The 57,426-nt window shown below is 56.8% G+C and carries 52 protein-coding genes and 4 pseudogenes (1 of these 56 only partly in view); 28 read left to right on the forward strand and 28 right to left on the reverse strand.

The window, feature by feature from the left end; translation table 11 throughout:
• Positions 1-137: 137 nt before the first annotated feature.
• Both C5L10_RS29810 and C5L10_RS29815 read right to left on the reverse strand, forming a co-directional pair.
• On the reverse strand, positions 138-416 hold the full coding sequence (locus C5L10_RS29810; RefSeq protein ID WP_041365273.1) for a type II toxin-antitoxin system ParD family antitoxin: 279 nt from the start codon (positions 414-416) through the stop codon (positions 138-140).
• 140 nt (positions 417-556) lie between these two features.
• Positions 557-826, reverse strand: coding sequence for a DUF982 domain-containing protein (locus C5L10_RS29815; protein ID WP_105432636.1), 270 nt, complete (start codon positions 824-826; stop codon positions 557-559).
• Positions 827-2,316: 1,490 nt separating this feature from the next.
• Here C5L10_RS29815 and C5L10_RS33980 point away from each other — a divergent pair.
• Positions 2,317-2,502, forward strand: a complete 186-nt coding sequence (locus C5L10_RS33980) for a hypothetical protein (RefSeq protein ID WP_172717261.1) — start codon at positions 2,317-2,319, stop codon at positions 2,500-2,502.
• 401 nt (positions 2,503-2,903) lie between these two features.
• Here C5L10_RS33980 and C5L10_RS29830 read toward each other — a convergent pair whose 3' ends face one another.
• The 4 genes from C5L10_RS29830 to C5L10_RS29845 form a co-directional block, all read right to left on the reverse strand.
• Positions 2,904-4,118, reverse strand: coding sequence for a glycosyltransferase family 4 protein (locus C5L10_RS29830; protein WP_105432639.1), 1,215 nt, complete (start codon positions 4,116-4,118; stop codon positions 2,904-2,906).
• 139 nt (positions 4,119-4,257) lie between these two features.
• Positions 4,258-5,340: a glycosyltransferase gene (locus C5L10_RS29835; RefSeq protein ID WP_105432686.1), complete on the reverse strand. Its 1,083-nt coding sequence runs from the start codon at positions 5,338-5,340 to the stop codon at positions 4,258-4,260.
• 215 nt (positions 5,341-5,555) lie between these two features.
• Positions 5,556-6,746 carry a glycosyltransferase family 4 protein gene (locus C5L10_RS29840; protein ID WP_371412006.1) on the reverse strand — a complete coding sequence of 397 codons (1,191 nt, stop codon included), beginning with the start codon at positions 6,744-6,746 and terminating at the stop codon, positions 5,556-5,558.
• Positions 6,747-6,799: 53 nt separating this feature from the next.
• Positions 6,800-9,010: a nucleoside-diphosphate sugar epimerase/dehydratase gene (locus C5L10_RS29845; RefSeq protein ID WP_105432640.1), complete on the reverse strand. Its 2,211-nt coding sequence runs from the start codon at positions 9,008-9,010 to the stop codon at positions 6,800-6,802.
• Positions 9,011-9,622: 612 nt separating this feature from the next.
• On the opposite strand from C5L10_RS29845, the gene C5L10_RS29850 reads away from it, so the two are divergent.
• The 4 genes from C5L10_RS29850 to C5L10_RS29865 all read left to right on the forward strand — a co-directional run bounded on the left by C5L10_RS29850 (position 9,623) and on the right by C5L10_RS29865 (position 13,636).
• On the forward strand, positions 9,623-10,891 hold the full coding sequence (locus C5L10_RS29850) for a polysaccharide biosynthesis/export family protein (protein WP_105432641.1): 1,269 nt from the start codon (positions 9,623-9,625) through the stop codon (positions 10,889-10,891).
• Positions 10,892-10,899: 8 nt separating this feature from the next.
• Entirely contained in the window at positions 10,900-11,613 is a 714-nt protein-coding gene (locus C5L10_RS29855) for a sugar transferase (protein WP_105432688.1), read from the forward strand.
• Positions 11,614-11,702: 89 nt separating this feature from the next.
• The gene (locus tag C5L10_RS29860; RefSeq protein WP_105432689.1) at positions 11,703-12,389 is read left to right on the forward strand and encodes a PIG-L deacetylase family protein; all 687 of its coding nucleotides are present in this window, start codon (positions 11,703-11,705) and stop codon (positions 12,387-12,389) included.
• Between the two features lie 74 nt (positions 12,390-12,463).
• Positions 12,464-13,636 carry a DegT/DnrJ/EryC1/StrS family aminotransferase gene (locus C5L10_RS29865; RefSeq protein ID WP_105432642.1) on the forward strand — a complete coding sequence of 391 codons (1,173 nt, stop codon included), beginning with the start codon at positions 12,464-12,466 and terminating at the stop codon, positions 13,634-13,636.
• 96 nt (positions 13,637-13,732) lie between these two features.
• Here C5L10_RS29865 and C5L10_RS29870 read toward each other — a convergent pair whose 3' ends face one another.
• Complete coding sequence (locus C5L10_RS29870) at positions 13,733-14,653, reverse strand: formyltransferase family protein (protein ID WP_105432643.1); 921 nt, start codon at positions 14,651-14,653, stop codon at positions 13,733-13,735.
• A 452-nt stretch (positions 14,654-15,105) separates the two neighbouring features.
• On the opposite strand from C5L10_RS29870, the gene cysD reads away from it, so the two are divergent.
• The 9 genes from cysD to C5L10_RS29915 all read left to right on the forward strand — a co-directional run bounded on the left by cysD (position 15,106) and on the right by C5L10_RS29915 (position 26,066).
• Positions 15,106-16,047, forward strand: coding sequence for a sulfate adenylyltransferase subunit CysD (gene cysD / locus C5L10_RS29875; protein WP_256384747.1), 942 nt, complete (start codon positions 15,106-15,108; stop codon positions 16,045-16,047).
• The gene (cysN, locus tag C5L10_RS29880; RefSeq protein WP_105432645.1) at positions 16,047-17,939 is read left to right on the forward strand and encodes a sulfate adenylyltransferase subunit CysN; all 1,893 of its coding nucleotides are present in this window, start codon (positions 16,047-16,049) and stop codon (positions 17,937-17,939) included. The genes cysD and cysN overlap by 1 nt, the downstream gene beginning before the upstream one ends.
• Positions 17,936-18,757 carry a 3'(2'),5'-bisphosphate nucleotidase CysQ gene (cysQ, locus tag C5L10_RS29885; protein WP_105432646.1) on the forward strand — a complete coding sequence of 274 codons (822 nt, stop codon included), beginning with the start codon at positions 17,936-17,938 and terminating at the stop codon, positions 18,755-18,757. The genes cysN and cysQ overlap by 4 nt, the downstream gene beginning before the upstream one ends.
• A gap of 316 nt (positions 18,758-19,073) precedes the next feature.
• A complete protein-coding gene (locus C5L10_RS29890) occupies positions 19,074-20,258 on the forward strand; it encodes a glycosyltransferase family 4 protein (RefSeq protein ID WP_245448296.1) in 1,185 nt (394 codons plus the stop codon).
• Between the two features lie 147 nt (positions 20,259-20,405).
• On the forward strand, positions 20,406-21,293 hold the full coding sequence (locus C5L10_RS29895) for an ATP-binding protein (RefSeq protein WP_105432648.1): 888 nt from the start codon (positions 20,406-20,408) through the stop codon (positions 21,291-21,293).
• A gap of 97 nt (positions 21,294-21,390) precedes the next feature.
• Entirely contained in the window at positions 21,391-22,314 is a 924-nt protein-coding gene (locus tag C5L10_RS29900) for a sulfotransferase (RefSeq protein ID WP_105432649.1), read from the forward strand.
• 49 nt (positions 22,315-22,363) lie between these two features.
• Entirely contained in the window at positions 22,364-23,911 is a 1,548-nt protein-coding gene (locus C5L10_RS29905) for a pectate lyase (protein WP_371412005.1), read from the forward strand.
• A 486-nt stretch (positions 23,912-24,397) separates the two neighbouring features.
• Positions 24,398-25,393 carry an ATP-grasp domain-containing protein gene (locus tag C5L10_RS29910; RefSeq protein WP_105432650.1) on the forward strand — a complete coding sequence of 332 codons (996 nt, stop codon included), beginning with the start codon at positions 24,398-24,400 and terminating at the stop codon, positions 25,391-25,393.
• Positions 25,365-26,066, forward strand: coding sequence for an HAD family hydrolase (locus C5L10_RS29915; RefSeq protein ID WP_105432651.1), 702 nt, complete (start codon positions 25,365-25,367; stop codon positions 26,064-26,066). Before C5L10_RS29910 ends, C5L10_RS29915 begins: the two co-directional genes overlap by 29 nt.
• Positions 26,067-26,130: 64 nt before the next feature.
• Here the strand turns inward: C5L10_RS29915 and C5L10_RS29920 are convergent, their stop codons facing one another.
• The 7 genes from C5L10_RS29920 to C5L10_RS33985 form a co-directional block, all read right to left on the reverse strand.
• The gene (locus C5L10_RS29920; RefSeq protein WP_172717262.1) at positions 26,131-26,793 is read right to left on the reverse strand and encodes an FkbM family methyltransferase; all 663 of its coding nucleotides are present in this window, start codon (positions 26,791-26,793) and stop codon (positions 26,131-26,133) included.
• Positions 26,794-27,576: 783 nt separating this feature from the next.
• The gene (locus tag C5L10_RS29925) at positions 27,577-29,502 is read right to left on the reverse strand and encodes a tyrosine-protein kinase domain-containing protein (RefSeq protein ID WP_105432653.1); all 1,926 of its coding nucleotides are present in this window, start codon (positions 29,500-29,502) and stop codon (positions 27,577-27,579) included.
• 86 nt (positions 29,503-29,588) lie between these two features.
• Positions 29,589-30,929, reverse strand: a complete 1,341-nt coding sequence (locus C5L10_RS29930; protein WP_105432654.1) for an O-antigen ligase — start codon at positions 30,927-30,929, stop codon at positions 29,589-29,591.
• Between the two features lie 57 nt (positions 30,930-30,986).
• Positions 30,987-31,832: a sulfotransferase gene (locus C5L10_RS29935; RefSeq protein ID WP_105432655.1), complete on the reverse strand. Its 846-nt coding sequence runs from the start codon at positions 31,830-31,832 to the stop codon at positions 30,987-30,989.
• Between the two features lie 471 nt (positions 31,833-32,303).
• Positions 32,304-33,608, reverse strand: a complete 1,305-nt coding sequence (locus C5L10_RS29945; RefSeq protein WP_105432657.1) for a lipopolysaccharide biosynthesis protein — start codon at positions 33,606-33,608, stop codon at positions 32,304-32,306.
• Positions 33,609-34,133: 525 nt separating this feature from the next.
• Complete coding sequence (locus tag C5L10_RS29950) at positions 34,134-34,376, reverse strand: HAD hydrolase-like protein (RefSeq protein ID WP_105432658.1); 243 nt, start codon at positions 34,374-34,376, stop codon at positions 34,134-34,136.
• Positions 34,330-34,599, reverse strand: a complete 270-nt coding sequence (locus C5L10_RS33985) for a hypothetical protein (protein WP_172717260.1) — start codon at positions 34,597-34,599, stop codon at positions 34,330-34,332. Before C5L10_RS33985 ends, C5L10_RS29950 begins: the two co-directional genes overlap by 47 nt.
• A gap of 385 nt (positions 34,600-34,984) precedes the next feature.
• Between C5L10_RS33985 and C5L10_RS29955 the strand changes: the two genes are divergently transcribed.
• From C5L10_RS29955 to C5L10_RS29965, 3 genes are all read left to right on the forward strand, one after another.
• On the forward strand, positions 34,985-35,515 hold the full coding sequence (locus tag C5L10_RS29955) for a GNAT family N-acetyltransferase (protein ID WP_105432659.1): 531 nt from the start codon (positions 34,985-34,987) through the stop codon (positions 35,513-35,515).
• 228 nt (positions 35,516-35,743) lie between these two features.
• Positions 35,744-36,040, forward strand: coding sequence for a nucleotidyltransferase family protein (locus C5L10_RS29960; RefSeq protein WP_105432660.1), 297 nt, complete (start codon positions 35,744-35,746; stop codon positions 36,038-36,040).
• Complete coding sequence (locus tag C5L10_RS29965) at positions 36,040-36,399, forward strand: DUF86 domain-containing protein (protein ID WP_105432661.1); 360 nt, start codon at positions 36,040-36,042, stop codon at positions 36,397-36,399. Before C5L10_RS29960 ends, C5L10_RS29965 begins: the two co-directional genes overlap by 1 nt.
• A 1,166-nt stretch (positions 36,400-37,565) precedes the next feature.
• On the opposite strand, the gene C5L10_RS33990 is transcribed toward C5L10_RS29965, so the two are convergent.
• Positions 37,566-38,036, reverse strand: coding sequence for a hypothetical protein (locus C5L10_RS33990; RefSeq protein WP_172717263.1), 471 nt, complete (start codon positions 38,034-38,036; stop codon positions 37,566-37,568).
• A gap of 325 nt (positions 38,037-38,361) precedes the next feature.
• Between C5L10_RS33990 and C5L10_RS34600 the strand changes: the two genes are divergently transcribed.
• Positions 38,362-38,793, forward strand: a complete 432-nt coding sequence (locus C5L10_RS34600) for a hypothetical protein (protein WP_245448300.1) — start codon at positions 38,362-38,364, stop codon at positions 38,791-38,793.
• A 126-nt stretch (positions 38,794-38,919) separates the two neighbouring features.
• On the opposite strand, the gene C5L10_RS29985 is transcribed toward C5L10_RS34600, so the two are convergent.
• Complete coding sequence (locus tag C5L10_RS29985; protein ID WP_105432691.1) at positions 38,920-39,780, reverse strand: transglutaminase family protein; 861 nt, start codon at positions 39,778-39,780, stop codon at positions 38,920-38,922.
• Positions 39,781-40,181: 401 nt separating this feature from the next.
• Between C5L10_RS29985 and C5L10_RS29990 the strand changes: the two genes are divergently transcribed.
• Entirely contained in the window at positions 40,182-40,301 is a 120-nt protein-coding gene (locus C5L10_RS29990; protein WP_105432663.1) for a twin-arginine translocation signal domain-containing protein, read from the forward strand.
• A 150-nt stretch (positions 40,302-40,451) separates the two neighbouring features.
• Here the strand turns inward: C5L10_RS29990 and C5L10_RS29995 are convergent, their stop codons facing one another.
• Both C5L10_RS29995 and C5L10_RS34780 read right to left on the reverse strand, forming a co-directional pair.
• Positions 40,452-40,703 (reverse strand): hypothetical protein, encoded by a 252-nt coding sequence (locus tag C5L10_RS29995; protein WP_105432664.1) that lies wholly within the window; start codon positions 40,701-40,703, stop codon positions 40,452-40,454.
• Positions 40,704-40,775: 72 nt separating this feature from the next.
• A complete protein-coding gene (locus C5L10_RS34780; RefSeq protein WP_256384750.1) occupies positions 40,776-40,901 on the reverse strand; it encodes a hypothetical protein in 126 nt (41 codons plus the stop codon).
• Between the two features lie 123 nt (positions 40,902-41,024).
• Between C5L10_RS34780 and C5L10_RS30000 the strand changes: the two are divergent.
• The 4 genes and pseudogenes from C5L10_RS30000 to C5L10_RS30015 all read left to right on the forward strand — a co-directional run.
• Positions 41,025-41,311, forward strand: a pseudogene (locus C5L10_RS30000) (tripartite tricarboxylate transporter permease); the annotation flags it as partial.
• Positions 41,302-41,482, forward strand: a pseudogene (locus tag C5L10_RS35115) (ISL3 family transposase); the annotation flags it as partial. The pseudogenes C5L10_RS30000 and C5L10_RS35115, both read left to right, overlap by 10 nt.
• Before the next feature lie 304 nt (positions 41,483-41,786).
• Positions 41,787-42,974: a Fic family protein gene (locus tag C5L10_RS30010; protein WP_205837111.1), complete on the forward strand. Its 1,188-nt coding sequence runs from the start codon at positions 41,787-41,789 to the stop codon at positions 42,972-42,974.
• A 356-nt stretch (positions 42,975-43,330) separates the two neighbouring features.
• A pseudogene (locus C5L10_RS30015) lies at positions 43,331-43,829 on the forward strand (LysR substrate-binding domain-containing protein); the annotation flags it as partial.
• 29 nt (positions 43,830-43,858) lie between these two features.
• On the opposite strand, the gene C5L10_RS33995 reads toward C5L10_RS30015, so the two are convergent.
• From C5L10_RS33995 to C5L10_RS30035, 4 genes and pseudogenes are all read right to left on the reverse strand, one after another.
• Positions 43,859-44,251, reverse strand: coding sequence for an amidase family protein (locus C5L10_RS33995; protein ID WP_105432665.1), 393 nt, complete (start codon positions 44,249-44,251; stop codon positions 43,859-43,861).
• Positions 44,252-44,415: 164 nt separating this feature from the next.
• Positions 44,416-45,444 carry a phosphogluconate dehydrogenase (NAD(+)-dependent, decarboxylating) gene (gene gnd / locus C5L10_RS30025; RefSeq protein WP_105432666.1) on the reverse strand — a complete coding sequence of 343 codons (1,029 nt, stop codon included), beginning with the start codon at positions 45,442-45,444 and terminating at the stop codon, positions 44,416-44,418.
• Between the two features lie 150 nt (positions 45,445-45,594).
• Positions 45,595-46,314, reverse strand: coding sequence for a DUF4336 domain-containing protein (locus C5L10_RS30030; RefSeq protein ID WP_105432667.1), 720 nt, complete (start codon positions 46,312-46,314; stop codon positions 45,595-45,597).
• Positions 46,315-46,445: 131 nt separating this feature from the next.
• A pseudogene (locus C5L10_RS30035) lies at positions 46,446-46,604 on the reverse strand (DUF4142 domain-containing protein); the annotation flags it as partial.
• Positions 46,605-47,191: 587 nt separating this feature from the next.
• Here C5L10_RS30035 and C5L10_RS34000 point away from each other — a divergent pair.
• The 3 genes from C5L10_RS34000 to C5L10_RS30045 all read left to right on the forward strand — a co-directional run bounded on the left by C5L10_RS34000 (position 47,192) and on the right by C5L10_RS30045 (position 48,971).
• Positions 47,192-47,332 (forward strand): hypothetical protein, encoded by a 141-nt coding sequence (locus C5L10_RS34000; RefSeq protein ID WP_172717264.1) that lies wholly within the window; start codon positions 47,192-47,194, stop codon positions 47,330-47,332.
• 25 nt (positions 47,333-47,357) lie between these two features.
• Positions 47,358-47,618, forward strand: a complete 261-nt coding sequence (locus C5L10_RS30040) for a hypothetical protein (protein WP_105432669.1) — start codon at positions 47,358-47,360, stop codon at positions 47,616-47,618.
• 351 nt (positions 47,619-47,969) lie between these two features.
• Positions 47,970-48,971 (forward strand): SDR family oxidoreductase, encoded by a 1,002-nt coding sequence (locus C5L10_RS30045; protein ID WP_105432670.1) that lies wholly within the window; start codon positions 47,970-47,972, stop codon positions 48,969-48,971.
• 924 nt (positions 48,972-49,895) lie between these two features.
• Here C5L10_RS30045 and C5L10_RS30050 read toward each other — a convergent pair.
• From C5L10_RS30050 to C5L10_RS30075, 6 genes are all read right to left on the reverse strand, one after another.
• Positions 49,896-50,084, reverse strand: a complete 189-nt coding sequence (locus C5L10_RS30050; RefSeq protein WP_105432671.1) for a hypothetical protein — start codon at positions 50,082-50,084, stop codon at positions 49,896-49,898.
• A 734-nt stretch (positions 50,085-50,818) separates the two neighbouring features.
• Positions 50,819-52,492 carry an FAD-dependent oxidoreductase gene (locus C5L10_RS30055; protein WP_105432672.1) on the reverse strand — a complete coding sequence of 558 codons (1,674 nt, stop codon included), beginning with the start codon at positions 52,490-52,492 and terminating at the stop codon, positions 50,819-50,821.
• A gap of 54 nt (positions 52,493-52,546) precedes the next feature.
• Positions 52,547-52,852, reverse strand: coding sequence for a UBP-type zinc finger domain-containing protein (locus C5L10_RS30060; protein WP_105432673.1), 306 nt, complete (start codon positions 52,850-52,852; stop codon positions 52,547-52,549).
• A gap of 26 nt (positions 52,853-52,878) precedes the next feature.
• Positions 52,879-53,250 (reverse strand): response regulator transcription factor, encoded by a 372-nt coding sequence (locus C5L10_RS30065; protein ID WP_105432674.1) that lies wholly within the window; start codon positions 53,248-53,250, stop codon positions 52,879-52,881.
• 91 nt (positions 53,251-53,341) lie between these two features.
• Positions 53,342-53,983 carry a response regulator transcription factor gene (locus C5L10_RS30070; protein ID WP_105432675.1) on the reverse strand — a complete coding sequence of 214 codons (642 nt, stop codon included), beginning with the start codon at positions 53,981-53,983 and terminating at the stop codon, positions 53,342-53,344.
• Entirely contained in the window at positions 53,976-55,583 is a 1,608-nt protein-coding gene (locus tag C5L10_RS30075; RefSeq protein WP_105432676.1) for an ATP-binding protein, read from the reverse strand. The genes C5L10_RS30070 and C5L10_RS30075 overlap by 8 nt, the downstream gene beginning before the upstream one ends.
• A gap of 337 nt (positions 55,584-55,920) precedes the next feature.
• Between C5L10_RS30075 and C5L10_RS30080 the strand changes: the two genes are divergently transcribed.
• Positions 55,921-56,439 carry a Dps family protein gene (locus tag C5L10_RS30080; protein ID WP_105432677.1) on the forward strand — a complete coding sequence of 173 codons (519 nt, stop codon included), beginning with the start codon at positions 55,921-55,923 and terminating at the stop codon, positions 56,437-56,439.
• Positions 56,440-56,469: 30 nt separating this feature from the next.
• Positions 56,470-57,426 carry the 5' portion of an alpha/beta fold hydrolase gene (locus C5L10_RS30085; protein ID WP_105432678.1) on the forward strand. 15 nt of this gene lie beyond the right edge of the window, so 957 of the gene's 972 nt are visible here — the first part of the coding sequence; it begins with the start codon at positions 56,470-56,472; the stop codon falls past the right edge of the window.

Raw genomic sequence — 57,426 nt, forward strand, 5'->3', positions numbered from 1 at the left:
GTGAGCGCAGGTTCATCATGTCGTCGGTCATCGGTGGTGTCCTTCAGGTTGGCTCTAAGCAACCCGACCCTAACGGAAATCACCGATGGCTATGAAATCCAGCTACACCACTCCATGGGACACGATCGAAAGCACAGTTAGCTTTCGCGTCGTGAAGGTTCAAAGCGATGGCGCGCGGCAGCTTTCACCTCTGCCATCGTCGAACGCGAGCTCGGTCCGCTGTCGATACCCTCCTGAACAAGCGCTCGCAGATCCTCGACTGTAAAACCCAGCAAATCCCGTCTTTCCTTCCACTCACGCACGGCGTCGCGGATGGCTTCGCTCGTCGACGCATATTCGCCAGCATCGACCGCGCTTCGCACAAATCCCGCCATCTCAGGTGTCAGTGCAATTGTAATCTTCTCGACCGTCGTCATCGTAGCAGCCTTCTTCTCGTCACAGGTATGCTATTGGCATACCGGGAGCAAGAGGCCAATAGGCCGGGCTCGCGTGCGTCGTCTTCACCGGCTTCACTATCACGAAGAGCGGCGGTTAGCTCTATTAGCAGTGATTGACTTCAGGTTTTGTTGAACCGGCGAGATTTTTGTTCGTGGTAGGCGGTCACGAAGAGTAACTTAGCGACATCCAGGTCCGATTCAGAACGAAGAGCCGCAAGGCAAACGTTCAAGGCACGGTTGTAAGCGGGCCCCGACTGCTCAACGAAGTCGGTTCGTAAACAGTGAAGTGCTTCTGCCGGTCCCCGTATCCACTTCATTTTGTTCTGCTGAACCAAGCAGACAGGCACTCCCCACCGAGCTGAAAATGCGATCGGAATGACTTCAGTCATCTTCCTGCTCCTCCTCAAGCATGTTCTCTCAACACGCGGGTTAAGCCAAGTGGGTGCGTCTAGCCATTTCGAGCTAAGACGATGAAGCGTCCGCTTTGTTAATCTTTCAGCCACAGGCAGCGGCTGAGCGTGGACGTATCTGCCGGAGCGGATCGCATGCACGTGGCTGTAAAACTAGCGACGGATCCGGCTCGAACACACGCTTGCGGCCTTCGTACCAATACCCGCGGGTGCCGGTAGCAATTTAGTTTGAAGCGAAACTCAGCCACCAGTGATGACAGATCGTACTTTCGAAAGGCCCAAACATCTTGAGCACGGGCAATACCAGGCGACGAAGCGTCGGCATCCTTGCTAGTTTTTGAAGCATGAGGTGGTTCCTTCCCAGACAGTGAACATCTCGTTCTTCGCAGCCGCACCTAAAGGCAATTGGTCGAAAGAAGAAGTCGATTGCCCGTCGCCTAACCAAGGCGCCTTGAGAGCGGCACTTTCCCAAGGTGCGCATGAGGCGAACCCTGTACCGCTCCCACATCCCGTGAGCAGACTTTCTATACGTCGGCCTTCATGCCGTCGTTGGCATGGGGACCCGACCGGTTCGACGCCTCTGAGGCCGCGTCGAGCCCTTCGCTGGCGACGCCTATGGCGCTCCCGGAGCCGGATGCCAGCGCGTGATCTCCCCTGGCTGGTCCCTTTACGGATCCGAACCTGATAAACTTGAATGTCGCGGATGCCTTGGTGCCCCTCGCGCCTTGGCCGCGGAGATTAGCATGATCCGAACCATCAGAATCTGCAAGAAAGTCGTGGAGGTAGTTCAGGTGAGGGTAGTACCGTTGTATGAGCCGCTCCTTCCCCAGGCACCTCAACAACGGTGGATACATTTGTTCCTCTTCAGACAAAGACAGAAGAACCAGATCAAAAAGGAAGGGCCGCTGGAGCCGGGTTACCTCGTCAACGGGAGGCCAACTCGTTAAGGCGAGCTGATCCACAAGCCTTGAGACCAGAACAACGAATCCAATGTGTTCCAGCGCCCGCGCACCCGGCTGCCTCCTCCGCCCGAAAGACCGTTGAAGCTCGGTAGCGAGGCCATGATTCGCACCCCTGGGGCTTCCGTTGCACCGAGGCTGGGACCTTAGTCCACAGCGCCATGGACTATGGTCTGATGCGGGAGGATGATGTCGCAAAGCTGGAACTGGTCTCAATCGCGGTTGTTCACATCATGGCGACAAGTAAGTTTCAAATGGAGTAGGCATGTTAGGCACCTGAGCATCATCTAGCTTCCCTATTACCATGACGCTCCTTGCGCCGCGGTTGGGCGAACTGGATCCAAATTTTGCTGCTCGGAGGGGCTCGTGCCGAGGTTGTGGTAAGCGACCGATAACTGGAAGTGGAGGTTCTCTTGATCTCGCGTCGACAATTTCTCCTCGCTCAGGTGGCCGGAGCGCTTGTTGGCGGACTGTTGCTCGCTGCCACTGGTGTGGATGCAAGGGCGCAAAATGGCGGTGGCAATGGCGGTGGGAACGGAGGAGGGAATGGAGGAGGGAATGGGGGTGGCAACGGAGGAGGGAATCGAGGTGGGACCGGAGGAGGTAACGGTGGGGGAAGCGGCGGAAGCAATAGTGGCAACGGACGTGGGGGCAGCCCTCAACTGGGCGGCCGACCCGGCCCAGACGATCGGATAAGTGCTGGCGGTTCTTCAATCGAGGTGCGCCATACAAATGGGATTAAGGAGATACTCTCGAACGGTCGGTACGTTATGCTTGACAGGCGCGGCCGGACTATCATCGATCGCGCTGCAACCCCTGCGGACGGTGCTAGACTTTGGTCGATGATCCAGCCATGAATGCGGCCATAAGCAAGCTGGTCACCATGCCTTATCCGGTCAGAACGCAACCGTTGCGCGGCTCGCCGGAAGCGAATTGGCCGCTCTCAGGTGACAAGATATTAGCGCGTGGGCACGCGACTCTCCCTCCGTTTTTCCATTGTAGCTATAGTATTCGCCCTGTCCTGACACATTTTGGGATCGCAATGCCGCACCACGAAGTGCTGCAACCAGCCATCCGGGAGGCGCTATGGGGAGATTTTATCTGGAAGGAACGAGGTTCCTGTATAGCCGGCTGATCCCTTCGATATGGGCTTTGTTGCCATATTTGATCAGAGCGTGGGCCATCGCAGTTTTGCTAATCTCGTCCCAATGCGGCCTGTCGAGAAGCAGCCGGGCCATTGGGGCGACGAAAGCATCGGGTTTTTCTGGCTCTACAAGGTATCCCGTCGTCCCATCGTCAACAGCCTCTGGATTTCCGCCGTGGTTGGTCGCAACGACAGGCGTTCCCAGGAGCATAGCTTCAATCAACGTTCGCCCGAACGGCTCGTTCACGGCGGGCACCAGGAGGATGTCCAAAGCGCTCATGCATGGTGCGACGGGCGTTCTGAAGCCCAGGAGGTGTATTCGGTTCGATATCCCGAGCTCATTCGCGCGCGTTCTTATCATTTCGCCGAGATCAGGTTTGTTCGGAGGCGAGCAACCGAAAAGCACGCCCGAGAGCGCGAAGTCTGGGTAGCGCCGGTGAAAGGCATGAACCGCCTCGACAAATGCCATCGGTCGTTTGCGCTCCACCAAATTGCCAACATACCCCACGAAACGCGTATTGAAGGGAAGCAACAGCTCCTCGGCCAAATTGCGTCGGCAGGCCTCGCGGTCGAGCTGCGTGCCCGGATGGTCGAAAGGGCTATGGAGCACCGTAAACTTGTGTTCGATTGGAAGGAGGGGTCTGGCGGGTCGCACGAATTTTGACACTCCCACGATGTGATTAGCAAGGAGCGGCGCGAGAATGTTGACGCCTTGAGCAAGTGGATCCGCCCGGTGATGCCATAGAAGTTTCCCGCCCGCCAGGCGGGCCGCTAGCGCCCAGGTCGCGTGCATCTCACTATCGTTTGTGTGCACAATGTCGATGGAGTGGGTGCGCAAGAACCTAACCAGGCGAGCCGTTGTCCGCAGGTGCGCTAATGCTGCGGAGAACCCGCCGATCAAGCGTCGACCGACAAGCGGAGATAAGATATCGACCTCCGGTGCTAAGGTGACCGAAAGGCCGCGCTCTTGCAAAAAACGCTCAAGTACTTGGCCTTGTTTGTGAACAACGATAAGCGGTTCGAATTTTTCCTTATCGAGGCCGGCGATCAAACCCGTGGCGGAGATATGACTTCCTCCCAGTTTGTCGCCAACAAACGGGAACGCGATAACAATCCTGCGCGAAGCCGACGCGACGTGGTCTTCCAATGTTCTCTCGGCGGCAGACACAGGTGTGTTCCCTAAGCTTGTATGAGGAGGTCCAATTCGGCAATCCGGCCCAGTCAATCGCTCTCTTCAAGAAGTTTTACGTTACCCGGACCAAAGCCCATCTGCATGACCCGGCCTGACGAAGCCTGATCAGCGGATATTATGAAGCAGCCAGCAGGAAATCGTTGTATTGCTGCGCTACTGTGGCAAGCGAATACTCTCGCTCAACACGCATCCTGGCATGGTGGGCGACGCTAGCGTAAGCATGCGGAGACAGGTCCAGCATTGTTCGGATGGCTGCCGCGAGGGCGTCAGGCCGCCGCGGCGGAACTGCTATTCCTGCTTGTCCGACCACGGTTGCGGCATCACCCACATCGGTGGTAACAACTGGCTTTGAATAGCTCATGGCTTCCGCGATGACGTTAGGAAATCCCTCCGTCCTCGACGAGAGTACGAGGACGTCTATGCTCCGATAGAACTGCGACATGTCGGACACCTCGCCCCAGAGATCGATCGACCGGAAAGGTAGATTTGCTTCCGAGATGAGCCTTACGACGGCCGGATTATCGAGCGTCAAACCATGACCGGCGGCACAAAAGGTCGCATCAGGGTGCGTTTTCAGAACGGATGCAGCCGCGCGAAAGAAAGTGCCATGATCCTTTTGGGGATGGAATCTACCGGCAATGCCAAGCCGTCTAGCCGTCCGCGGTTGAGAAGCGGCCGCCGGCGGGAGGTCAAAGCCGTTCGGAATCACGGTTCTATTGCGGCTGCTGTAACCATATACCTCATGCAGATCCCGGGCGCGGAGGCTGTTGTAGATAACGCCGGATGCTGCACCGGAGAGCCATTTACCCATTAAGATGGCCGCACGCGAGCTCCACGAAAGTGATGCCATATCGTCCAGCGATTGACGAACATTCCAGTAAACGGACGTGGGATGCCGCGCAATGTGAGCTCCGATGGTGCCGGCGACCATCGCGTGGTACATCCAGCAGACAATCACGTTCGGCTGCTGCTCGCGAATGAGTTTCGCCAAGCGCAGAATGGCCGGGGCAAGCGTTGCTGCTGACCCCCCCTTTAACGCGAAATAGAATATGTTGGGATTATCGGCGAGATTCCGGTTTCGCTCGGAAATATCCATTAGCGAGACGACCACCACCCGCTCCGCAGTAGCGCTCCGCAGAAGGCGCCCCAACATCATCTCGGCCCCGGCACTAGCAGTGAAATTGGTGATGAGATGCATGATAGTCTTTAACCGGCTATTTCCACCACGATCCCGCACGGCACCGCTTGTGTTGAGCTTAGAAGCTCCCGTCTCCTCATCAACGGCCATTCCCTTGGATCCTCCGATAGTCTTGGTTCCCCCGACAAGCGACTGGTACGCTGTGAAATCGCCACTTGATGCAATTGCACATCCATCGACACCTCGCGGGAACTTTGCCTAGGCCTCACCTGCAATTAGATAAGTTGCAGGTGACCCAGCAGAACCCGATTGATCGTGTGTACGTCGAACTTAGCCTCCGCCAACTCGCGCGAGCGCCTTCCCATCCTTTCGCCCAGGTCCGGCTGGCCTGCGAGTGTTGCCATTGCCTGCGCAAGCGAAACATGATCGCGCGGCTCGACGAGAAAACCGTTTTCTCCCGGCTCCACCGTTTCGCGGCAGCCCGGAAGGCTCGTGGTAATGATTGGCCGCCCGGTCGCCATGGCCTCCAGAATACTTCGCGGAATACCTTCGCGATAGTAGGAAGGCAGTACGAAGACAGTGCACGCCGCTAGGTAAGGACGAACATCGTCGGTGCTTCCGAGATAGTCGATCAACCCTTCGCCGACCCACCTGTCAATCTCAACGCGCGAAATGGCCGTCGGATTGCTGTCAAAATGGCCTAGTAGCTGGAACTTGGCCTCTGGGTATTGCCGGCGCACCAGCCGCGCCGCCTCCGCGAACTCGGAGACGCCCTTGTCGCGCAAGAGACGCGCGATCATGAGAAACACAAGACCTCCGGTTGGGGGCTTTGAGGACGCGAAGTGTTGTAGGTCAACGCCCGAGCCGGAGATCATTGTTAACCTCGTATTGTCTCCAAGCATACGGTATCGGCGCAAGTCCGCGGCATCGGCCTCGTTATATGCAAAAACAAATTGGGCACCGCGGAAGGCGATGCGATAAAGACCAATGCATAGACGGCGGATCATCGCCGATTTCACAAAAGCCGTCGTTGGCTCGGAGAATACATGACCCAGCCCTGTCACAAGGAAGGAACGCTCCTTGATCGCCAGGGTCCGGGCAGCGATACCGGCGTAGATAATCGGTTTCATGGTATAGGCCAGGACCAGGTCAGGCCCCATTTGCCGGAAGTGCCTCCGCAGCGCCCAGAATGTAGCTAGATCCTCGAATGGATTAAGACTAGTGCGAGCCATTGGAATGCGGATGAATTCTACGCCAATCTCCGCTAGTTTGCGTTCGACGCGCGCATCGTGATCGGGCGCGAATGCGACGACCCTATGTCCGGCTCTCACCATTCCTTTCAACAATTCCAATCGAAAGTTCGTCAATGATAGCGCCAGGCTCGCCACCACCGCGATCACTCGCCGACCTGGTCGCGATCTGGCCGGGGAATCCGATAGGTTCCGCGGTTGCCGCGTAGAAGGGATGGACCTGGCTGCACAGTCCATGAGTTGCCCCTCCCTCTCGTGGCTCTCGTTTCTCATAGATTCCTCAGAAGAGGTGATCTAGGTTGCTTTGCGCGGTGGGCGCTGTTCGCGGCGGGAACCTTGAGGCTGGTCTTTTGCGCCGGCGGCCTGGCACGCTTTTCTCCGACGGCTCGTTTCGACTTTGCAACCGGGGAGTGCTCATACCGCGGAAGCAAATCCCGAATGACTTCGACAATAGCCGGCTCGTTTCCCCGCTCCGCATGATGTTGCAGCCGCAGAAAAGCATTTTTTAGCTTCGGCAATGGTACGGGTTCAGGGACGGCTCCGAGAACGCCTGGCACCGGCGAGACAATGCGCTTGTCGGTCTCGTCAAAGAGTTCTTCGAAAAGCTTCTCGCCAGGCCTGCAGCCAATGATCTTGATTGCGACGTCCTGGTCAGGCGTGAAACCTGCCAGCCGGATCATTCGCCTAGCGATATCGATTACCTTGATCGGTTCGCCCATGTCGAGAACAAAAATTTCTCCTTGTCCGAGCTGTTTTTCAAAACCGTAGGCGGATGCCTGCAACGTTAGTTCCACAGCCTCGCGAATTGTCATGAAAAAGCGTGTCATAGAAGGGTCGGTTACGGTGAGCGGACCACCTCTCGCGAGTTGGCGTTTGAAGAGCGGAATCAGCGAGCCGCTCGAACCCAGCACGTTCCCGAACCGCACCGTCATAAACCGAGGGCCACTCCCGCCCTCCAGCCCGTCCAGGTCGAGAGCTTGACAGTAGAGTTCTGCGAGCCGCTTCGTGGCACCCATGACGCTCGTTGAGTTCACGACCTTGTCGGTAGATATCTGGACCATGGCAAGAGCGCCGTATTTTTTGGACGCATTTGCGACGTTCATAGTACCTATGACATTGGTAAGAACGCCCTCGCACGAGTTCATTTGCACCATGGGAACATGTTTTAGGGCCGCGGCATGGAAGACCAACTCCGGGCGATGCCGTTCGAATAACTCCTCGACCCGTTTGCTGCGCCGCACGCTGCAGAGATAGCTTCGTCGCGGGACTTCCGGAGCGTCTTCCGACAGGGTTAGATCGATGGAGTAGAGATTGTATTCGGTATTGTCGAGCAATACGAGCTCGGCAGGCCCATAGGCAGCTACCTGTGATGTCAGCTCGCTGCCTATCGATCCGCCTGCCCCGGTGATAAGCACCCGCCGGCCGCGAACAAGGCGAGCGATTGCCTTGTGATCAAGCGTCGCCTGGGGGCGCTCCAGCAGATCAGTTAGTTCAATGGAGCGTAACTCGAATGGATTGTCACCCTTCGCACCTTTCAGTTCCGTTAGTTGCGACAGACGAGAAACCGCGATTCCTAGATTTTCGGCGGAGCGCAGGAGGTTATCCGATGCCGCCTCTCCAAAGGCCGCTGGCGCTTCCGTGAAAACCACGTGACGCGGCTGCTTCTTGACTTGCTGCAACTGCGCTACGACCCGTTCGAAGTCTTCGACCGTGCCCGCAATCGGCACGCCACGCAGACTTATACCAACCTGCTCCTCAGTCTTGTCGAGACAGGCAACCGGCACGTAGGGACAATTTGGATCACGCGCGAGCGCGCGCAGATAGAGTTCGGCGGCGTCGCTTGCGCCGACGAGCAGCAAAGGGATCAGATGGTCGCCGCTCGCCGTATCGTTGCGCCCCACCTTGAAGACGCTACGCGACAGCGAGATGTCCCGGGCGCGAAAGCTCAGACGCGCAGTTGATAGGAATGCGACCAGCAGCAGCGACTGCAATGGCACGACGGTCCGCGGCATGTCGCTGAGCCTCGTAGAGAAGAACAGCAGCGAAACAAGCAGCAGAGATGTGAGCAGCACCGCGCGTAAAATGGTAAAAAGGTCAGAAATGGAGCCGTATCTCCAGTTGCGGCTGTAAAGGCCGCACAATGGGAACACCAGCGCGCAGACAATGAGGTACTGAGCGCCGGACCACAGGAGGACAGACGTTAGTTCTGGCCGAGCATGGAGTTCTGCTATCCCGTACCGCAGCAACAGAGCCATCACCAACGCCAGACACGCGGATCCAAGGTCTGCCAAATATAACGGATAGACCTTCTGCACCCTTCGAACCGCTGTCCTCAGGCGCCGCCTGCCGACATCGATGGCTGCGTCGTATTCCTCCAGAAGGATGTCGGTCGGCACGCTCTTACTCTTACGGGCCAAGAATAACGAGTGCAGACTCAAGAATCGATCACGAACGGCTTTCGCGGCGTGGATACCTGGCATGATGCCCCCTCTCCTACATCTTCGAGCCTGCCGCGCCAAAGAATATGAGAACGGCCCGCCGCACAAACCGCGCTGGGGAGAAAACCGCTTCATATCTGGTCTCGTTGGATCAGCGCGAAAACTCTTGACAACCTAATGTCAAAGAAAAATCGTCTCCGATTGGTTAGATCGCGACGGAATCGGCTTATATTAGCACTCCATTAAGAACACGTAATGGTAAAGTTGTAAACTGCTATTAATAAGAATAGTGATAAGATAATTGTACTACAAAAAATAAACAAACATGATTATTGACACCCGAATACCTAGCCCAATCGAGCTAAAATTATCGAGGGTGCCGCGTGTTTTTTTGCTGAATGCCATGTCGGCCCCTGACGCGGCGAGCGCTCGCTCATTCACAATAAGGGCTCAAGAATCGAAAGGAATCAAATTTTCCAAGAGGATAACGTGCGAAAAGGACAGTACCGCTGAATGCAAACTTGTCATTTCGCACGCAGGTGGTGGCTCACTTGCAGTGATGGGTTTTCAAGTTATACTTACAAACCTTGAAGCGGTAGGCGGGCTAGAGCCTAAGTTATCCTTCGCCTTGAGCTTATGTGGAGTGCTTCTGAGATGAATATCCCACACATCGTCGCGTGGAGGAGCTTGGCCTCGTGGACGAGCTTGCGATTGGGCCGGGTGACACTGGTTTTATGGTCCGCCTGTGTCGGGATCGCTATTTCTCCGGCTTTGTTTTCCCACGCCGTCGCCGTTGAGTATAGATTGAGCGCCGGCGACGCACTCACTTTCGACTTTCTAGACGACACCGAACTACCGGTGACTGCGCCGATCGCCCGCAGCGGGGAAGCATCATTTCCGATTATCGGCGCCGTCGCCGTTGTTGGCCTTACAATTCCCGAAGCACTCGCGAAACTCAAAGCCGAGTATCGGACCCGTGAAGTTCTGGTCGACCCCAAATTGTCTTTAGAGGTGGCGACCTTCCGGCCCATATTTGTCCTCGGTGAGGTGAGGAGCCCTGGATCGTTTGCTTTTGTTGGCGGCTTGACTGTTGAGCAAGCTATAGGGCTCGCCGGGGGCATGCAGGTCATCGCGGCGAACGCCTCGGATCGGATCATCGCGCGCGCTCGGCTGCGGGGCGAAATTGAATCCGCTAACGCCGAAATTGTGCACGAGGCGGTTTATGCGGCGAGACTTGTGGCGCAACTGAGGTCGAGCGAGAAGATTGACCCAAATGACTTGCCGGAGATCGCACGCGAATATGTAAAGGGGGTGCCGCTCGACGGCGTAATGGAGGTTGAGGAGAAGATCCTAAAGGCGGACCTGGCGGCGAGAAGATCTCAGTCGCAGATCCTGTCGGAAGGTATCACGCATTCCGAGAGCGGTGTCGGAATATTAAATGAGCTCGTGCTGCAGCAAAGAGACGTCGTCAAGAATGGCGAGGAGGATTTGAAGCGCGTCGCCGACCTCCGCAAGCGTGGACTGACCACCGAAAGCGATCTTTCGCGTGCGGAGAACACTGAAGCGTCGGAGAAGGCGCATCTTCTAGAGGTCCTCGCTTCGCGTGAACGCTCCCGTCAGGAGGCCAGTTCTTTGAAGCTGCAATTGGCAAAGCTCGCTGCCGACCGGGAGAAAGAGATCCTAACTCAACTTCAAGCCCGCGAGATCGCCATTAAAAAGTTGATCGCGCAGAAACGTGCCGCTGACGAACAGATTTTATTGATGGCGGCGGTGGCGGCCGATGAAGCAAAGCAAACTGAGATTTCCTATAGCTATGACGTCCGTAGAAGACTCTTTGACGGGGAACCAATCAGCATAAATGCGTCGCCATCTAGTGAACTGCTGCCGGGCGATGTCCTCCTAGTAAGCCTTGCGGGAATGTGATCATCGTCATGGATACGGTGCATGGAAAATGCTGCACGCTCGTAGGAACCGCCGTCGTGAACCCGAATAGAGGCGACCTCTTCGCGAACTCGGGGTCCTACGGTTGCAAGCGTGTGATCGAGTGCTTGATTAGCAGCGTCTTGCTTGTCCTATGCGTGCCGTTGATGGCCTTTGTGGCCGTGGCCGTCTGGACAAGTCTCGGTCTACCGGTATTCTTCTTTCAGGCTCGGGCTGGCGCCGGAACGAGGGTCATCACGGTTGTAAAGTTTCGTACGATGACTGGCCGACGCGGCCCAAATGGCGCATTACTACCCGACGATTTGCGGCAAACTGGTGTAACCGCCCTGTTGCGTCGGCTGCGCTTGGATGAACTGCCGCAATTGTTGTCGGTGCTTTCGGGCGACATGTCGCTGGTGGGGCCGCGACCGCTTCCCTTGGCGACTGTCACAGCATTCGGGGACCTAGGCGTCATGCGTAATATGGTCTCTCCCGGCATGACCGGTTGGGCTCAGGTGAATGGCAATACACTTCTTTCCGACCAGGACAAGATCGCTCTCGATCTGTGGTATGTCGCCCATGCCAATCTTTGGCTTGATGCACGAATTCTCCTGCTGACGCTGAGGACACTGATATTCGGCGAGAAGGTACATGTCGGTCGTCTGAAATTAGCGAGAGAGTTCCTGTCAGATCAGCAAGCTTATCGACCTGTTCATCACAGGTAGAGTTCGAAGCGGGCCTCTTTGAGAATCGGACGGAATGGCTTTTGACCCGGGTTCTCCCTTGAGGGGTGCCCATGTTTCCGAGGAGCCTCATGACTGGTACACATATCAATTTCCGGCGCACTCTCGTCGTGGCGCCGCATCCCGATGACGAGGTGCTCGGCGCGGGCGGAACAATAGCGAGGCTCGCATCGGAAGGCGAAGACGTCTTCGTCGCGATCGTGACCGAAGGAACGCCACCCCGATTCGATCGTGCGGACGTTACAAGGACGCAGGCTGAGGCCGCAGAGGCTCATCGGGTGCTTGGTGTAAAGGAAACCTTTTGGCTGCGGCTTCCAGCTGCACAACTTGGTGAGGTTCCCCACGCAACTGTCAACGGCGCATTGCTCGAGGTTGTTCGCCGGGTGTGCCCTCAAACGGTGCTGTTGCCGTTCGTCGGTGATCTGCACGCAGATCACCGATTGACGTTCACGTCTGGACTTGTCGCTTGTCGACCGCATCAAATCGAGTTTCCGAAGCTTATCCTCGCCTACGAAACCCTGTCCGAAACCAATTGGAATGCGCCCTATGTTTCTCCGGCCTTTGTCCCGAACTTCTTCGTGGACATCACAAATCATCTTGAGACGAAGATGTTGGCGATGGAGATGTTTTCGTCGCAGCTACGCGAGCCCCCGCACGAGCGATCACTCCCGGCTTTGCGCGCACTGGCCACCCTTCGCGGGGCGACCGTAATGGTGCAAGCGGCCGAAGCTTTCGTGCTGGTGAGGCATATCGCTTGAGCATCAAGATTTGGATCAAACTGGCCAGGTCAATCAGAGCTGCGCTCACTTGAATTAGAGGGAAGGAGGGGCAAATGGGGCGATGGCCGGTATACGACGAGGAGCAGATCGATGACGTCGTCTCCGTCCTCAGATCAGGCGAAGTTAATGCCTGGTCAGGACCCCAGGTTCGCAATTTTGAGATTGCATACGAACAGCTCCTTGGAGTGAAGCATGCCGTGGCCGTCGCCAACGGTACCGTGGCCCTGGATCTTGCGCTTTTCGCGCTCGGACTTGAGGCCGGCGACGAAGTGATCGTTACGCCGCGCAGTTTCATAGCTTCAGCCTCGACCGTTCCAATGGCAGGCGGGGTGGCAGTGTTCGCTGACATCGATCGCGACAGCCAGAATATGACTGCCGATACTATCCGCGCGAAGCTGACGGCACGCACGAAGGGCATCATCGTCGTTCATCTCGCCGGCTGGCCCTGCGATATGCCCTCTATAACGGCGCTGGCGCGCGAAAACGGATTGTGGGTAGTAGAAGATTGCGCACAGGCCCACGGTGCCGCACTGTTTGATAGGCCGGTAGGTAGTTTCGGGGACGTCGCGGCGTTCTCTTTTTGCCAGGACAAGATCATCACCACGGGAGGCGAGGGCGGGCTCGTGGCAATGAATGACGACGAATTGTGGAAGAAAGCCTGGAGCCGGAAGGATCATGGGAAGTCGTACGAGGCGGTCTACAACAAGGTGCATCCACTGGGCTTTCGATGGCTGCACGACACTATCGGAACAAATTGGCGAATGACATCGATCCAGGCCGTGCTTGGCTCACGGCAATTGCAGCGGCTTCCCGAGTGGGCAAGCCTGAGAGGGCGCAATGCTGCAATCCTTGCCAAAGCGACTGAAGAAATCGGGGTCTTGCGCACGCCTTTGCCGTCAAAGGAGATCCGGCACGCCTGGTATCGGTTTTATGCATTCGTCCGGCCGGAGCGCCTGAGGCCCGGCTGGAGCAGGGACCGGATCATTGCCGAGATCAACGGGGCCGGCGTTGCTTGCTTCAGCGGTAGTTGCTCTGAAATCTATCTTGAGAACGCGTTTACCTCAATCGAAATGGCGCCAGCCGAACGATTGCCGAATGCCCGCGAGCTCGGGGAAACCAGCTTGGCCTTTCTGGTTGATCCGGCCCTCGATATCGCTGCAATGGAAAACACGGCGCGCGTTCTCAGGGAGGTGTGCGCAAGCGCGAGCATTGACACGGACGCGTAAGCGACAATTAAGAAATCCTGCGACGGAAGCGGCTGAAGACAACTCGCGCGTTCGACCTTAGGCTTTTGGTTGGATTTTGACGGAATTGGCTTGTGACTATGGAGCGGTTTCTAACATTCCTAATTTGCGGTGGATCGGCGGTCGCTTCCCCGAGGAGGAGACCCAATCGAGCACTTCGATGCACTCACCATCTCCGCACAGAACGATGAACGCACCTTCAGTGTGAGCTTGAACTTGGCCAACAAGGCCGATAAATCGGTCAGAGTTCCCCAGCTTCACGGCTTTGTCGATGCGGATGTGGTCTTGCTTGTACCAGGTATAGGCACCTGGATAGGGTTCGCCGACGGCGCGGATCAACCGCAGTACCGCCTCGGCCGGCGCATTCCAATCAATGAGACCATCCTCCGCGGTTCGCCTGGCGCAATAGCTTGCCTGACTTTGATCCTGTACCGTTCGCGGCGCACGCCCGCTCTCGACGAGTGCGACGGCATGGACGATCATCTCCGCAAGGTTCGACGTATGCTTGTCATAGAGGCTGCGGGCCGTCTCGCCAGTCGCCACCGGAAACAGCCGCTGGACCAGGATCGGCCCCGAATCAACCCCGTCATCCAGCCAAAATAAAGTCGAACCTGTGACTCTCTCGTTCCGCAGTATCGTCCAGGGAATGACGCCACGGCCGCGAAGACGTGGCAATGCGGCCGGATGAAAGCCGATCGTGCCGTGCCGGGCGACGTCCCGAAACGGCTTACGACACACCTGCGACCAACCGATCACAAGACTGAGATCGGGACGAACTGCTGCGAGAGCGTCCAAAGTGGCGGGTGCGTTGATATCAGTCGTATAGTGAACGGCACAGCCGGCGGCTTCGGCTGGGGGGGTTAAGTCAATGAAGTCGGAATGTCGAGCCGAGTTATTCTGAGGCAGAGTGAGCACGAGGGCAGGTGCGCGGCCCGCCTTTATGAGGGCTTTCAACGCGATATGAGAGCCTTCAACAGCCCCAGTAAATGCGACACGCATGATCCCAGCACCGATCAGGTTAGCCGAGCCGCGTTAAATCTGATCGGCCGGCCCTCTAGCAGGCCCAACAGGCCTTGCCCCAAAGCAGTTCCGCTCCATCAAACACTGAACGGGTTCGGGTGTCTAGTGAAGCGTCGACGAATGCGCGCTCGCTGCCAATCCCAAACGCAAATTCCCTGGTGACCGAACGGGGTCTTCACCAGCGTGTTAGTGCGAGGAAAGCGCGGCCTGCACGATATCAGCGAACATCAACATCCTTTCGATTAAGCTCCACTGTAATCCGATTGAAGTACCGTGTTCGGCCACTGAATCGTGCGTCCTGCGCTGCGTTTCGCTTGCACATTATCGTTAGTTAGAATATTCTAACTTAAGGATTTAATGTTGCGCGGACGGCAGGAATTGTTTGGCTCCTGCGCGGATTACTTGCCTGCGCGTGCAGGTCAGTAATTCTTTTGGCAGCGAAAACTGATCGACTTAAGAGTAGAGAGCGTGACATGTCTCTTCCTCATCTTCGGCGGCTCGAAGCTGAAGCAATTCACGTCATTCGGGAAGTAGCCGCAGCCTTTTCAAACCCAGTCGCACTTTATTCCATCGGAAAAGATTCCTCCGTTTTGCTGCATCTGGCGATGAAGGCGTTCTTCCCAGGCAAACCTCCTTTCCCTTTTCTCCACGTGGATACTCTCTGGAAGTTCAAGGAGATGATCCGATTCCGCGACCGGATGGCGCAGGAGCTCGGTTTCAAACTTCTGGTGCACATCAATCAGGACGGGGTCGATCAAGGCATCAGCCCTTTCGCACACGGATCGAACGTGCACACGCATATTATGAAGACCATGGCGCTTAGGCAGGCTCTTGAGAAATATGGCTTCGACGCTGCAGTCGCCGGGGCCCGGCGGGATGAGGAGAAGTCGCGTGCCAAGGAACGCATTTTCTCGATCCGCAACCCCCAGCACGGTTGGGATCCCAAGTGCCAGCGCCCGGAAATGTGGAAGACGTACAATACACGCTTAGGAGCGGGTGAAACCATGAGGGTCTTTCCGCTGTCCAACTGGACGGAGTTCGACGTCTGGCAATACATCCTCAAGGAGAACATCCCGGTCGTATCGCTTTACTTCGCGGCGCCGAGACCTGTGGTGCGACGCGATGGCACGCTCATCATGGTCGACGATGACCGTATGACTCTTGGGCCTCAAGAGGAGGTTTTGCACAAGATGATCCGCTTCCGAACGCTCGGGTGCTATCCATTAACAGGCGCAATGGAATCCGACGCGCGCACAGTTCCAGATATATTGAACGAAATGGCGAGGGTGCGCACGTCCGAGCGGCACAGTCGCCTCATCGATGTGGATGAGGTCGGCGCCATGGAGAAAAAGAAGCGCGAGGGCTATTTCTGATGTCGTCCCTTCAATCCATGCCCCCGCAGGACATCGAGCCCTATCTGGCCGACGAGGACAAAAAGACGATCCTCAGGTTTATCACGTGTGGCTCCGTTGACGACGGGAAGTCGACCCTGATCGGGCGGCTCCTATACGATGCGAAACTGATCTTCGACGATCAACTTGCAACTCTCGGACGGGTCGGCACAGCGGATGGCAAGGAGACTGATTTTGCGCTGCTTCTAGACGGGCTTGAGGCGGAACGAGAACAGGGCATCACCATAGATGTCGCCTATCGCTATTTTGAGACCCCCAAGCGCAAATTTATTGTCGCCGACACACCCGGCCACGAAGAATATACGCGCAATATGGTGACGGGTGCTTCAACTGCAGATCTTGCGATTGTCCTCATCGACAGCCGACAAGGGATCCTTCAGCAGACGAGACGCCACTCCTATATCGCATCTCTGCTCGGTATCCGGCACGTCGTTCTGGCGGTCAACAAGATGGACCTGGTCGACTTCCAACAGACAGTCTTCGATAAGGTCGTATCGGACTATCTGGCTTTCGCCGCGGGTCTTAGCTTCGCCAGCATTCAGCCTATGCCTATTTCCGCCCGGTTTGGCGATAACGTCATTGGGGCGTCCGACAGTATGCCTTGGTACCACGGCCCGGCGCTACTCGATCACCTGGAAATCGTCGAATTTGCCGCGGTCGAACAGAGCAAGGCATTCCGCTTTCCGGTGCAGTTGGTGATGCGGCCCAACGCGGAATTCCGTGGCTACGCGGGGCAGGTCGCCTCCGGTCGGATCCTTGTGGACGATGCGGTTGTCGTTGCAAGGTCCGGCCAGCATTCATCGGTGAAGGCGATCGTAACCCGAGACGGGAATCTAGGGTCCGCTGTAGAAGGCGAGGCCGTAACGCTCGTCCTTTCGGACGAGGTTGATGCCTCCCGGGGCGATATGCTCGTTGCGCCTGCGGCACGGCCTTTTGTAGCGGATCAGTTCCAGGCGATTGTTATTTGGTTTGATGCGAATGCCATGATGCCGGGTCGCAGTTATATCCTACGCAATGAAACCGACAGCGTGAGTGCCACGGTTACAGCACTCAAGCATCGGGTGAACGTCAACAGCTTCACACGTGAAGCCGCGAAAACGCTTCGGATGAACGAGATCGGTGTGTGCAACATCTCGACGCAGTCACCGATCGTCTTCGACCCCTACCGCGATAACAGAGCGACCGGCAACTTCATCTTCGTTGATCGGGTGACAAACGCGACGGTCGGTGCGGGGTTGATCGACTTCCCGTTACGGCGGGCGAACAATGTGCACTGGCAGGCGACAGACGTTAACAAAGCTGCGCGCAGCGCGATGAAGAACCAGCGGCCTGCTGTCCTTTGGTTCACGGGCCTCTCCGGCTCCGGCAAGTCGACGATTGCCAACGCGCTTGAGCAGTCCTTGCAGCTGAAGGGCAACCATACTTATCTCCTCGACGGGGACAACGTCCGTCATGGGCTCAATCGGGACCTGGGCTTCACCGATGAGGATCGCGTCGAAAATATTCGGCGCGTGGCGGAGGTCGCAAAACTGATGGCAGATGCTGGCCTGATTGTCCTCGTATCTTTTATCTCGCCGTTTCGCGACGAGCGACGGATGGCGCGCGAACTAATGGAAGAGGGAGAGTTCATCGAAATATTCGTCGATACGCCGCTGGATGAATGTGCGCGTCGTGATCCGAAGGGACTGTATGAGAAGGCGCTGGCGGGAAAGATCGCCAATTTCACCGGCATCTCATCTCCCTACGAGCCGCCGGATGATCCGGAACTGCATCTTCGCACCATTGGATACGAACCGATCGCACTCGCGCTCAAGATCGAAGCATTCCTCGACGGAAGGCTGGGAACGAAATGACTCCTCTTGGCAAGTTGCTTGAACGTATTGCGCTCGATGCAGGCGCCGCGATCCTCCAGATCTACGAGGTTGGCTGCAAAATCTCATGTAAGAAAGATGGCTCGCCCGTGACAGAAGCGGATCAACGGGCGGAGGCAATCATCCTTGATCAGCTTGCAGTTGCCTTTCCGAATATTCCCGTCGTCGCGGAAGAGGCCGTTGCATCTGGTCATATTCCTGACGTTGGCCGCGGCTCGTTCTTTCTTGTCGATCCCTTGGATGGGACAAAGGAATTCATCAACCGGCGCGATGACTTCACCGTCAACATCGCGCTCATCAATGAAGGTGTTCCGACTGCGGGCATTGTCTGTGCGCCCGCACGACGCTGCGCCTATGTCGCCGACGAAGGCCGGGCGGAAAAACTTCACCTTTGCCGCGACTTTGAGATCGAGCAAAGGCAAGCGATCCGCGTTAGAAAGCGAGGTCCGGACCTGACAGCAATTGCTAGCCGGTCACACAGCAATGCCGGCACCGAGGCGTTTCTGCGGGGACAGGGTATAACAGAATACTTATCCGTGGGGTCGTCGCTCAAGTTCTGCCTCCTCGCTGAAGGCAAAGCGGACGTCTATCCACGATTCGGGCGGACAATGGAGTGGGATACGGCGGCCGGAAACGCCGTCTTGGAGTGCGCAGGTGGATCGGTAGTCCGATTGGACGGCTCGCGCCTGCTGTACGGGAAGAGGATGCAGCTAGAGGACAGCGACTTTGCGAATCCACATTTCATTGCTTGGGGAGACATGCAGCCATGTGAAGAGCAAAATATTGCAGATCGCAAATGAACGGTACCTAGCTTTTCCAAGCATGCCGCGTGTTAGTGAACTTCAGCTGTCGTTCGCTGCTGCAAGGATCTTGGTTGGATGATCAACGCCTAATGGCCTTAGACCCCGCGTCGGCTGAAGAACAAGCATTCGGCCTGTTGCGGGTGAGTGGTTACACCTGGGAGGTTACCGGTGAATGAAGCCGTAATGAAAAGCCGTCCGCATCCCAAGCCCGCACCGGGCGGCGCCGATGGGACGAACAAACCGCCCGTCTTGCGCGTTTCGGGGCATGCCCGCATTCGGCCGGCGAAGACGTTTGCCGGCAAGGTCTCTAACAATGACGGCAACTAGAGCCACGCAGTCCGACTCAGCCGGTCTTTCCGGCACCGCGCTTGGTGGCCGGATTGTCATCGTCATACCCGGGTTATCGGCGGGCGGCACTGAGCATGTGGTCAGCCTTCTTGCGAACCACTGGGCAGCCTGTGGCTACGCCGTTACAATTGTGACGTTAGAAGCGCGAGATAAAAGGCCATACTACGCCTTAAGGAGCGACATCCGCATCAAGCGGCTCGGCATTCCTCCCAAAAAAATGGGAAAACTCGAAGCGGCAGTGGCAATCTCGAAACGGATTATCCGACTGCGATCAGCCATCCGGCAAGCCGATCCGGCATTCGTGCTCAGCTTCCTGACACGCACCAACGTTTTGACGCTGATCGCGATGGTGGGCTCCAGGATCCCAGTTGCGGTTTCGGAACGAAATAATCCTGATGCTCAAACCTTTGGCAGGGTCTGGAGATTGCTGCGAGGCTGGCTTTATCCACGTGCTTTCTGCCTGGTGACGATGACTGCGGGGGCGCTTGCTCATTTTTCGGATGAAATAAGAAGAAATGGGCGCATCATTCCCAACGCGGTGGATCTTCCGGCAGCCTGGACCAACCGCCGGGCCGGCGGCACATTAACTGCTGTCGGCAGGCTGACGCATCAGAAAGGCTTCGATCTGCTGTTGCATGCATTTGCTAAGGTTGCGGACCGGCACCGGGAGTGGAAGCTGGTCATCTGGGGCGAAGGCGAAGAGCGCGGCCCACTTGAGGCGCTATGCTCAAGGCTTGGATTGGACAAGCGGGTGGAGATGCCCGGGCTGACGGCTGTCCCGGGCCAATGGGTCGAGACAGCGGACGTTTTCGTCTTGTCATCGCGTTACGAAGGGTGGGGTATAGTGCTTCTTGAGGCGATGGCGGCGGGAATCCCAGTCGTCAGCTACAACTGCAATTGGGGCCCGGGTGAGATGGTTACCCACGCATACGACGGCCTTCTCGTGGAACCAGAAAGTGTCGACGAACTGGCGAATGCGCTGGATTTAACGCTAGGGGATTCCTCCCTCCGCGAGAGCCTTGCGATGAATGCCATCAGCAGCGCAAAACGGTATTCACCGGAACGCGTGTTCCAAGCGTGGGACGGACTGGTCGTTTCAGGGGTTGCGGCGTCGCCTCGGCCGCGGACCAAGCGAGGCGGTGGAAAATGAATCGGCACAATGAACCTCGTACCACCTGCTAGCAGGAAATGTCGTTTTGGAGGGTACCTAACCGGGGAGGGCTCGGTGTCTGCGAGGCATGTCGTGATGTAAAGGATTGCACGACAATGAGCGCAGAAGGTGATGGAGTGTTAAATCATGACCGTTAGCGCCAGAAAGTTCTATTCTTTAAGTGACAATGCCGCTGAGTTGGCGTTGGAGTCAGCCTTTTTCGCCCAGTTGAAGATGCGAAACGGTACGTTCAAGTTGACGCGGGCCGCTCGATTCCGGGACGTCGAGATAGCAATCCGGCCGGCTATTACTGAGCGGGCAAGTTCTCTGCGCCAGGTTCTAGATGTGGGCGTCTCCACCGGTTTGACCACGGTTGAACTCGCGCAATTCCTGAGAAAGTGCGCCGCTCCGGCTCGCGTCACAGCGACCGATCTCTTCATACACGCTCATATCGTCGAAGTTGGCCAAACGGTCGCGGTGTTTTGCGACCCCGAGGGTTGGCCGCTGCAGTATGAGTTTTTCGGTATGGCTATTCGGCCGTGGATCAGGAGACTGGATTACGTAACTCTCGCCTTCATTCCGCGCTTGCTTGCCCGAGCCTACCTGCAACCGCGCCTGTGCCGGCGAATCCGCGCCGGCCTGAGCAGACGAGTGCAAATGATAACGCGTTCTCTGCCGCAAGACGGAGAAATAACGTTCATCGAGGATGATATAATGATCCCCTCGCAGCACCTGCGGGGCAAGTTCGATTTGGTAAGAGCAGCCAACATCTTGAATAGGAATTACTTCTCGGACGATCAACTCAAGACTGCCATAGGCAACATCCATTCCTATCTTCGGGGGCCGGGAGCCTTGGTCTTGCTTACGCGCACCAACCGTTCCCAGGAAAACGCGGGGACGTTGTTCGAACTCAAAGAGGATAGCTCGTTAGCGGTGGTGAGGCGCGTGGGCGGTGGATCGGAAGTCGAGAAACTGCTTCTGGATTTCAGGCAGGCAGAGCCGGTCTTTCCCTCGGCGACGGAAGTAAAAGAGTGATGGATGCGTTCCACGGGCCAGACGAGCGCAGGTCATGATCCCAGCCGCAGCGCGGTTTAGTTCGTCTCGAGGTCTATCTAAGAGGAGGGCCGATCGGATGTCGTCGCAGCCAATTCGCGTTGCATATATTGCCGGCTACGGGCGTAGCGGATCAACGGTTCTCGACATCGCCTTAGGGCAACACCCCGCGGTGATGGGATCGGGAGAGATAGCGGCGCTCACACGACACGTTTGGGTCCAGAATGAGTATTGTGCCTGCGGAAGCCCGATTCGCGATTGTCCCTGCTGGAATGAAGCGTGCGAGCAGTGGTGGAGAGGTTTGGGATCCAACTTTGTGCTGGATTACTCTCTCCTTCAGCGCAAATTCGAAGGACTGTCCATGCTCGCGAGATCATCTTCCGGGATCGGGCTCGGCCGCCCGTTCGGGCAATACTCGATCCACACGAAACGATTGTTCGACACGATCCTCTCGCGCTCCAATAAGCAGGTACTCGTGGATTCCTCGAAACTGCCGGGGAGGGCAATAGCACTTGCGGAAATTCCGGGGATCGACCTGCGTGTTATCCATCTTGTGCGCGACGGGCGTGGTGTGGCTTGGTCGCTACTGAAGAGTTATGAGCGAGATGCACGATCGGGCCTGCAAAAGGAGATCAAACCCAAATCCGCGATTAGAACCGCATTGCGCTGGAGCGCGGTCAATCTTGCAGTCGAATATCTCTCGAGGAGAAAAGGACCAGCAGCCGTTATGCGTGTGAGATACGAAGACTTCGCATCCGAGCCGGCTTCGACCATGCAACAAATCGGCTCATTTCTTGAATTGGATCTTAGCCAGATCGGGTCATCGTTGCAGATTGGCGGATCCATGGAACCAGGACACCAGGTGGCGGGAAACCGACTGCGGATGAGCGGGTCGATAGCGCTTAAGAAGGATGATTCATGGCGAACACGCATGCCGCCGGGTCAGCGAGTAGCCTTTGAGCGGCTGAGTGGTTGGATGTTAAAGCGGTACGGCTACCTTTGAATAATTTATTCAACGCCGCTGCATTTCCATCGGTCCGCGGTGATCTCACATGCGGGCCATCGAAAATGCGGTCGTTGTGCAAGCGATGGGGCGCAGTCAGGAACCACTGTACTGGACAAGTGGCATACGAGAGCGGTGCATGAAGATGAGGATAAACGATCAAGCGCGTGATAGAAACGAATCTCGTTATAGCAGCACCCACTATTTGATAGTCGGGATTCTGATAGGCGGCGGGTGCATGGGCCTGCCATGGAAAGCGCTGGCGCGAGACGCCCCCGGCGCGCATGAGCCTCTTTCACCCAAGCTTCCGGATGGACGACAACGTGCCTTCCCGACGGCCGAAGGTTTCGGAGCGGGCGCCCTTGGAGGCAGAGGGGGCAGGGCCATTTATGTGATAAATACGAACGAGGCTGGCCAAGGGTCGTTGCGCGATTGTATCGAAGCATCTGGACCACGCACCTGTATCTTCCGTACCGGAGGTACGATCCTCCTTCAGGAGAGATCGCTGGTTATCAGGAACCCGTATCTGACCATCGCGGGCGAGACTGCGCCGGGCGGTGGGATAGCGATCCGCAATGGTGTTAAACAGATCCGTCCATCTATGGAAATCTTAACCAATGACGTCATTGTGAGATATGTCCGTTTTCGCCCCGGGCCGCATGCCGTTGAAGCGTGCTGTTCCGGAGGACTTGGCATGTACACTAAGGCGGCGAAAAACATCATGCTGGATCATATCTCCGCGAGCTGGGGTTCCGACGAGACTATCGATTCGGAAGATGCCACTGATTTCACTTGGCAATGGGGCATTGCGAGCGAGCCGCTGTTACAAGGTGGGCCCGGAAAACGTAATCGCGCGCGAAATATGTTGTTCACCAAAGGGGGCAATATCACTGTCCACCACTCCCTTTTTGCCTTCGGGAAGTTCCGCAACCCACAGATAAAAATGGAGACCCGCGGAGCGATCGCGGACATTGTCAACAATGTGTTCTTTTCACCGGTATGGCAATACGTGGTAAGCTTTGGGGATGAATGGACCCGGATCCAGGCCAATATCGTTGGCAATTACAAAATTGGCAGAGCTAAGGGCAAAGAGGCCTACACAGTTCATGTCTTTGAAGAAAGCGGGGCGGGGTTCTCAATCTATGTCAAGGACAATTATGACGAACCCCACCGCACCACCGACGGGCAAAATGACGGCTTAATATTAGCCGAGAACCACAGGCGTTTTATCTCAACAGTACCATTCAGTGCGCCCCCTATTCGTACATCTGTTCCGATGCTTGCTTACGACGACGTGCTCCAAAATGCCGGCGCAACGATCCCCCAGCGTGACGTGGTCGATCAACGTATCGTTGAGCAGGTCAGGAACCGTAGCGGTCAGTTAATAAAGACAGATCCACGGGAAGTTGGCGGATGGCCGGATCTCGCCGCTGGAATACCTTACGATGATCGCGATATGGATGGCATTTCTGATAAGTGGGAGCTTGAAAACTTGCTCGACCCTGCGGATACCGAGGATGGGCAACAGGACATGGACGACGACGGGTGGACAAATCTTGAAGAGTTTCTTCATTACATGGCGAGGGATTTGAGATGAACCGGGAGCAACGAACAAGGATTGGCTCGACGGCAGCGTATAGACACCGACCGGTAACCCAGCTGGTGATCTCGATGAGGACTGTTTTCGTCAGAGCAGTAGGTGGTTTCAATGTCGTGCTTGAAACGTCGCTGAACAGCAACTCTGCTCTGATGGCGGTCATGAACTTGCAGGCTACAGCAATGGGCAATCGCGCCAACCGGTGGGGCGGGTTCCCGATCTGCTGTCGGGCGCATCAACTTTTACACGTTCCCTCATCACCTAATCGCACATCGACGAAGCTAGAATTTTCAGCGCCGGCTCCCACTCAATCGGTCCCTCATCTTCGGCCCGGATGGTCGGGGAGACAGGGCCCCGCGCCGTGTGTAGCAATGGCCGGAGCCGCGAAGCCGAGTGCGCTGGGCCGGCTCGTCCACCGATGCGCTCGTAAGATCCCCCTCTGGAAGGTTGCGTCACGCAGCTTTCGCGTCGCAAGGCCGTGACCAAATGAACAAAGCCGTTACGGTATTCTTCTCTTCGGCGGGCAGACGCGTTGGACTGGTCGAGTGCTTTCGCAAGGCCGCCCGCGAACTGAATTTCGACATTGAGATTATCGCCGGCGATCTCGAACCGCGGTTAAGTGCAGCCTGTCATGTCGCGGACATCCGCTATCAGTTGCCTCCCGTCGCCCATCCTGGTTTTGTGCCCGAACTTCTGGCGCTCTCGGTTCGGCACCGCATCGACCTTCTGATCCCGACCATTGACCCGGAACTAATCCCGCTCTCCATCGCCGCGAGCGAATTCGCCAAAATTGGCTGCCGGGTCCATGTCAGCCCGCCTGAGACAATCGCGATCGTTCGCGACAAATTAAAAACCATGAGTGTGCTGGCACGGGCCGGTGCCGAAGTCCCCGCGACAGTAGCAGTCGAGGAATATGACTCGGCGTTATTCCGCTTTCCGGTCTTCCTCAAACCCCGTAGCGGAAGTGCAGGCAAGGGCGTGGCATTGATTGAAGACCCTCGCGCGATGCCCAGCCACTTTGATGAGCCGATGATTGTGCAGGAATATCTGCCGGGCGCTGAATATACCGTCAATGCATTTTCGGATTGCGGGGGAAGCTTGCGGTCGGCGATAACCCATCGTCGACTTCGGGTGCGGGCCGGCGAGGTCGAGAAGGGTTTAACTGAGCGACATCTCCTGCATGCCCAGATTGCGCGCCGGATTACAGCAGCTTTGCCAGATCTCAAAGGTGCGTTTTGCTTCCAGCTCAAGGAAGATTTATCCGGCATTCCGAAGATCATCGAAATCAACGCACGGTTTGGCGGCGGCTACCCGCTTGCTGATCGCGCTGGCGCCCCGTTAGCAAAGTGGCTCCTTCAGGAAGCCATGGGCGAAACCCCCACCTTCCATGACAATTGGCGGCCCGGCGTTCTGATGCTTCGATACGACGACGCTATCTTTGTGGAGAGTGACGATGAATACGTCCCCCATGATCGTCTTTGATCTCGACGACACGCTGTTTCTGGAGAGAGACTTCGCGATCAGCGGCTTTCGCGCCGTGGCCGAATGGCTAAAGGGACGGTCAGGAACGAGTCATTTCGTTGAGCAGTGCATCGACGCCTTCGACAGCGGCCACCGATCACTGATATTCGATCGTGTCCTTGAGGCGCAGGGGGTAACATGCGACGACACTCTCATCAATACGATGGTTTACATCTATCGGCATCATCGGCCCCGGATATCACTAGCGCCGGATGCCGCACGCTTCCTCGCGAATGGTGGTCGCTTCGCCATTATAAGCGATGGACATGCGGCGACGCAGGCGCTCAAACTGGAGTCTCTTAGGATCGCCTCCTTGTTTGAATACATTATCCTGACAGATAGCCTTGGCCGCAAGTTTTGGAAGCCTAGTAAACGAGCCTTTCAGATGATTCAGGATTGGTCGGCGCTGCAACCGGGCGAGCTGACGTATGTCGCGGACAATCCGACCAAGGATTTCATCTCTCCGCGAAGCTTAGGCTGGCTCACGGTCAGGGTCGCGCGCGCGGAACGCGTTCATCGTGTCGATCCTCCGAGCCCCGAACATGAAGCTCACGCCGTTATTCCTCATCTTGATCTCCTCCACCAAGCCCTGGAGCTGATAAGGGCGTCCGCTTCGGCGCCCCGGCCACATTGACGTTGATGCGCAAGGATGCCCCAAGAGCGCCACAGCACTGAGACAGGGGGGGCCTGAAATCCTTCTACCTTGATGCCAACACATCGTAGTGTGTTCCATCCCCGACCTTTGCAAACTTAGCGAAGCCAGATGCCCTTAGGATGGTCTCAAGATCTGTTGGATCGAGTCTGCTCTCGTCGACCTCATAAAAAATCGTGGTTATACGATGAGAGAATGCAGTATCCATCAATGACTGTACCACAGACCTTTCGTGACCTTCCACGTCTACTTTGACAAAGATAGGTAAGCCCGGTAGCAAAGCGGGCTCGACCGCTTTCGCGGTTTTTATCAAAATAGTTTCGGAACCGTTTGCGTCCGCATGAGCGTATAGTGACGCCTTACCGCTGTGTGAGGGCGTGATGAATATCGGGACCGCTCCATCTTCCATTGAGATTCCGTAGTTGTGAACGAACGTGCGGCATCCCAGTTTATTTAGGGCGATGTTCTCGCTCAAGAGCGAATGCGTATCCTTGACGGGTTCGAACGCGTGTATTTGAGCGCACCTTTGATTTTTCCCCGCAATTAGCGAATACAACCCCTGGTTAGCGCCTATATCTAAGAATATGAACGGCTGCTTGTGCGTCTCCAGGTAGTTTGCTAGGTAGTTCCCATATTCGCCGAAGATGCAGTACTCAAACGTAGTGTCCCCCCAATTGGGAACCATTCGAACGCCGTAAGCCGAGCGCACGGAGTCCTTCCGCCAGAGTCTGGCAGAGACGCGCCGAAAGGACTTTCGAAGTCTGATTTTACCTCTCCGCCAAAGTCCCTGGAAACCCTCTTCCCGAACGACACCGATAACTCTTGTAAACGTCCTCATCTTTCAAAACCCCAAGTCATTATATTCCAGCTCAAAAGACAATCTTGCCACGAGGATGTTTGGACTGTGCAAAATCGTCCTGTCGCCGTTGCGGAAGCAACGGCGCTCGATGCGGCGATGCCAGGACCAACTTCATTGCTTTCGCGTGACAAGTTGCGGCAGTGTCGACTTACAGCTAACGGCACATGATGTTGGACCCGGTCGGTAAGCAGTGCCGCCATTTACAGGTTTGGTCTGGAACCTTGCCGGCCCCCATGTCGTGGCGCTGCCGACGGTCGTGGCTTCGACCAGTGCGCGCCGTCTTGGTGGACAACAAGTTTTTATTTGCACCAACTCAATGGGCGCGGCCGAGGTCCGTTTCCGCTTGGGCTGCTACCCCATTCTAGCGCAAATTAAGGTCGCTTGGAGCGATCTTGACCGCTGCGCACAGACACTTGATCTACTCCTCTTCTCGGCTCCAAGAGCACCTGGCATACGGCACGAAATCCGTGTCATCTAACGAGTCATGCGAACATCCTCAGATGGAGCTGCGCCTCAACCCGCATTTGGTTCACAAGCTGGGGGCGGCGCTACCAGCCGGACGGGATACAGCGCGCCTCGCAGCGCCGATCTGTAGTCACGCGACGTGGATGCACGTGCTTGAGCGTCGTTTAATTAAGCATCGACCGGGAATTGAGGGACCCGGGCGGCTGACGTGGCGGTGGGCGCGTCTGGTTGCGCTGTGTTTCCGTTCCAATCGTAAACGGCACCGTTCTTCCACACGGGGTCCCGGACCCGTTGTGCTGTCTTGACAAACCCTCCATTGTGATACCGCGCGTGAACTTTAGGGATAACTTGGTTGATTACCACCCCAATCAGGTTCGCATGGTTTAGCCGGAGTTGAGCAACAGCATCCAGTAACTGCTCCTCAGTCGTCGTGCCCCACGTAGCCATCAGCACCACTCCATCAACGAAGGGGGAAAGCCAATTAGCGTCCCCTGTCGTGAGGACAGGCGAGGCGTTTAACACGATCAAGTCATAGCCGCTCTGCTGGAGACCAGCCATCAGCACCCCCATGTTATCGGCGTCCAATAACATGGACTGCTGCGACATTGCGGGCGTCGCGTCAATGAAGCCGAATTCGGGTAAGCCGGGTATCGTCTGTATGATATCCGGCAGTAGAGCCTCATTTCTAAGATAACGATCAAACTGTTCCGTTGAACGCGAAACGTCCTTCTCCTGGAGATCAAGGTTCAGGAATATTGTGGGGCGGCCATCTGCTGCTGCGGCCGTGGCAATCCTCCAAGCCGTGGAAGCATTTGCGGCATTGGGATGGCACGAGGTCATCATCAAAACGCGATGCGCTTGTTTCGTTTCCGAATAGCGGCAAGCCATATAAACTGACCGTTCTGCTTCGGCGAATGTAAGGGAGGAGGAGTTCGTTGGTCTTATTGGTACATAACCTAGGTTCGGTAAATGCAGCAGTTCGGAAATACGCTGGCCCGTACGGATGCGCGAATCGGTCGTCTCGAGCATGAGCGCCAGCAATAGGGCGAGGAAGGTAGAACTAGTGAATGCTGCTGGAATGATGATGCCAGGTCTAGGGAACGACGGTGAGTTGGGGGTCGCTGCCATCGAGACAATACGCGCACTTGGCTTGAGGGATTCCGCCTCAAGATCCGACAAAATGCGCTGGACCTCATCTCCTATCATCCTGCGAACACCCGCTATCTGAGAATCCGCCTCCATCATTTTCGGATGATTCTTACCAAACCTCGCTCCTAGTTCAGCTTTACTCTGCAACAGCCGGGCCTCTTCGTTGCGCAACGTTATCAAGAGGGGTTGCGTCGTGCTTTGTCGAAGGAACGCCACAGCTCCGCCAGTGTTTAGCGCGCGTTGTGTGTCTGCCGTCCGCTCATCCTGCTTGAATTCGAGGGAGGATTCGACATAGAGCTTCGCAATCGTGTTCGCGATTGTTACCGCCAACCAGGGCCGCGAATTTGTCACTGTAATTCGCACCGCAAGGCTCTCGCCCGTCCGACTTACATCAAATTGCGAAAGCAGCATGGAGATGGCGCGGTCTCGTTGTTCTTTCGCATCCGGAACGATCCTGGAAGCCTTAGATGAAGTACCAATTCCCAGGACGTACGTTGGGTATAAAAAGATATCATCGCTAAAGCGCTGCGATACTTCGCCACCGGACGCGTGTGGATTGAACGTCGGATCCTTAACGAGATTGAGTTCATCGACAATTCGCCCAGCGAACTGCCGCGATTGCAATACGTCCATTTCGGTTTCCGCTGCCGAGCGATCACGTTCAAGAGATGTCAAGGCAGCATCAGTGGCAAATGGCCTGATGTCCTTCCGCTCTAATACTACCTCCGAGCTGGCAGAATACGTTTCGGGGAGCGTATAAGACGCGACCGTAGCTATCGAGGTGCAGAAAAAGATCACCGACGCGATGAGCCATCGACGGCGCTTGATCAAAGCCCAAGCATCGGACAGGCCAACCGTGTGGCCATTCCGATTGCTGGCAAAATCGACACCCTCGTGATACCGGGCGCGGGCGCTTAGTCTGTCATTCGAAACGAATGGTGTCATTGCCCCTCTCCGTCTCATAACTTTAGTGGAAGGGATGATCCGACGCAATAACTCGCATGATTTAGAGGTACCAACAGGCGTCGCGACTACCATTCTAGCGGATGAACGACGGCAGCGCCGCGATTCGGCTTGAGGGCTTCCACAGGCTTCCAACGATGAACGCCCAAAGGTTGATCCGCCTCAGGGGGGTGCTTCAATCGTGCAAGGGCGAGCCCGAACGATAGGAATACTGGTATCGTCCAATATCTCGCGTACATGTGTGGATTCGAGAAAGCGATTATGAGGATTGCCACGATCGTGGTGATCACCGCTGCCATGGCACTTTTATCTCCGTTACCTTTTCTGACAGCCAGCAAGAGTAGCAAACCGATACATGAAAACATCATCCAGCCGATAAACGCCAACAATCCACCTTCAACCCAGAGAAGTAGGTAAAGATTGTGAACGGGAGCCTCCTGCACACTTACCTGTCGGAATTGGTCGGCGCCGATTCCTACCAACCATATTCCTCGGTCGGAAATAGTCTGAAGCGCCTCCTCCATAAGCGCTGCTCTTGAGGCGAACGTCCCGGCTTCCGAAATTTCTCCGGAAGAGATAGCGTCCAGTACACGCCTCTGAAAGGTCTGTGGAAATAGGTCCTTACTTCCGAAAAGCGCCAATGCCCCGACAACAAGCACCGCTCCCGATGCGAGGCGCAACAGCAACCGCGGGGTAGAAATTGTCGCAGTGAAGACGCCCAAGCTGACAATCGTTACGAAAAGACCGCTGTTAGAGCTTGTAAGGACAACTGTAACAAGGATGAGTGAGACGGCGGGCAGAGCAACGTATGATTTAAGGCGTCCGGATGACCAGAAAAAAAGAAGAATCGGTAGGGTTAGAGCATTGATAGCAGCGGCTAAGTTGGGATTGCGCAACACGGTTGCCAGACGCTTTCCGCCCGTAACAACGCCCTTCTCCGCCGCAGGCACATATCCGACGGCGTAAAACGTAATCACGCCATGCAGATCGATCAGCATCACACTCAATAAAAAAATTGCGGCCAGTCGATATGCTTCTGTGGGGTCAGAGCGAAGTACAATGAGCATTAAAACGAGATATGCGAAAAGATACTGCGCCATTACTACCAACCCGCGCACCGGGTCGCCGTTTGCCAGACTGCCGGTCATCATTCCGACGAACAACACCGTGAATGCGAGAAGCCATAGTCCGGTCAGGTTATCGAGTGCCTTGCTGCAGATCCGTCCATCGATGGTGAGAAGAAGCAGGCTGATGCAAAAGAAAAAATCGCTGACTGTAAAAAACAGGGTAGAAAACCGGAAGGTCGCGTAGGGGGCAAGAAAGACAGCGGTATAGACGACGGCGCGTTCGACGTTGGATAAATTGATTTTCAATTTCTGGGGGGCTGTTGTGTTGCCTGTGTCTGACATTGTTTCCTCGCTAGGCCCCAGGCAAATTCGACAATATTGGCGATCTTACTCGGTGACCTATCCCAAATTAGTCAGCTTTCCATTCGTCAACCAATTCGTTAAATCTCGTCCGATGAGACCACCGAGCTTTTCCGTTTCCGCGGCATAGTATTCAATCATGCGTTCGCGGAGGTCGTGGCTCAGCGGCGCATATTGAATTTCACCAGCAAGGACAGAATGAAGTTTCTTGAAGCCGACATTGTGTCTGAACCGAGCCGCAGCCGGTTTCAACGGCCTAAGAAGCCGGCGCAGTCGCGGGCCGATCATTGGTTGCGATTTGTCCTTCACCTTTGTGGCGATCGGTTGCGACGGAAAATCGGTTGCAAGCCTGAGGAACCGGCTCACGCGCATTATTTGGGCTCCGGCGTCAACCACTAGATCCTCATAGAGAAGCACCAGCAATTGGTCTGCAGGAAAGAGATCGAAGTATCGTTGCAGTTGGCGGTAGTAGAGGCCGCCATCCAAGAAACGCCCACCTGCCCCTTCCCGCGGATCCAGGTAGTGTGTGATATCGCGGCTGACCTCGGCCCGGCGATAAAGCATGCAGTAGTCCGAATACGCTCGATCGATTGGGTTACGAAGCTGCCCTATGAGGAGGGCGTGGGGTAGTTTTTCTTTTATCCTGCCCGCCGCTTTCGGCTGCTCCATGTAGGAATTAGATTTTTCGCCACGTAGCCGCCGACGCTCCTGCCCAGCAAAGTTGGAAAGGTACCAATCGTCGCCGCGATCGTACTGCCGGCTAAAATAATGTAACTCGGGATCCGGCAAGAAGATTTCGGGATCCTGCTGCAAGGATTGTTGAAGCCACGTCGTTGCGCTCTTGGTCGCGCCGATAATAAGGAAGTCGATGTCGCGCAATTCCATGTTTCACCCCTGCCCGACTGCCGGTGCGTAGTTGGCCGGCGCTAGCGTCTCGCTTTTGCGTCGGGGTCTCGTAAGTTGGCTCCACCGGTCATTCTGCCATCCAGCCATCTGATACCACGACAGGTGATGCTGAGCTTCCAGGGTCGACGCCAAAGGAAACAGCTGCAGTTTATCAACTGGAAGAGAGGGTGTGCACCAGGAATATCGTTTTTGGGATAGTCATATTGGTGGAGGAGGAGAGATGCGATGGTAGGATTGCCCAGGCTGTCCGGCCCCCATCGCCCAATTGCCCTCATGGTTCGAACACTACAACACCCTTCATCCGCACATTGGATATCGATCACCCTGTGAGTTCTTAAACGGTCAAACCGAAACCTGGTCCTGCCTGTTTTTTAGGGGCAACTCCACAAAGCCAAAAGCCAGATCCTTCTCGTCCGCTTTTCATCGATCGCGTGCGCGCGATCTGGGTCCTCATCTATAGCGGTCCGCCCACATCATCAGGCTTATCAATGTTAAAGCCAAGACAACGTGTGCGATATTTGCACCGATCGGGCCAACCTGCGGCACTAGTGAAAACGCAGTCGCATAGAATGCGATCGTAGAAGCCATTACGGCTTTAAGTATCTGAGTTTCCCGCCCCTTAGCTAAGAGTGCAGAACGGTTCACGGAGCCACATAATGTTAGGGTCACGGCGATTGATTGTATGATTATCAGTGGAGCGGCAGATACGAATTCGGGGCCAGCACCCCAGCAGAGCACTGGCTTGATTGTGAAATACAGGCCTCCAACCAAAACCAGACCGGACGCGAGGAGCAGCAATTGCATCTGCGCGGCGGCGCGGCGGAATTCGCCGATGTCTTGGGATGCCCAGGCGCGAGCTAATTCTGGATAGAGTACGGCCTGGACTTGGTCGCCGACTTGTCGTGCGACGCGGCCGATGCGCTTGGCGATATGGTAAAATCCAGCCGATGCAGGGTCTGCGAGAAGTCCGACAAGAAGAGTATCGACCTGGTTGGCACTTGAACCGATCGTCAGAGAAAGGTTGGTTGATATAGCGAAACGCCATATTCCCGGAAATCGCGATGTAACGCCCTTGAGGGGGGCGGTTAACACACCACCCAAGATTTTCTGTCGACGCAACTCGATGAATGCAAAGGTTAAGAGGGTTAAGGAGTTTATGATCTGCGATGCCATCCAGATTAGCGCAAACCCGAACAGACCAGCACCTAAGACAACGCCTAGCGCACACAGCGCCAGCCGGAAAACACTCGAAATCACCTGGCCATAGGCGAAGGATTTGAATCTCCCAAACAGGCGCAATACGGCCAAAGGCACTCCCGAAACTCGGAAGGGGAGTACTGAGCAGAAGGCAACTGCAAGATAGGACGTGTCTTCCGAAATCCGGAGAAGAGGCCCCGCGGTCACAACAATTGTGACTGCGACAAGCCAACCGATCGCCGCAGCAGATATATCAAGCAATAAGCCGAACTTCAGCAGAGACTGTAGATCATTGATTTTCCCGGCGCGCTGTGCCTCGGCTCCGTATTTTATGAGCGGCTGCCACGATTGAAAGCTGACAAATCCTTCGACTGCACCAGTAAAGGTTAGACATAGAGCTAGAATACCGTAATCGGTCGGTCCTAACGCTCTTGCAGTCAGAGCAAAACCGACAAGCCCGAGGATTGAAGAACAGACGCTTCCAGTCAGAAGGTGCGCTATTTGCGCCAATCGGTCGCGAAGCCGCCGCTCCCTGTCAAAGAGTCGCCGCAACTTCATGAGTCTTCGCCTCCGTCACGTCGATATTTCCTGGTAAAGCCTCTCCGCACCTAAGGCACGCACATGATGCCAGCATTCGGAGGTTATAGCTCGCGAGTTTGTTTTTTACTTCAGGAAGCAATCCTAGCTATCAGCGCATCGGCAGGGAGTCAGCCAATATAGGTAGGTGAGGGGTAGGTAGCGATCAAAAAGGCCGTAGGCAGCAATCTCCTGCGGGTGTATTTGGCATGGCCTTCTTCTTTTCCGGACGGCGGGGTGGGATGTGATGGGTCTCTGGATGCTGACTTTTAGTCTCGCTTACGGTCGCTAGCCGTCCAACGAAGTTAGGGAGACCTGCGGACCGTGGCCAAACTATCACTGCATCGGTCTCAAAGACCGAAGCCCGCGTTCCCATAGGCGCATTTTCGCCGCCGTCACGTAGCGCGCGATACCAGGTTACTGTGTTACTGTGAATGCCTCGACAGCATTCAAAGACGGGCCCGCGTGCGTTCCATAATAACAGGTTACGCAGCAAAGGCGGGCTTTTCAGCAGCTTGAGAAATAAACGGTAGGTCGACGGTTTGGATACGTCCAAGGCGATACAGTCATCGAAAGTGATCCATTAAATGTCGGCTGCCGATCTTCGATCATCATCTCCTCGATTTGTGATGCCGGCAGATAGGCGAGGATCCCGGTTCGGACCAAAACCGAATGCAGTCCCATCTTTTTCGCACCCAATATATCATGGTCGATATTGTCGCCGACGGGCGCAATAGGCCCTGCTCGCAAGCCCCGAAAGCTCGGTTCCTTCCGCGCTGTCCGTCATCGCGGTCAGATCGATCACTTCTCCGCATCCCGTATCGAGTTCGAACTCGATGTAGCGGGCCGTTGGGGATCGGATGTCATCCGGGGGGCCGAGGATACGGATGTTGCAGATTTGTCGGTCGAGATCAACAACTCTGATTTTGCCCGGAGAGGAACGCGCCTCCTGCTTGATCAGGAACTCCAGCATAGGGCGGGCTGCTTCCTCGGTGTCGATCGGGTGGTACTCTCGGGAACCATGAAGATACAGGGCGAGGATGGCGAGAAGCAGGCACGCCACTGATCCCGTAAGCGCACCGCGTCGCCAATGGCGGTCCTTGCCAAGGACAAGCGTCAAGCCACCAGCAAAACATGAAGCCAAGGCAAGCCAGATTGATCCGAAAACGATAAGCCAGCCACGCTCGCCGACGTTATCAGGCGCTTGCCTAACCGCGGCGTTCTAATTTCGCTAGTCGGCCATGGGGCGATTTCGACTCCGATGACGCCGACGGACATCGGCATGCTGGCGGCAGTCTTCGAAGACGCCCTGCGCGCGGCGGTCGGGAGAGCCCATGCGAGAAAAGAGGTCGCAGCCGATGAACCTTGAGATCGAACGGCTGTTCACGCGGCCTGTGACCACGCGTGACGGCGACGCGCTACACCGCCTTCATACCGATCCGCTTGTCATCGAACTTATCATGCAAGGCAAGGCGCTGACGCGCGCCGAATCTGACGCTCGTCTCGATCTCTATCTCGATGAGTGGGACCGCTATGGCTATGGCTTCTGGATGCTCTATCTCCGTGAACCGAACGGTGACCTGACCTTCGTTGGTCGGGCCGGACTGCGCCGATATGACGAAAATGATGTCGAGGTTGGTGTCTGCCTGGTCGGGTTTTCCTCCGGTAAGGGGATCGCCGGAGAAAGTCTTGAAGCCGCGATCGAGTTCGGTTTTCGACGCCTTCCTGTGCGCCGGCTGGTTTGCGTCGTCAGGCCGACGAACATCCGGTCTCAGAAGGCCATGCTGCGGCTGGGATTTTCGTTCGCCGGCATGACCGAACATCTTAGGACGGTCTTCCGCTTCTATAAGATCCAACGACCGGCCAAGTTTGCGATGCCTTCATCTTAGCGGGATTGCCGTGGAGTCGCGGACTTTGGGACCAGAGGGTCGTAGGTTCGAATCCTATCTCCCCGACCAAGTTTTTCAACATCTTACGAACCTCCTAAAGCTGCCAATGCCGTTCCTGTAACTTTGATGTAACGGGCTCCCGGCGGAAGAGGCGCCAAAGAATAGAATCTGACTATCCGTAAGACGATGACGCTGGATGCCTTGCGCAGAATGCTATAGTTTAGTGGCATGAACCGAACGGACGCCATTCAGAAGCTCCAACAGCACGCCGATGCCGTGAAAGGCATGGGCGCTACGGCTCTGTACCTGTTCGGATCGACGGTCCGCGACGAAGCCCGGGCGTCGAGCGATCTCGACCTGTTCATTGATTATGACCCGGCCACGCGGTTCTCCCTCCTCGACTTGGTCGGGATCAAGCAGTTTCTGGAGGAAGAGCTTGCCGTGGAGGTCGATGTGACGACCCGCAGCAGCCTGCATCCGATGCTGCGCACCGACATCGAGCAATCCGCCATCCGTGTTTTCTAATGGTCAAGCGCAAGGTCAGGCCGGTTCTGGCGGAAATCTTGGAAGCCATCGAAGGCATTGAAACCCATACCGCAGGGAAATCCCTGGCGGAGTTTGAGGGCGATTGGCTGCTGCGCCTCGGCACTCAGCGCGCTCTGGAAATTGTGTCGGAAGCCTGCCGCCACCTACCCGACGAGCTATTAGATCTCGCTCCCGACGTCCCGTGGAAGAAGATTCGCGGGATCGGCAATATCTTGCGCCACGAGTATCATAAGATCGCGGACGAACTGATCTGGGTGGTGGTGACGGAAAACATCCTTCCGCTGAAAGCGGCTATCGAGACGATCCGGCAGTCCGTCGGGGACGAGAGTCAGCCATAGTGTGGTATCCAGGCCCTTCCGCCCGGAACCGAGCGTTACTCTCTCTGTTTCAAGAGAGCGATAAAGGTGTTCTTACTGTGGTGTCCGCCGGCTTGGGTGGGTTAGCCAAACTCGCCCGCAGGGGATTAAGACTTATCTTTGAGCGAATAGCGCCCATACCGCCATGTTCAGGGAGGACTAAGTGTTCGTTGTCCGCCACACGAAGCAGGACCGCCGCGGGAATCTGATGCGTTCAGAGGATCTCGATTAGGACCTTCGAGGACGAGAGCGGCATCATGGGCTATCTCGAAGACCTTGCGGGCGCATTCGACCACAATGGCTATGACGGCGAAAATGACCGCTGGTGGGCATGGACGATCCGACGGCTATCCAAATCCACTACTGGTGGAAGGTACCTCTTCCGACGTAATCGACCTTAGCGGGCAGAGGGTGCGGAACTTTGAAGTTTGCCCGGGTTAGCGCCCCATGAAGAACACCACACCCACAGCGAGCGCAGGCATGATCAGGCTTGTCCTGACGATATCAGGCATCGCTCTCATAGTCCTTGGCGTCTATCTCGTCCTGGTCGCCCCTGTAGAGCCTGAACAGGGTCAGACGCCGCCACACGCCATCGATCAAGGTACTCCATGAGCGCGGCGAAAGGCTGGACCCCTTAGATTGAGGGGTATCCTCAATTGAGGAGGGCCTCCCGCCGCGGAAAGCGGGCCGCCCGCAGCTTCGATGCCATCACCGAAGCCCTCGAATCTGCAACCTCTTCTCAATCACCGAATGCCGCAACTACTTCAAAGCCGCGGGATATGAGGGCTCATTAAATGCAACACGCTTCAGCCCACCGGAACCTTAGATGCGCATGTCGGCTTGATTTCCAGGAGGAGATCAAGATGTACCGCACACCACCCAACCGGCACGAATTCCTGTTTTATGTCTGCCAGACCGTAGCTCTCGGCTGCCTCATCGCTGGAGCGCTGTGGATGGCAATGAACTGAGAGCCGAGGACATGCGAAAGAATGGGATGATCCGTATTCTCGCCGTCGTCGTTATTACCCTAGTTGCTGCATTTATGATACGCGGCCCCAGTCAGCCGAACTCCGCTGCCCCGGTCTCGAACACTCTGCCTGCCGTCGCGCCTCCTGCGAAGAAGTAGGAGCACTCGGCCTAATCGGCATTTAGTGCATCGTCTCGTCAGGCGTATATTGAAGCGAGTTAAGCTCGTGCCTGATCATCTCGATTGAGCGAGCGCCAACACCGGGAATCTTGAGAAGCTCCTTGTCGCTCATTCCCTGCAGGCGGCTTAGTCGCCTCACGCCGTTCTGTCGAAGAACCTTGATCAACCAGTTCGGAAGCCCGCTCCGGATCACTAAATCGGCGTCCTTCGACTGGCTACGGCCCGGCATCTTACGTCCTGCAGTTGACGATAGGCGTCGAACTGAGATCGGGATCAGCGGTTCCTGACCCAATGAGTGGTGGCTGTAAAAAGGATGCATTTCAGGATTGGGTGCTCGGGCCGCGACCGAACCGGCTATGGAGCCGGCGAGCATTCCATCGTCCGCCAGGCGCTCCGCAAATGGCGATGAGTCCGAAGGCGGCAGCGTTGAGCTGGAACGCGACGGCACCATCGCCCGCGTCATGCCCTTCATGGTCGCGCAGTACACGCGGCACAATCAATCGCGTGAGGAGGAGGCTGAAGCAGCGTTGGCGCGATGGGAAGCCGGCCGACAGAAACGAAGTCGACGAAGGATCTGCCCCACGATTTTGCCCTGTAACGCGTCACTGGGTGCTGGAACCAATGCGCCTCCAAGCGGTTCTATTGCCGTCGCGAGGGCAAATCCCCCGTCCCTCAACAGATTGTTCGTCCCCCACGAACACGCTCTCGCGACACTCTTCATCGCGGCGCCTCTTGACCCCTTCGTGGCGGAAGATCTTTCGCTTGCCGACGTCGCTTAGGCTTCGATTTCCCTCGCGATGACCGACATTCCTGCCCCTACTGTCGCGCTCGGTGACGAGAACCGGCACCAGCTTTGCCAGATGGCGATCGAGATGCCACTGCAGGACTTGATCCAGGCTGCAGTGAAGGCCGGATGGGACGAGCCCGAGGTTCTGACGGCTATCATAGAGGTTGCGGACAATCTCATGCTGGCGCACGGCTGCGAACGCAGAGCTGGATGCTCTCCTAAAGGCACTGAAGCGGAACCTGGAGTGACGGTGCGAAAAAAGGCCCACGGCGAGTTTCACGCGTTTGAGGTCTTCCGGGTGGATCGAATTAGATGCGCATCGCGGATGTCGTTTAGGTCATCAACCGTAAAAATGCCTTCAGAGTCGCTAAACATCGTTGATCTTTCCACCCGGCTGGCGCCCGGAAGACTGATACCAGTACCGTCTCCCAGTGTGAAGTGAGGATGGACGGATTGACCGACACAGGCTGGTCACGATGCTGTGCCGACACTCCTCACGCCGCGGTTCCCTTGGCTCTGCGGTCCAACCCATTGCCGCTGATACATCGCTGTATCTGCACAGGGATTCTCAAACGGCCCCCGCGTTGGGCGCCGGCTCCTCTGTTGAAATCGCATCGACTGTACGGCCCGGCAGCTCTGGAGAGCCATCGGCATGCTCGATACTGATTTTGACCTCACCAAACTCGACCTGGCCGAATGGTGATGCAAAGGCGATCTCAGCCGCGTCTCGACCAACACCGATACGAACCAGGCCGTCCAGATTTGCCTGGCGGGTAGCGTCGAATAGCCACCAGCGCCCGTCAAGATAGGCCTCGAACACCGCATGGAAGTCGCGCGGTTCCAGCCCATAGGCGTAGCAGGATACAAATCTGGCCGGGATATTCAGAGCGCGGCAGAAAGCTATGCCGATATGGGAAAAGTCCCTGCAAACACCTGCCCGCTTGATCAGGCTTTCCGTCGCGGTGGTCTGCTCATTGGACGAGCCTCGCTGATAATCGATGTTCTCGTAGATCCAATTACAGATAGCGGTGACGCCATTATGGCCCGCGGGCCTGTCGCCGAATTCCTTGAAAGCGAACGCCGCCAAACGGTCGGACGGCACGAAGCGCGACGGCAGCAGGAACGGCATGATGTCGAGTGGAAGCGCGCTCAACCGCGTCTCCTGGATGGTGTCGGGTTCGGCCCGAAAGACGTCGAGCGTGACATCGGCCTCGTATCGTACGTTCAACGGACCCGGCTGCGCATCGATGCTGAAGTAGCGGTTACGGATGTCGGGCACCGTATAGCTGCGATGCTCATGTTCCGGCGAGATGAACAGGCGCTCGACCAGGTCGTGATGTCGAACCAGCTTGGCGACTTCCACATTGAAGATGAATACGGTTGAGTGCTTGACGTCATAGGAAAGGTCGCAGCTCAGAGTATAGCGGATCGTCATTTGTCGCCTTTCGTGGGCGTGAAATTGAATGAAGCGGCAGAACGAGCGCGGATTGTTCCGCCTTCGTGCTCAAAGGAGAAAGAGCGGCGTCGAAGATAGTTCTCTGAACCCAAGCCGAGGTCAATGACGTCGTCGAGGAATCATCGGTAGAGATTGACCACAGGCCACATTGTTTGTCGCAGTGCGCACTTTCTAAGGGATGTCTATGCTTTAGACTCGTTACGCGGACGGCCGGTCTCTCGCAATGTTGCAGCATGCGGCGCAGGGATGACCATGCTAATAGAGGCCATTTTGCTCCTGTCGAATAAGTCGCCACGGCCCAGGTCACCACGCAACGTCAAAGGGCATTTCGTGACGCGACACCCGCTTCGCCGGCCCTCCACAGGAGATGGAACATGGATCAGCAGAAACAAGAAGCACGTCGCATGGTCATCGGACGACGCGACTTTCTGCTTGGAACCGCCGTCGCCGGCGCGGTCGTCCCGCTGGGACCCCTGGCTTGGGCCGCGTCCTGAGACACCTCTGCCAGTCAGACAGGTACGGCCGTTTGTGGTGTGAGAGCGGAAATGGCCGTCGACAAGCTGTCATTCGCCGACGGCCCCGGGGAACTTTGAGATCGAACCTGGGGCAGGGCTATGGTTACCCAAGGAGGTAACTCACGCCACTTAATCAATCAGCTGGGCAATAAAGTATGGCTTCTCGCCCATGTGAATCACCTTCGGGTCATCATTTCGGTCCAGTAGTACGTAGCGATGTGGCCCGTCGACAGACGAGTTAATGATCTCGTCGTCGCTTAATGAGCGGCATACGAGGCGGCGTACGATGTCTTCGACTTGTTGTTCCGACAGCTCACCGGGCAGTTCCCACGAACTAACCTCGATAGCGCCTTCGTGTTTCGTCAACGTCCATTTCGGCATTCGATGCTCCACGTAACAGCGTTCGGCTGCCGCATACGCGGCAGACCGGAAAGATAAATCGGATTGTGCGGGTCAGTCAGCGAGCGCGACCTTGTAGGCTCTTTGTTCGGTCGGGCCGTTGTAAGAGGGCAGTAGATAAGAGGCGGCTACGGCTAGCGACAATACAGCGAATGCCGTCGAGAGAAGTGTGATGTTCATCTTGTCCTCCATCTTCGTAGGTACCCAATAACTTGATGGTCTGAATTGTTCCTCGGCCCGAAAGTGTTCAGCCGCCCCGGCGGCCGTGAAGCTCCCTCAATATGGCTGCGACATCGAGATTTGGCCCATACCTCTTTCATTCCAGTGCTGACGCCTGGATTCCCTTCGAACGCCGTGATGGCGTTGATGATCGGGCGCATGATTATTCAAGGTATCCAGCCCGGACCTTCGGTGATGACCGACCAGTCGGAACTGCTCCGCGGCTGATCGCATCGATGTGGATTGGCAATCTCATGTTGCTGGTGCTCAACCTGGCGCTGATTGGACTTTGGGTGCGGGTGATCGCTATTCCCTACCATTTTCTGTTTCCGATCATCATCCTGTTCTGTGCGATCGGGTACTTCGCCGTGATATCGACGCCGTCTGTAACGCCTTCTGCCTGCCCTGGAGCAACGGTCAGGCAGAAGGCCAGATCAACCGATTGAAGATGATCAAACGCGCAATGTACGGAAGGGCGGGACCAGAGCTTCTCAGGGGCGCGGATGATGCCAATCAAATTGACCGATCTCCACACAAATTGAGGAAGACCCGGGTTAAATGCAAAGCGACACCAGTCGCAAGTTCGTATCCGTCAAGGCAACGGGAACGGAGTCTGTTGGGGATTTTGCTGAAGGTCGTACAAATTCGCTTGAAGTTTGTGGACCCTCTATTAGGCGCATAAGCTGTCGAGGCTTTTGCTAGTGCCGGACAGAGTCGAAAAATCAGACTCCTTTTATATCGCAATGAACCGGCATAAAAGCCGGCAAAATATGTTCATCTAAACACGCGTACAGTGTTGATTTTCATAGCTTTACAAGCGGCGCGGAAACCGGCATAAAATACGGTATGGATATCGCATTTATGGAACCGTTGGTGCCCTCGGACGAAAAGGGCGCCCTTGGAGATAAAGTCTTGACGCTGGTTGGCGAGGCCAATCAGCTGGCTGGCCGTGTTCACCCAATTTTGGCTGGTTCGATTGGTGACCTCGTACGTTCCATGAACTGTTATTATTCCAATCTTATTGAAGGGCACGACACGCACCCACGCGACATCGATCGGGCGCTTGCGAACGATTTCTCGGAGGAGCCTGAGCGGCGAGAGCTTCAGCAGGAAGCCGTCGCCCATATCCATGTCCAGAAATTGATCGATATCGGCGACGATCCAGACGTATGGCCGGCTTCCGCCGCCTATGCATCTTGGCTCCATGAGGAGTTCTGCTCGCGCCTTCCCCCGGAGATGCTATGGGTTTCCAATCGCACGACTGGAGAACGTGTGCCAATCATCCCTGGAGAGTGGCGAAACCGGGACGTCCAAGTTGGACTCCATCTGCCGCCCGAACCAATAGATTTGCCGCGTTTCATGGTCCGGTTCGATAAGGCATATCAACATCCACCATTAACCCGGTCGCAGCAGCTCCAATCTGTGGGTGCCGTCCATCATCGCTTTCTCTGGATCCATCCTTTCCTCGATGGCAACGGCCGTGTGGCGCGTTTGATGTCCCACGCGCTCTTGAAGCGCCTTGGCGTCGGGACGAGCCTCTGGTCGGTTGCCCGCGGTCTCGCGCGACAGGAAACGAAATATAAAGCGCTTCTCATGGCCGCCGACGGTCCGCGTGCTGGCGATCGCGACGGGAGGGGCAATCTCACCCATCGGGGGCTCGTCGCCTTCTGTGACTTCTTCCTTGATCAGGCGATCGACCAGATCCGTTTTATGAGCGGCCTAATCGAAACCGATAAGCTGCTCATGCGCATCGAGATCCACATCGAGGAAGAAATCCGCGCCAAGAAGCTCCCCCGGGGCTGTTTCCACGTCCTTCGCGAGGCTGTTCTGGCTGGCGAAGTGGAGCGCTCCAAAATTCAAATGATAACCGGCTACGAGGAGAGGGCGGCGCGTAACGTCACATCGGCGCTCGTTGAGCGCGGAATGCTTTCCGCGACCTCGCATAGGGCGCCGCTTCGCCTCGCCTTCTCGGCAGACACGGCCGAGCGGTGGTTTCCAAACCTCTATCCAGCCAATGCGGGGTCAGGCAAATGAAGGTTCAGACAGTGATCCTCGTCAGGCGGTTCTTTCCCGCAGCAGTATTCGTGGCTGCTCCCCTCGGCGCTGCGCGCCGTCGAACGACTTGTAGGCGCGAAATCTGCCTCCGCCCTCGATGATCGTTCCATCGGAATCCTGAAAAGGCGCAGGCGGCGAAGTTCTGGGACCATGACAGCGATGATCAGGACAAGAGCCGGCTCCGCGAACTCGTGCTGCGATTGAAGGATCTCAACGGCGCAATCTCTTGGCGAAATGTTGAGGAGCAGCGGGCCCGCCAGCAGGCCAAGGGCGGGGAAGTGACCGACGATTGGCAACTGACGATGTATGAGCGCTATTGGACATTCTCAGCCGACCTGATGGACGACGGCCTTGCCTGCGTGGTGCGGAGCGAACATCCGGAGATCGGCGACACGCTCTCACCGGAACAGTACGAGGCGATGAAGCACGTCAACGTGCTGCCACCTGGTCGGAGGCGCCGGCCTTTTCCAGGCGCTTCAACAACGCGGCCTGAAACGTGACGTCGCCGTCTCGGTAACGCACTTTCTTGCGGTTCCGGAGATGGTCGCCGTGAGTGACTACTGCTCGACCTTGCCCCGCCTGATCTGCAAGCAGCTCTCGCGAGATAAGAGGCTCAAGGTCCTGCCATCGCCGGTCGATCTCGGTACTTTCCCCGTCGAATCAGCGTGGCACGTCCGGTATCGTAACGATCCGGCGCATCGCTGGCTGCGGTCTCTCTGCCTGCCATTTGCCGACGATCTGGACGTTGATCGGCATGCCTTTCGCGCTGGCGCCGAACCGCATCGAGACGCCGGGAAGACCAGTGACGTTGAGAGGCACTGTCGCCCCTTGTAGGTAGGTCGCACCCACCGTCTGCCCGTCGATCACGAATTCCTCGACGCCGTGTGCGCCGGGATTGGCACAACATGGTTGATGAGGGCGTCGTAGCGGGAGAAGTAGTCGGCATAGCCGTCGCGCAGCCGCTCGGCAGCCTGTTCGGCCTCGATATAGTCGTCCATCGAGGTGTCGGGAAGCGACAGCATCGTCTTCGCCATCTTAAACAGTTCATCGTCCCGACGACCCGCGGTTGCCTCTCTGAAGGCTGGCTTCATCTCCATGACGTGGAGACGGTTGAACACGTCGAGCGCGAAGTCCCTCTCCAGCGCAGGGATCCCGACGCGCTCGATAGAAAGTCCGATGTCCTTCAGCGCATCGGCTGCGGCTTTGACGGTAGCGGTGACTTCGGGGTCAATCGGCCCGAAGCCAGGTCCGACCATCCATCCGACGCGGAGCTGGCGGTAGGGCTGGCGGCCGATGCCGGCGTCGAAGGGAACAGTGCTTGAGGAGAAAGCATCCTATCCGTCTGGTCCGGCAAGTTGCGAGAAGGCCAGCGCAATGTCGCGCACGGAGCGCGCCATCGGCCATCGATCTTTGATCCCGCTCAGGCGCCGGTCTTTGGGGGTTCCTTGGGCTTTTCATGATGGCCGCCGAATGCAAATCGCATGGCCGAGAGCAGTTTGTCCGCATAGAGGGCATCGCCCTGCGAGTTAAACCGCTGGAAAAGTGCCGAGGACAGGACAGGGGCGGGTACGCCGGTATCGATTGCCGCTTTCAGCGTCCAGCGTCCCTCGCCGGAATCGGAGACTCGCCCGCTATAAGCCGCCAGCTCCGGATCTTGCTGCAGGGCGTCGGCCGTCAGATCAAGGAGCCAGGAACTGATGACGCTGCCGTGCCGCCAGACCTCCGATACCGCAGCCATATCGAAATCGAACTTGTAGTATTGAGGCGTTTGCAGCGGGCTGGTTTCCGCATCGACGTCCCGAGCCTTGTTGCCTGCATTGGCGGCCTTCAAGATGTTCATGCCCTCTGCGTAGGCGGCCATCATGCCGTATTCGATGCCGTTATGGACCATCTTGACGAAATGGCCGGAGCCGCTTGGGCCGCAATGCAGATAGCCAAGCTGCGCCGTTCGCATGCTTTCGCCGGCAGCTTCCTTCGCCTCCGAATTACCGGGAGCAAGGGTCGCAAAGATGGGATCGAGGTGCCGGACCGCTGCCTCCGGGCCGCCGATCATCAGGCAATAACCGCGCTCCAGGCCCCAGACGCCACCGCTCGTGCCGACATCGACATAGTCGATGCCTTTGGCAAAGAGCTGTTCAGCCCTGTCCACATCGTCATGGTAATAGGAATTGCCGCCATCGATGATGATATCGCCGGCCGTCATCAGCCCGGCGAGCCTGTCGACATTGGCGCCGGTGATGGCGGCCGGTAGCATCAGCCAGGCGCAGGCCGGCTTTCGCAATTTCATGACAAAATCCTCAACCGACGTCGAGCCGGTCGCGCCGTCTGCGACCAATGCCGCGACGCTGGCGGGATTGATGTCGTAGACGACGCATTCATGACCGTCCTGCAGAAGGCGTCGGACCATATTTGCTCCCATTCTGCCCAATCCCATCATTCCGATCTGCATGTGTGTTCCCTTCCGATGGTGCGATATGTCTAAAACCTGTAAGTACTACCTAGCGGCCGCGGAGGCAGCGATACGCGCTCCTTGGTTGCCCCGAGTGATCGAGGAACTTGCCTTTCGTCTCGGAAGCGACGGCGCCAGACTAACCGCCCACTAGATCAGCCAGTCGAGCGATTTACGCAATCGTGCGTCAGCATCGTCTTCAAACCATGCGCCGTGACTGAAAATCACCCGCTTTGGCTGAAGCGACATCAGGCGACCAGCAGCGTCTCTGGCATCCTTTCCTTTCAGCTTCACGACCAGTCTCAGATAAATCGGAGCCTTCTCCTGACTGCCGGCAAGTTTCGAGAACAAGCGCATCGGGACCGACGTGTGATCGCGATCCAGGTTCTGGACGAGGTCGGTTAGGATCAGACTGCTGCTCGGACTGTGGAAAAAGCAGACCTCTCGAAACCCGCCGATGCCCGGGACTTCGATCTGCTCGATCTCCGGCGCCCACAAGGACTGGGATGAGACGCCGAGATCGTCGTGCCATGCAATAGCCGCACGTTTCACCTGTCGTCGATTTCGCAGACCCGGCGCCGACCATGCCAGCGCGCCAGGAAAATGAGCCTGCCAGTCTTTTACAAAGCTCCAGTGAGCGCTGTTTGGGGCGATGAGATGCCGAACGGGCCCGAGCTTTTGGAGCTCTTCGCGAAGGCGCGCGTCGCAGTGCGTCGGCGAGTGCAGGAGAAGGCCGCCATCGTCTAGCTGCATGACCGTCATTCGCACCGGTAGCGGAATTACACCACCCGCATGAAGTGGTCCGCTATCAACAATCCAGATGCGATCTCCAACTGGCTTGAGAACGTTGAGCGGCGGGTATGTTGTCATCAGCTCCTCTTGGGGTCTGTGATACTGAAGTACTGGGCCGTCGCCCTCATCGGGGGCGGTGGCCGAGAATTGTCGGCGCTATCTGTTGAGATCGGTCGCCATTTTTAAGTGATGCTCGAGCGCCGGCCTCGTTTCTGGTGATCGGTCAGCATCTGCTGCGCAAACGTTTTGGTCGGATCAGCGGACCGTTCCAAGGCAAGCTTACTAGACTCGACGTCGAACATGTCACTGCTGGCCGCCTTCATCACGAAGTCTTCGGTCTTGGGTGCAGCGCCGATCAGGGTTTTCATGGAAGGTCCCCCATTTCGACCAAAGCGCAAACTGCCGATCTGCAGACAAGTTCCCTGCCTTGGAACTTCGTCGGGGCCGCATGTTCGAGAGCGGCAAAAGGGACTGTCACGAGGGACATTGTGGAGATCACACGGGAACCGGTTGGCGATCTGGTGTCATGTCTAGAGGGGATGACAATCGATGAGCTTTCACGGTCATGGGCGCGCTGGAGAAAGAGAGCGAGCCGACGGATCAGTGCACGATGAAGCGCTAGCGCGCATCGGGCTGACCCAGGACGACATCGAAGCCGCTTTCCGGCCAACGTCTTGCCCCTGTCAAGACTGGAAACAGAGCCGGCTTTTACCTGAGGAATGATGAGGGCGTGCGATCCCTTATTAGCGAAATGTCGGGCCAAGTGCCGTCGCAAGCAGGTGAGGTTTATGAAGAGATCGCGCCGCAGTGCCGGCTGGTCGTGATTTTCACTTTGCCATTCAGCACACAAAGGGTGTCTTCGAGTTTTCACGCCTCTGTTTTCGGGCCTCGCTCAGAACGGGTGGAACTTCGGCCTTCGGACGCGGTTTGGTGAGGCTCGCCAATGGAGGTCATCATGGTAGATCCGAAGGATAAGCAGCCAGCCGAAGGCTCACGTGAGGTCATCGACAAGGAACTGGGTCGTCAAGGCGGCGGCGCCAAGCCGAAGGATGATAAGGAGGTCGAGCAAAAGGGGCCGGCCCAGCCGCGATCCTGATCTATTCGAACAGGAAGGAAAAAGCATGAGCAGCTCGGAAACGACGACCGATCACGAGACGATACAGAAATGGGCGGAAGACCGCGAGGGCAGAGCGTCGGTGATCCGCAGCGGTAAGGAAGGCGGCGTCCTGCGCATCGATTTCGGTGAAAAGGAAGAGGGATTCGACGAGATCGGCTGGGAAGAATTCTTCCAGATCTTCGACAGGAACAAGCTTGCTTTCCTTTACCAGGATAAGACGAAGGACGGGAAAACGAGCCGCTTCAATAAATTCGTCGAGCGGTAACCGATTTTAGCGGCCTGATGCATTGCCGGCAGTCGCGCTGATTCGAGTTTACCGGCAGGTCCGGTTCCTGGCACTGAGCTCCTAGAAATTATGGTCTCTGCGGAAGCCGGCGGCGGAAATATCCGCCACCGCTGCGCGGGCTCCGGTAAGACAGACCGCGGCGAATGCCCCACTGCGACGGCGGATTGCGCCTGAAGGTCAATCGCGCCTCAAAGTTCGCCCAGGAACGGTACCGGGCCTGGAACTTGCTCATCCCGTGCGTGTTCGTGGGCTATCTCGATCCTGAACTTGGGGCGAGTCAGTCTGCAACTTCATACACCGCAGATAGCTCGCCCTCCCACGGAGAAACGAATGCCGATCGACCTTAAAGATGCAGTCATTGTCATTACCGGTGCGTCCAGCGGGATCGGCCAAGCCACGGCCGAGGCTTTCGCAGATCAGGGCAGCAGGCTCGTGCTCGCCGCTCGTAACGCAGATGCGCTGGGAAAGGTTGCGGCGGAGTGCCGTCGACGCGGTGGTGAGGCTTTAACGGTGGTGACCGATGTGACGGATGCGTCGGCAGTAAAAGCTCTCGCCGAAAAGGCGGAGACGCTCGGGAGGATCGACGTCTGGATCAGCAATGCCGGGGTGGGCGCGGTCGGGCGCTTCGAAGAGACGCCGATCGAGGCGCATGAACAAATCATCAGGACCAACCTGATCGGTCACATCAACGACGCCCATGCCGTCATGCCGATCTTCCTGCGACAGCGAAAAGGCGTATTCATCAACATGATCTCGCTTGGCGGGTTCGCCGCGGCGCCCTTTGCCACCGCCTACAGCGCCAGCAAGTTCGGCCTTCGCGGTTTTTCCGAAGCCTTGCGAGCAGAGCTCGCCGACAAGCCGGATATCCATGTCTGCGACATCTATCCCGCTTTCGTCGATGCGCCCGGCATTAAGCATGGCGCCAACTACGTCAATCGTGAAGTATCAGCTCCGCCTCCTTTGCTGGATGCCCGCCAGGTCGCGGCCGCCATCGTGTTTGTCGCCCATCATCCCCGGCCCACCACCACCGTCGGAATGGTCGCCAATGCAACGCGGCTAGCGCATCTCCTGGCACCAAACCTGGTAGCGCGAGCGCTTGGCCGCTTCATGAGCATGTACTTCCGGCGCGCGGCAACGGTTCGGGGCAGCAATGGAAACCTCTATGAAGCATCGATCGATTCCGCCCATATTGATGGTGGACTGTCATCACGGCTGAGTAAGTCGCGGCCGCTTGTGCTAGGGCTTTTTGCTCTTGGGATGATGGCCGTGGGTGCCGCAGTCGCGCGTCAACAACAAGCACATGTGTGGCCGCGGCTCCATCCACGAAGATAGGAGATTACCGGCCTTGCCGTACGCGGATAGGAATAAGGACGCATGGCACCGAACTTAGCGGCAGCTACCTTCCTCCTGTCTTCACTCAACCGCATCCACGGCTTCGGATCGATCAACACCGAGCTTGATCTAATCCTCCACTCGAGGCGACGAATACAGTGGTCACCGCCGCGAAGATATTGAGCGGCATGCCGATCAGATCGCCTTTGGACCTTTTCGAAGCTGCCACAATGCAAGTTAGTGATGACATAGGGTTGCAGTCTGGGAACCTTGATCTTCGACCGCGGTTCGCGCAGGTCAAAGGAGATCATGCTGATGGCTGGAAGGCTCGACGGTAAAGTCCCTATCACCACAGGCGCGGGCGCCGGTATCATCGGGAGCACTACTGTCTCCATCTTATCGTGACCAAAACTGCCGAGCAGCGCCCGCGTTCAGGCAAAAGGAGACGGCGTTAAGCATCAGCTTTGAGGAAGCGATCTATCACTGCCAAGAGTCGAAATATAATCCTTGGCCGGCCTGGAACTGGCGAGGTGGCCATCTGTTAGCGCTTTGGCAGAGCAGGGCCGGGATCAACGCGCCATCGCTGTCCTCGCACCATCTTTAAAAAGGCACCATGTCTTCATCCAAGCACGCCGCACGCTCCGGCCTTACGAGGCGCACCCTCATGACTGGCACCATTCCGGCCACCACGGCCATTCCCTTCGCAGGAGTCCCCGAACGTCAGGCGCAGGGGCACTCAAACGAGTAGGATGTAGCACCAGTAGGTGGGAGTGACGATGCACGATCATCTCCTGAGCAGACGGATAGGGACCGCGACGAGGCTGTTGCAAAGGCTGATCGTGCCATCCGTTTGCGTGCGAAGCACGAAAAGACGGAAACCGAAAGATCGACCGACGCCGGCGGGCTTCGCAAGCTTTAGCGGAGCTAGCGTAGGTTGAGTTCCTTACGGACGTTCATCAGAAGCTCCTGCTCGGTGGCCATCGGCCCTAAAAGCTTGAGAAGCTGCGACTGCTCTTTTACATGGAGGCGGTGGCGCCGGGCGAAATCGACGACGCATCTCACCTTCTTCGAATTCGGAATTTTGAACTTGGTCGCTGGTTCGGAGAAAGTCATTGCTCGCACCTTTTGCTATGCTGATTGATGTCGCCCATTTTGCGTGTGTCAAACGGCTGACGTGGGCGGACACACAGAAGGCGATCGCTTTTTGGTCGAGCGGCGCCTCAGGGTTCGGTATGAACGGAAGATACGTTGTCGGAGCCTTTCGAAAGACCTCGTTTGGCCGCTGTCGCAACAAATGCCAAGCGGCACGCCGTAACGTCTCAGTTACCGTCTCGGTCATTCATCCTGGCATCAGCGCCCGGAACAATCCGGCCGCTGATGAGCCAACAGGATGACTGAAACTTTAGATGCACCAATGTACCGCAAACGGCTCTTTTTTGGAATGTCTATTGCGGCTCTGTGCGAAACCGGACGCTTTGTGGCAGGGTTGCCGTGCGCTTCGCCGATAGGACATCACACCCTCGAAACGGCAATCTATGGCGATCATGCACGGAGACACTTCGTCGTACTACACGCGGTAGCGTCAGGCCCTGTACGACGATCGTGACGTATCGCCTCCAACAGCCCACAACGTTCGCCGCTCCGGCGTCAGTCCCGGCGGAACCCGTCGCCAGGGCAAGGAGAGCGGCGAAGATGACGACAGCCAGCCAATCGTTCAACAAGGAATAGACGCGATATCCGTCGTGAGCTCCGCTGGCACCTTCACGGCTAGCTAGCACGTGAGAGAATGACAAATGACCCGCTGGCATCTTCAGCGGGTCGTTTGGAATGGAGCAATGTCGGATGCTTCAGTGCGAGGTCTTCATCAGGCTGAGCGCCGCGTGGATCTGCGAGACAACTGCGGCACCTTCTCCAACTGCGGCCGCCACCCGCTTGGTCGATCCGGCCCTGACATCGCCGATGGCGAAGACATTCGGTAGGCTGGTTTCCAGCGGCAGTGGCTTGCGGGAAAAGCTGCAAAGCGCATCGAACGATTGGCCCGTAACGATAAAGCCATTCTCATTGGTATGAACGCGGTCGCTGATCCAACCTGCATTGGGATCGGCTCCGATAAAGAGGAAAAGGTGATGAAGTGACAGCTGTTGGTCGCTTCCATCCAGCCGGTTGCGCAAGGTGGCGGATTTCAGGCCGCCCGTAGGACCGCCTTCGATCGCGCCCACTTCGCAATGCATGTGCAGTTCAACATTGGGCAAAGCCTTGATGCGGTCGATCAGATATTGCGACATCGTCTCCGTGAGCGCGCGCCGGACGACGAGATGCAGTATCTTGACCTGAGGTGCGAGAAAAGCGATGGCCTGGCCGGCCGAATTGCCGCCACCGACCAGGGCGATTTCTTCGCCCGCGCAGAGTTTCGCTTCTATTGGAGAAGCCCAATAGGAGATACCATTGCCCTCGAAGCTTTCGATGTTGGCGATATCCGGGCGCCGGTAGTGCGCACCGGAGGCAATGACGACCGTTCGCGCAGTCACGGCCTTTCCGCCTGCCAGCTCCAGCGTCAGCACACCGGCGTCGCGTTCGGGCGCGATCAGACTATCGACCGCCACGGGCAATACCATTTCAGCGCCGAATTTAAGTGCCTGGTTATAGGCGCGACCCGCCAGTGCCTGGCCGGATATGCCGGTCGGGAAGCCGAGATAGTTTTCGATGCGTGAGGAAGCGCCTGCCTGTCCTCCCACCGAACGTTCGTCGATGACGATGACGTCAAGCCCTTCGGAGGCGGCATATACGGCGGTGGCCAGGCCCGCCGGTCCGGCGCCGACAACGGCAACGTCATAAAGCTTGCCGGGCGTGAGTTCAGGCGTCATTCCAAGGCATGCTGCGGCTTCCGCGTCGGTCGGGTTCTTCAGCACCGTTCCATTAGGGCAAACCATCAGCGGCAACTCGGATGCGAGGATGCCCAAGCGTTCGATCAGAGCACTGCCTTCGCCTTCACTGGCAGAATCGAGCACGATATAGGGAAAGGCACTGCGGGCGAGAAACGCTTGGAGGCGTGACAGCGCTGCATTGCCGGCAGCCCCGATGAGAACGGAACCTGCGCCAGAATCGATCAGACCAACACGGCGCAGGATAAAGGCGCGCATGATAATCTCGCCGACATCCGCCGAACCGATCACCAGGGCGCGAATATGGGCTGCATCGAACGCAACGGCGGTGCAGCCATCGGCGCCGGCTCGTGCACCGGCCAGTGTCGGACGGCCGGAAAGCTGATTGACTTCACCAGACAGCTGACCGACACCATGGGTGGTTATCGGTGCCTCATGCGACAGGCCCTCATGGCGAAAGACATCCATCGACCCTTCCAGCACCAGCCAGGCCGGTGCTGCGTGATCGCCGACTTTGTAGATGGATTCGTGAGCTTCGAAATGCCGCGGCTCGCCACTGGCAAAACGTTTGGCCGTCTCGACCTGACGAGGGTTCAGCTCCGGAAACATCTGGTGTTGCCTTGCGCTGAGATCCGCCATCGATTTTTCCCCTGGCTTGATACGTGCCTAAATCGGTTGCCGTTTTGAGATGGTCTAGTAATAGCGCGGTATGGGGCCACGCTGCGGGGTCTGGTCCGGCAGTGCGACCATGGTCTCGTCAATGAAACACCATCCCCATCCTTCCGGCGGATCGTAACCCTCGATGATCGGATGGCGCGTGGCATGGAAATGTGCGGTGGCGTGACGACCGGGGGATTGGTCGCAGCACCCGACATGGCCGCACTCGCGGCATAGCCTGAGATGAAACCACGCCTGGCCTGTTTCAAGGCACTCCTCGCAGCCCAGCGTCATGGGGCGGACCGAGCGGATCGTCGATGTGTGAGAACAGTCGTTCGACATGGATTTATGCTCCGTGTTCGCGTGAATCAGTGCTTCAGCGCCTGTTCGAGACACTGGACCAATTGGTTAAAGTTCACCGGCTTGCCGAGAAAGGCAAAAGCGCCGCCGTTCATCGCCGTTGCCCTTGTTTTGTTGTCGCTATAGGACGTCATGAAGATCATTGGGGGCTTCAGCGTATTTTGTTCGTTCAGCAAAGCCTGCAGCTCGATTCCCGTGAGACCGGGCATTTTGACATCCACGAGCATGCAATCGATCGAGGCGCGATCCTCAGCAGCAAGATACTCTTCGGCGGACGTGAACAGCCGACTTTGGTAGCCGCAAGATAAAATGAGATCGTCAAGCGCTTCGCGGATCGACCGATCATCGTCGACGATGGCTATGACTGGTGTTTTGTACAATTTCTCTTGCCTTGCCGTGTTGGATCAACAACCCGTATATGCTCCTTCGAGACCGTTCCTTGTACCATACAAGGGTCTAGGTTTTTGCCACTCACAGACCAAGCAGCTCGGCTTTGCGGACCAGATCTGCGACCGAGCGGACCTCCATCTTGCGCATCACATTGCCGCGGTGGAGTTTGACCGTGATTTCGCTGATGCCAAGGCTGAAAGCGATCTGCTTGTTCATCAGTCCCTTGACGACAGCCGCCATGACCTCGTGTTCGCGACGGGTCAATGTCTTGGCCAGTTCCGTAACGGCCCCATTGGCCGCAGACTGTTGGCGCAGGTCCCGGTCTTTCTGGAAAGCTAAGGCGACCGCATCTAGGATATCCTGATCCCGGAACGGTTTGCTAAGAAAATCCACCGCGCCGGCTTTCATCGCCCGCACGGTCATCGGAATGTCGCCATGGCCGGTCATGAAGACGATCGGCATCTGGTTGCCAACCTTTTCCAGATGAAGCTGGAAGTCGAGACCATTGGCGCCCGGCAGTCTTACGTCGAGTAAAATGCAGCCCGGCCGCCTGAGATCGGCCTTGTCCAGCAGCTCTTGAGCGCTTTCAAATGCCTGTGCTTCCGTTCGGACAGACAGGAAAAGATCGACCAGAGCCTCGCGGATCGAGGGATCGTCGTCAACGACATAGACTACGGGGGTTTCACCGCTCTGGCCTTTGAGAGACATTCTGGCATCATTCATGGGCAGCCTCGATCGGTACGATCATTTCGAACAAAGCGCCGCCTTCGGCGTGATTGCCGGCGGTCAATGTGCTTCCGCGGGCCTCGAGCATACTACGGCAAATGGCAAGTCCCATACCAAGGCCGGTTTCCTTAGTGGTACAAAATGGTTTGAACAGGTTTTGGAGGTTTTCGGGGCTAAGGCCAGGGCCGCTGTCGCGGACCTTGACACTGACGCTCTGGTTTTCTGCCAGTTCGATTGTCACCGATATTCTTCGATGGTCCTCTGGCGATGCCGCCATGGCCTGGACAGCGTTGGTGATGAGGTTGATCAGCACCTGCTGCAGTTCTATCCGGACAGCGTTGACGGTGGGCACGTTGTTTGCGGGCGCTATTTCAACCATGACCCCGTTTCTGAGCAACTCGCTCTCCATCAACGTTTGCGTCTCGCTAACGAGATCGGTTAGTGACACTGGCTCAAGGACCGGGGTGCGCTCGCTCAGCAAAGACCTGGTGCTTTGAATGATGTCGCTGGCGCGCTGGCTGTCGCGGACGATCCGCTCAGCCGATCGGGACACAGCCGCCAAATCCGGCGGGTCGCGATCAAGCCAGCGCTGCAATGTTTGCGCATTGACGACAAGCGCGCCGAGCGGCTGGTTGAGTTCATGTGCAAGCGATGCAGAAAGTGCGCCCACAGTTGCTGCTCGTGATGCGAGCGCGAACTCCGCTTGGGCTTCGAACAGTGCTTTCTGCGCCATCTCCCGTTCTGTGATATCGAACATGCCGACGATGACACGGTTGAAGTTCGCGACATCTTCTGGAAAGCCGACCGTCAGCAACACAAACCTGGTTGTGCCGTCACTGGTGATGATGGAGCCTTTGCCTTCGAAGGAATCCTCTTTATTGAATATTGCCACCATCAACTCAAGAAAAGTTGCGTCGTCCTGCGCGATATAGCCGCGCATCGAGCTGATGTTCCCCGCATCGACGTGGCCGAGCAGTTCAAGTGCGGCTGCGTTCGCGGCGACGGTAGGGATGCGAGCGATGCAATCTGCGACGAAAGCGGGATTGTCTCGAGCGTGAACCCGCAGATCGGAGACGCCGTTTTCACGAAGTTTCATCAACAATGCGCGGATTTGAGAGTAGTCGCGCTCCCAGAGGGCGACGCGGCTTTGTTCGAAAATCGTTCGATAACGTTCCTCGCTGCTCTGCAAGTCGGCATTGAATTTAACCAAAGCAAGACGCGCACGCTGGTTCCGAATGATCAGGAGGCAGGTGATGACCATGGCGGCAACGGCCACAGTCAGGCGAAGTGCTGCGGCAATGTCGCCTTGCATGCCATGGCCTGCGACATAGGAGAGCGCCGAAAGGCCGATGCAGACGCCCGCCAGGAGCAGCGTCCCTTTTTCCGTCAGCGTTTCCGCCGACAGAAGTAGCGTGATGACATAGAGTGTGGCAAGCGCGCTTTGGATGTCCGTGAAGGTGTCGAGATAGAAGAGCGTTGCCGCAAGCAGAAAAGCGAAAGAGACAACCCCTATCTCATAGGGTGACAACTGTTGTTTCGGATTTACAAGATCAAATAAGCGCAATGCAATTTTCCAGATAGATGCCAATTGCGCCATCAAGCCATCCCGGCCAGAAAAACGCAATCCAAAATCGGCTATTCCGCTGTAAACTCAATCTCATAAAGGCAATAACGGGAAGGCCATTCCCGCGCGGCCGGGATGGCCTTATCGGACTGCGAATCCGAAGGTTCGGGAGAGGGTACGCGACCTTCCAGGGCATGGAGCCCAGCGCGTCTTCCTAAGAGGGCCGAAGCCCCCCGGAGCCTAACTTCAGCGAGAGAGATGCGAAACTATACCAAGGTGTGGGTTCAACTAGCCAAGCATAGGATAGTGCAGAGTCGCTGCCCGATCTAAAAAATTCCCATCACTTCGCACAACCCCAATGGAGACCATCATGGACCGCGTGCTCGCTGAAAAACATCGCAAGTCGGCTCTCGCAACACCCACAACGCTTAGTGCCAACGGGACCGCCGATATCTCTGGCGCGTTGACAGCGCTGCTGGCCGATGTCTTCGTGCTGTACCTCAAGACCAAGAATTTTCATTGGCACATGAGCGGCCCGCATTTCCGCGATTACCACCTGATGCTTGACGAACAGGGCGAGCAAATCTTCGCGATGACGGACGACATTGCCGAGCGGTCCCGCAAGATTGGCGGCACGACGATCCGGTCGATCGGTCATATCTCCAAAACTAAGCGTCTTCTCGACAATGATGCCGATTTCGTCACCCCTGCCGACATGCTGTCCGAACTCCGCGAAGACAACCTGACGCTGGTTTCGTTGATGAAGCAGGCCCACAATCTCTGTGATGAACATGGCGATATCGCGACCGCCAGCCTAATCGAAAACTGGGTAGATGAAGCCGAGCGCCGCGCCTGGTTCCTATTCGAAAGCACCCGCGGCGCCGAGTAAGGCTTAGCGGTCAATTCGAAAGAGCATCCGATGACCCATGACTTTTCGATGTCGCGCCGGCAGGTTTTGCTGACCGGCACCACGATCTCCCTGGCTCTGGCCATGCCGGCCCTGGCTTCTGAAAAGAAAAACTCCCGTAACCCGAAAGGAATCGAACCAATGACTACCAGTTTCGTGACGACCAAGGACGGCGTTGAAATCTTCTTCAAGGACTGGGGTCCAAAAGACGCCCAGCCGATCGTATTCCACCATGGCTGGCCGCTGTCGTCTGACGATTGGGATTCTCAGATGCTATTCTTCGTCAGCAACGGCTATCGCGTCGTGGCGCATGACCGCCGTGGCCACGGCCGCTCCTCTCAGGTGAGCGACGGTCACGATATGGATCACTACGCCGCAGACGCGGCGGCCGTCGCCGAGCATCTCGATCTACGCAACGCTGTTCATATCGGTCACTCGACGGGTGGCGGCGAGGTTGCACGTTATGTCGCAAAATACGGTCAGCCGCAGGGACGTGTTGCCAAGGCGGTTCTTGTCAGCGCGGTACCGCCGCTGATGCTGAAGACCGAGACCAATCCCGGCGGCGTGCCGATGGAGGTCTTCGACGGCATTCGCAAGGGTGTTGCCGAGAACCGGGCGCAGCTGTTCATCGACTTCCCCGCCGGTCCGTTCTACGGATTCAACCGTCCCGACGCCAAGGTCTATCCGGGTGTCATCCAGAATTGGTGGAGGCAGGGCATGATGGGCAGCGCCAAGGCTCATTACGATGGGATCAGCGCCTTCTCCGAAACCGACCAGACGGAAGACTTAAGGGTGATCACCGTTCCGACCCTCGTCATGCATGGCGACGACGACCAAGTCGTGCCGATCGACAACGCTGGCAAGCGGTCCGTGAAGCTGGTGAAGGACGGTACGTTGAAGGTCTACAAGGGCTATCCGCATGGAATGCTGACGACCCATGCCGACGTGCTCAATCCGGATCTACTGGCC

Origin of the sequence: Neorhizobium sp. T6_25, from assembly GCF_002968555.1 — a bacterium.
Classification (GTDB): domain Bacteria; phylum Pseudomonadota; class Alphaproteobacteria; order Rhizobiales; family Rhizobiaceae; genus Neorhizobium.

Bases quoted from the DNA above. Each gene is read 5' to 3' on its own strand.
- C5L10_RS30040 (WP_105432669.1), top strand. From the start codon at position 47,358: ATGAGCAGCTCGGAAACGACGACCGATCACGAGACGATACAGAAATGG.
- C5L10_RS29925 (WP_105432653.1), bottom strand. From the start codon at position 29,502: ATGACACCATTCGTTTCGAATGACAGACTAAGCGCCCGCGCCCGGTAT.
- cysN (WP_105432645.1), top strand. From the start codon at position 16,047: ATGTCGTCCCTTCAATCCATGCCCCCGCAGGACATCGAGCCCTATCTG.
- C5L10_RS29900 (WP_105432649.1), top strand. From the start codon at position 21,391: ATGTCGTCGCAGCCAATTCGCGTTGCATATATTGCCGGCTACGGGCGT.
- C5L10_RS30060 (WP_105432673.1), bottom strand. From the start codon at position 52,852: ATGTCGAACGACTGTTCTCACACATCGACGATCCGCTCGGTCCGCCCC.
- C5L10_RS29945 (WP_105432657.1), bottom strand. From the start codon at position 33,608: ATGAAGTTGCGGCGACTCTTTGACAGGGAGCGGCGGCTTCGCGACCGA.
- C5L10_RS30050 (WP_105432671.1), bottom strand. From the start codon at position 50,084: ATGACTTTCTCCGAACCAGCGACCAAGTTCAAAATTCCGAATTCGAAG.
- C5L10_RS29995 (WP_105432664.1), bottom strand. From the start codon at position 40,703: ATGCCGAAATGGACGTTGACGAAACACGAAGGCGCTATCGAGGTTAGT.
- C5L10_RS33995 (WP_105432665.1), bottom strand. From the start codon at position 44,251: ATGGTCGGACCTGGCTTCGGGCCGATTGACCCCGAAGTCACCGCTACC.
- C5L10_RS29960 (WP_105432660.1), top strand. From the start codon at position 35,744: ATGAACCGAACGGACGCCATTCAGAAGCTCCAACAGCACGCCGATGCC.
- C5L10_RS29990 (WP_105432663.1), top strand. From the start codon at position 40,182: ATGGATCAGCAGAAACAAGAAGCACGTCGCATGGTCATCGGACGACGC.
- C5L10_RS34000 (WP_172717264.1), top strand. From the start codon at position 47,192: ATGGTAGATCCGAAGGATAAGCAGCCAGCCGAAGGCTCACGTGAGGTC.
- C5L10_RS30055 (WP_105432672.1), bottom strand. From the start codon at position 52,492: ATGGCGGATCTCAGCGCAAGGCAACACCAGATGTTTCCGGAGCTGAAC.
- C5L10_RS29860 (WP_105432689.1), top strand. From the start codon at position 11,703: ATGACTGGTACACATATCAATTTCCGGCGCACTCTCGTCGTGGCGCCG.
- C5L10_RS29965 (WP_105432661.1), top strand. From the start codon at position 36,040: ATGGTCAAGCGCAAGGTCAGGCCGGTTCTGGCGGAAATCTTGGAAGCC.
- C5L10_RS29815 (WP_105432636.1), bottom strand. From the start codon at position 826: ATGACTGAAGTCATTCCGATCGCATTTTCAGCTCGGTGGGGAGTGCCT.
- gnd (WP_105432666.1), bottom strand. From the start codon at position 45,444: ATGCAGATCGGAATGATGGGATTGGGCAGAATGGGAGCAAATATGGTC.
- C5L10_RS33985 (WP_172717260.1), bottom strand. From the start codon at position 34,599: ATGCTGGAGTTCCTGATCAAGCAGGAGGCGCGTTCCTCTCCGGGCAAA.
- C5L10_RS29835 (WP_105432686.1), bottom strand. From the start codon at position 5,340: ATGCATCTCATCACCAATTTCACTGCTAGTGCCGGGGCCGAGATGATG.
- C5L10_RS29890 (WP_245448296.1), top strand. From the start codon at position 19,074: ATGACGGCAACTAGAGCCACGCAGTCCGACTCAGCCGGTCTTTCCGGC.
- C5L10_RS30010 (WP_205837111.1), top strand. From the start codon at position 41,787: ATGGATATCGCATTTATGGAACCGTTGGTGCCCTCGGACGAAAAGGGC.
- C5L10_RS29850 (WP_105432641.1), top strand. From the start codon at position 9,623: ATGAATATCCCACACATCGTCGCGTGGAGGAGCTTGGCCTCGTGGACG.
- C5L10_RS30070 (WP_105432675.1), bottom strand. From the start codon at position 53,983: ATGAATGATGCCAGAATGTCTCTCAAAGGCCAGAGCGGTGAAACCCCC.
- C5L10_RS30045 (WP_105432670.1), top strand. From the start codon at position 47,970: ATGCCGATCGACCTTAAAGATGCAGTCATTGTCATTACCGGTGCGTCC.
- C5L10_RS29810 (WP_041365273.1), bottom strand. From the start codon at position 416: ATGACGACGGTCGAGAAGATTACAATTGCACTGACACCTGAGATGGCG.
- C5L10_RS29930 (WP_105432654.1), bottom strand. From the start codon at position 30,929: ATGTCAGACACAGGCAACACAACAGCCCCCCAGAAATTGAAAATCAAT.
- C5L10_RS30075 (WP_105432676.1), bottom strand. From the start codon at position 55,583: ATGGCGCAATTGGCATCTATCTGGAAAATTGCATTGCGCTTATTTGAT.
- C5L10_RS29865 (WP_105432642.1), top strand. From the start codon at position 12,464: ATGGGGCGATGGCCGGTATACGACGAGGAGCAGATCGATGACGTCGTC.
- C5L10_RS30080 (WP_105432677.1), top strand. From the start codon at position 55,921: ATGGACCGCGTGCTCGCTGAAAAACATCGCAAGTCGGCTCTCGCAACA.
- C5L10_RS30030 (WP_105432667.1), bottom strand. From the start codon at position 46,314: ATGACAACATACCCGCCGCTCAACGTTCTCAAGCCAGTTGGAGATCGC.
- C5L10_RS29935 (WP_105432655.1), bottom strand. From the start codon at position 31,832: ATGGAATTGCGCGACATCGACTTCCTTATTATCGGCGCGACCAAGAGC.
- C5L10_RS34600 (WP_245448300.1), top strand. From the start codon at position 38,362: ATGACCGACATTCCTGCCCCTACTGTCGCGCTCGGTGACGAGAACCGG.
- C5L10_RS29895 (WP_105432648.1), top strand. From the start codon at position 20,406: ATGACCGTTAGCGCCAGAAAGTTCTATTCTTTAAGTGACAATGCCGCT.
- C5L10_RS29905 (WP_371412005.1), top strand. From the start codon at position 22,364: ATGCGGGCCATCGAAAATGCGGTCGTTGTGCAAGCGATGGGGCGCAGT.
- C5L10_RS33980 (WP_172717261.1), top strand. From the start codon at position 2,317: ATGGCGGTGGCAATGGCGGTGGGAACGGAGGAGGGAATGGAGGAGGGA.
- cysQ (WP_105432646.1), top strand. From the start codon at position 17,936: ATGACTCCTCTTGGCAAGTTGCTTGAACGTATTGCGCTCGATGCAGGC.
- C5L10_RS29870 (WP_105432643.1), bottom strand. From the start codon at position 14,653: ATGCGTGTCGCATTTACTGGGGCTGTTGAAGGCTCTCATATCGCGTTG.
- C5L10_RS29910 (WP_105432650.1), top strand. From the start codon at position 24,398: ATGAACAAAGCCGTTACGGTATTCTTCTCTTCGGCGGGCAGACGCGTT.
- C5L10_RS29955 (WP_105432659.1), top strand. From the start codon at position 34,985: ATGAACCTTGAGATCGAACGGCTGTTCACGCGGCCTGTGACCACGCGT.
- C5L10_RS33990 (WP_172717263.1), bottom strand. From the start codon at position 38,036: ATGAAGGGCATGACGCGGGCGATGGTGCCGTCGCGTTCCAGCTCAACG.
- C5L10_RS29915 (WP_105432651.1), top strand. From the start codon at position 25,365: ATGAATACGTCCCCCATGATCGTCTTTGATCTCGACGACACGCTGTTT.
- C5L10_RS29845 (WP_105432640.1), bottom strand. From the start codon at position 9,010: ATGCCAGGTATCCACGCCGCGAAAGCCGTTCGTGATCGATTCTTGAGT.
- C5L10_RS34780 (WP_256384750.1), bottom strand. From the start codon at position 40,901: ATGAACATCACACTTCTCTCGACGGCATTCGCTGTATTGTCGCTAGCC.
- C5L10_RS29855 (WP_105432688.1), top strand. From the start codon at position 10,900: ATGGATACGGTGCATGGAAAATGCTGCACGCTCGTAGGAACCGCCGTC.